Consider the following 57,671-nt stretch of genomic DNA (forward strand, 5'->3'; position numbering starts at 1 on the left):
TGTAAAATTACCATTAGAGGATGAAACTATCAATGCTCGCTCTATAGACCTTGCTGAATAAGGGGTGTAGACGATGATGCTGATAAACCAGCGCTATATGGAATTAACCCCTTTTAATTTTTCTATATTTGCCTTATGTTGCTCAAATGCGTTATTAATATTGGCAAATAATTGATCATGACTTCTATTAAAGTTTGATAAATTATCAGAGATTAACTCATCAATCCCTGTTCCTAAAATATTTCTTATCTCTTCCATAGCCCCCTGCTTTCTTACTTCAATAAGAGCGTTTGGAGGAACATTACCAAGCCACAGCATTTTCCCTTTTGCTAGATTTTGAAGCCCTCTTACTATATGCAGATCTTTAATGTTATAGATTTGTTCGGCTTGGTTTGCGTCATATTCCATTTTCCAAACTAGATACTGCCAAGATGTTGGTGCATCAATTATAGGAGTACCATTTAACTTTCTAGCCTTAATAAGAAGCTCATTGCTGATTGACATTCGTCCAACTGATTGAGATAAAAGAATACGACCAGGAGTAGTTAACCCAAATAATTTATTATTTGTATCTTTTGAGGCTCTTATAAGTTGATCTTTGACATCACCCGTCCAAGTATCATCAAATAAAACTCTAGATTCATCAGAAATTTGTTCTACTGCTCGTTCAATAGTATCAAGAGTTTCAGAGAATTCGATTAACTCCTCTATCGATGTAAAGGATCTTCCAAATAATTTTTCAGAGTGTTTTAATGAGTCAGCCTGACCTAATTTATGATAAAATTCTTTTTCCTCTACCTCTAAGACAGAGATATCAGGTAATACAACTACAATGGGTATTCCTACTTCAGCACATGCTAAATCCTTATACTGTAATATATTCATTGCATGTTTTATGAAGTAATAAGCTTTTTCGTCTGGTGGTGATTTTTCAAAAATATGAAGAGATCTTAAGAATGGGTCTGGTAATATTATAGTATCAGTGTAAATACCGCACTTTGATGCAAGATTTTCATCATGAGCAGGGAATAAATCACCACCAAAGATTCCTTTAATATTTTTATGCATATCCTCCACGTGAATATAAGCAATGTCTCCTAATTCATTCCAAAAATCTTTAAGGTAATCTAAAAATTCTTTGAGTTTTTCAGTAACCTCAATTACAGCCTGTGCGTTTTCTGATACAGAAAGCGCAACTGTATGGGGTGTTAGCTTATTTTTTTTCATTAAATCATAAAAATGCGAAAAATTTGTTTCTAGGATTTTAAAATAAGAATTTTGTATCTCTGCTAAAGAGCAAGCTTTTTTTAATTCTTCACGATCATGGAGCTCTGTTACCGCTAAAGCCATAGAGCGAACTAAACCATCCACTGTATTTAAATCAATTTCCCCATCAACCCCATACTTTACAGCCTTTAAACTATCATTGATCTTTAATCCTTCATGTATTTTTACTTTACCGTCTTTGATACTCTGCTGAAGAATTAGGAGTCTTCGTCTTAGGCGTTCTTCATATTCGACTTCCTCATTTCTTGGCTTAGACAATATATTCTCCTTTTTAGACGATGTGCTTTATCGAAAGGCTTTTGTTTGATTATAATATTTTTATTATAGGTTAAGCGGAGGAAATTAGGATTCAATACATTTCTGAACGTCTCCTAATTTATAAATTAGCAGACATATAAAATTGCTAGTCATTCTGCATCTACTAAATCGATTTTTTATACATAATAGACACCACAGTCTATTAATCGATATGGTAGACACTTTTGTTAGCGGTTCACCACCCAATCTTCATAAGTTAATGCAAACCGAAAATGATCGACCCACTGGTTGTTTATTTTAAGGTATCGTTGAGAAAACCCCTCTTTAATAAATCCATTGCGCGTTACTAATAATATTGATGGCGTGTTAACTGGCTGTATATTAGCTTCAATCCGGTGAAGCTTTAATTCCATAAATATCTTTTCAAGCACAAGTTTTAATGCCACGCTCATCAAGCCTCTTCCGGCAAATTTCTGATTTGCGCAATAGCCTAAATAAGCGCTTTGAAAACATCCGCGTATAATTCCGCTTATATTAAAAACTCCTACTAGATCATCATCTTTAAATGCCAAATAGGTCTTGTTCATTTCAGATTGAGACGTGTCAAAATATTTATCAAAACTTTCATTTGTTTTCGGACTATCAATAAGAGGACGATGAAAGTGTTCGCTTTCAACCATAGCGTTAATGAAAACTTCTTTATCCGAATAAAGTAATTCTCTTACGATCATGGAAAACTCTTGAAATATTTTAGGGGTCTACATTTTATCTTTTTTTAAAAATAATAGAAGCACGAAAAACTATCATTAGGGTGTACTCTATTAATTGGTAGGAATAATAAGTAAAACACCTCTCATATGGTTTAAATTTCAACTGTTGATAGATCACTATCAAAACATCTAGAACTAATTGATAAAAAAGGAGGGATTAATAGATTTAATTAACTCTTATTTTATTTATTGAAAAATCATGGAATATGGTCAAAAATAAACAAAAAAGCGCTTTATTTTGATTACAGGGGCAACATGAAAAAAATTACATTAGATTTACCTAGTGAGTTTCTGGAGCTATGCAAACAAGACAACATAGAACCGGAAACAGTATTACGAGGATTTATAGCGGATCTTTGTGGAATTATGAATTTTTCATCTAATCCGAGAGAAGATAGTTACTCAAGCAATGGAAGTGATGAACGTGATTTAGCTAGGTCATATTACGAGCGAGTGGGATACCCTCATTGGAATGGTAATCCCCCCGAAAAATAAGTGATGTCAAAAGTAGAATTTTCTCGTACCCTATGACGAAGGAGATTCTTCATGAAAAGATCAAAATTTACAGATAGTCAGATTCACTCGATTCTAAAACAAGCAGAGAATGGTACTCCTGTTTCAGAACTATGCCGTGAACATAGCATTAGTGCAGCGACATTTTATAAATGGCGTGCAAAATATGGTGGTATGGATGCTTCGATGATGTCACGTTTAAAGGAACTAGAAGCGGAAAATAGTCGTCTTAAAAAGATGTACGCAGAAGAGCGCTTAAAAGCAGAAATCCTCAAAGAGGCGATTGAAAAAAAGTGGTAACACCGTCGCGCCGAAGAGAATTGGCGAAGATGGCGGTGACCCATAGGGATATTTCTGTTCGATTGTCGTGTGAATTGTTTGGCATCAGTGAAACCTGCTATAGATATAAAGCTAAATTAAGTGATGATAATGCGGCAATCGCGGATTGGTTGCTTCGCGTGACACAGAGTCAGCGTAATTGGGGTTTTGGTCTATGTTTTCTCTACCTACGCAATGTCAAAGGATTTATCTGGAATCATAAGCGGGTTTATCGAATTTATCGCGAGCTCGAACTTAACCTGCGGATAAAACCGAAAAAGCGGTTAATTAGGAACAAGCCGGAAGCATTAGCGGTGCCTACTGCAATCAACGAGTGTTGGTCGATGGATTTTATGCACGATCAATTAGACAATGGTCGTTCTTATCGATTATTAAACGTACTTGATGATTTCAATCGAGAAGGCCTTGCTATCGAGGTGGATTTTTCCCTGCCAGCAGAACGTGTTGTAAGAACGCTGAATCAGATCATTGAATGGCGTGGTAAGCCACGACAAATACGTTGCGACAATGGGCCTGAATACATCAGTAAAGTTCTGGAACAGTGGGCTTATAAAAATCAGATTCAATTAGTGTTTATCCAACCGGGAAACCCGCAGCAAAATGCTTATATTGAGCGGTATAACCGTACTGTTCGGTATGATTGGTTAAGCCAATATTTATTTGAAAGTATTGCCGAGGTACAACTTCATGCGACACAATGGCTATGGACGTACAATAATGAACGACCTAATACTGCTATCGGAGGAATTCCTCCAAAGCAAAAATTGGCACTAGTGGCCTAAGTCTCTACTTTTAGTATCAGTTAAAAATGGGGGGATTACCGAATGATTAATGTATTTTACTGTATGTCTCAATAAGCACAACATCGGCTAAAAAAATAACTCATATATTACTTTTACCCATAAATATTTGATTAAGATGAGTACATATTTTACTGATACGGCAATTGCTCAATCCGAGGTAGAGGATATGGGAGAATTTGCCAAACCGTAAATTCTGACACAGATGGGGTCGCTACCCCAAATCTAGACTCCTGGGGTGAGTAGATCGATTTAATAATCCCCGATCTATAATTATTCTACAAGCGTTTGATGGCTTTCTCTTAGCTCTTCATATGTGTATGGAAATTTTTTATCCGCCAATTGAGCAAAACCGTGGTATGCGCTATCAATGTGATGATATATATCATTGATTGCTTGAAACCAAATACTATCCTCACCCAAATCCTGTGAAGAAAGATTGGATAATTTCCTATCTAATTTTGATAAAGCATCAGCAAAATTATTGCCATATACGATGGGGACCCACTGATTTTCTAGGTATTCTATATAATCACAGTCTCGATTCGAGATTATTTTTTCTACAACGTCTAATTGACAACTGATTGACGTCAACCCTAACCACACCTCTTCCTCAAATGGATAAGACCAGGAGCGTAGACCATAACCTCCAACGCTAATCAATTTTTCTATATGATGAAACATTGCGTTATCCTTCGTATTTATCGAAATCAGAAATTAAGAAACAAAATCTTTATCTATCGTCAGCAAAAGCAAATGCATATTGTTTACTTCCGTCATCCATTTCTATTTCAATTGGGTTTAATGGTAACAAGCCATACCCAGCATAATTACATGGCTCTCCCTTAATTATTTTTTTCCCTCCAATTGCTTTTTGTTTGTTGGGTAGAAATCGCCCAATACATTCAATTGCAATTGAGCTACTGGCCTCTTCTTTAGATAAGCCAGCATTTACAAAATCTCTCGCTGTTTGTACCGTTTCACAGATGGGACATTTAAATTTCCAATCCCCTGCATTTTCTCCATAAAGCATTTTTGCTTTTTCCAACCATTCAGAATGATTCATATTTTCTTTACTATCCTCAAAGGTCATCACTTAGCTCCTTCAACCCTTCCCTTAAAGAATCCAAAACATAAGCTCCTTGTTGAAGGTCGCCCTTTCTATAAAGGTTTTCGATCAGGTAGGTCTGGTCAATCAAACCAAGCACTACACACTTTTTCACTAAAACATTTACTTCATCTAACTCCAATTTACACTTCTCCTTAGATTTCCAATACCTAGATGTTAAGATATCGATATAAGCTAGGCCTGGATATTTTTAATGCATTACAAATTTCATCGATCGAAATATGCTTATCTTGATGCATCCTTTTTGCAGCAATAACTTTTGGATGATCCGAATTGATTTTTGGCCTCCCACCTTTTCTACCACGAGCTCGAGCTGCCAATAATCCAGCCTGGGTACGTTCCTGAATTAATCGCCTTTCAAACTGAGCCATAGAAGAAAAAATATTAAATACCAATTCACCGGAAGCAGTAGTTGTATCAATAGCGCCATCACATAAAGATCGAAACCCTACTTTTTTCTCTTTCAATGTTTCAATCAATGAAACTAAATGCGCCATAGAACGTCCTAACCTATCCAAACGCCAAACAACCAGAACATCTCCTTCATTTAATTCTTCCAGACAACTCTTTAGTCCGGGACGGTCTGCTTTTGCACCTGAAGTTTTATCAATAAAAATATTTTTCCGAATACACCCTGCTTTAATTAATGCATCCATCTGTAAATCATGATTTTGCTCCAGAGTACTTACTCGCGCATAACCAATAAATCGCCCAATAATTTCTGTCATATCAGAAAAGCTCAATTTCAATGAGTTTATGATTATATGATAATTAGATGAGTTTTCAAGACATTAAAGACCTTATTTTAAAAGACCCTATATAATAAGGAATAGATGTCTTATAAAACGATCGTTTTTTGAGACTTAGAGAAAGTAAAGTGTTTTCAACTTTAGGTAGTTAAAATGATATATATGGGTACCTCAAGTCGAACATAAAAGTGCTTCAAATTTATTCTAATCTTCCTTTAAATGATGGCCCTTACGGGAGGACTCTGCATTACTTTGTTTTCTAACATAGCAAACCCAGTGCCATGTTTAATAATTGAATAGAAAGCCAAGTGCAGGCATTGAATTCAAAGTAAACAGCTACCATTCGCATTATTAAAAATAATCCACTATTCTTTATAAGAATAATAAATAGTACGTTAAATGAAATTAGTCTAAGGAAAGCAATGAAAAAATTAATAATTTCTCTCTGCCTCATTTTTTTGATAAATCTGACAGGTTGTAATTCTGATAATAATGACACACCCAATCCACATGGCGAATCACCAACGGAACAAAAATAATTAGAAGATAACTCAATTGTTTTGGCTAGATATCTAAATCACAATAACTCGTCCCATTTTAGAGGTGCTACTAATGTTTCAACTCTTTGTATCTGAAGCATCCGATGAAAGCAAAAGCCCAGCTCTCTATTCCCCACCAGTAAAAATGTGAAGCTATAAGCACTTTTAAGAATGTTCTATGGTCAGCCTGGTATCATTACTTTAATCGTGAAACACCAGAAATGATGCGTTTGTTCTCCATCTAAAACCTCGGGTTCAACGTTTAAGCTATAGGTCCCCAACAATAGAATAATGAATATCAAATTAAATTGGAAATGGGGTCCTATTAAAGAAAGGTTAATATCATAATGTAAACAACCCTTAAATTTTTTAATACACTTTTGTATAAATTGAGCATCAAATACTTGAGTTCATTCATTACCATTAACATTTAACTCATAGCGATAGCGTTCAAAACATCGCTTCCCCGCATTTAGTCTGAGGAGCGCTCCTTCAGCAATAGGAGGAATAAGAGCGGGATTGTCTTGTATAAGAGGCATCAGTATTTCTTTATTCCAGCTTTCCGAATGCTTAATATCCATGCTTGAATGTAGGAAATAATAACGTTGTGCTTCCGAGCTAAGCCCTAAACGTTTCAACCCATGGTAAACCTTTATGGAGCGCCTTGGGGCAGTAAGTTCAATTGCTCCCAGAGCTCCCGCCGAATGATAGGCATAATGACGATTAAATGCTAATGCGATCATAATATTACCCAAAGCCGCTGCTTCTGGCATTATTTCTTGGGGAGTAGGAGGTGTTATTTTTAACTCAGTCGCCAAGGTAACCAGCATTGGACCATGCATTCCAGCTTGATGGCCCCGACCCATTTCATCCCAATAGTTTCTTGCGAACTCAAGTTTGGGTTGTGCAGGCATTTTAACTTGTGTCAATGCTGTTAAATCCTCAAAACCTGCTTCACCGGCAATTTCTTGTCGAATAAACCATCTCATTTCGTCCTTATTTGCTTTTTTCTCTAACCAGTCAAAAAGGAGATCGTTCTGGCCTGGTCCTTTATGAATCAATTCTTGAAACCAATCCATAAATTCATTAGCTGTTTGTGGCATATCCCTCATTAAAGGTTTAATTAATGAAATTTCTTTCAATAGCATTTTATGCTCAAGTACACGCATATTGAGCTCATCATCCAGCTCATTTTTCCATTCAAGCGAAGGAAGTTTTGGTTCTAAGCGTTTATGATTAAATAAAGCTAATTTTAAGTGTATTTTTTGGTCTTTAAGAAAAAGTTTCCTATTATTAGATAATTGTGATTCATGTGCGCCCAACTTATCCATGAGAAATCCTGTAATGTAAATTTAGAATAACTTTGCATAATTCATGCCATGTTTTCCAGGAGATAAAATGAAACTACCGAATCCCACTATTGTTGTAAGTGAACCATGTTGCTCAATTAGTAGTGCACATTTGGAAACAGAGGACTGTTCATATAAAATTGCATGGAGCATCAATCCTTACATGCAAATTTCTTCCGCTAGCTCTAGTAAAGCTAAAATGCAGCACTCTAATTTTTTGTCTCTATTACGTCAATGTGGAGCGAATGTTTTACCCTTACCTTTTATTCATGGTGCATTCGATTCGGTTTTTATTAAGGACAGCATTATTTTAGCAGAGGGAACTAAAGGAATACGCGCCTTAATTACACAAGCAAAATATGCTCAGCGAAAAATAGAATCCAACTGGCGTCGCATACATCTTGATCAATTAGGAATTAATATCGAAGGACACTCGAACAGTCACTTAGAGGGAGGAGATGTAGTTGTTTATAATGGAAAAGTTTTTATGGGGTATGGGTTTCGTACAGAACTGGATGCGATGCATGAATTAACACTTTTCTTTAATAAACAAATTATTCCTCTGGAGCTTACACATCCGCATTTCTTTCATTTAGATATGGCTCTTTCTATTTTAAATGATGGGACTGCATTTGCTTATAAAAGAGCATTTACCAATGCCTCTTGGGATACTCTTTGTAACAATGTGAAATCGTTAATTCCTGTTTCCCATGAAGAAGCAACAAGCTTTGGCTTAAACTGGCTAGAAATAAATGACTCTGTCATCATGGGTAGTTATTTACCAAGACTAAAAGATATTCTGGCTAACAAGGGAAAACAAATATATCAAGCTGAACTAGACCAGTTTCAATTAGCCGGAGGCAGTGCTGCTTGTCTCACTACTAAAATCTATTCTAGTGAGAATAATTCTCAAGGTGCTAGAAAAGCTAAGAAGCTTCACGGAAGAAGTTTGCTTCCAGAAGAAAAATTCATTACTTCCGTTTTGAAGATAGGAGCTTATCTAAAGTCCCAGCAATATCAGTTCATAACAGTAACACCAGAAACCCATGGACGGATATTAAACCGAAACATTGACTTTCAGAATCTCTCTGATAAAGAGATAATGCGTCAATTTTTTGGATGGAACAGACCCGTCCCTGAATGTTATTTACCATCGCATATTTTGAAATATCTTCATGAAGCAGGTCTTTTGAGTAACACTGGAGATGGTATTAAAAGCCAAGTTCGTTTTGCAACTCTCCACGGGAAACTCTATGTTCATTCCTCATTCCCCACCTTAGATAAATCCTCTATTTTTTTTGGTCCCGACTCATATCGTTTCGTAAATTTTTTGCGACATCTTAATCTAAATGCTCAGAAAGTACTCGATATTGGTTGCGGAACAGGAGTGGGTGCGCTTTCGTTAGAAAGTGACAGGAAATTGCTCTGTGATATAAATCCTACCGCACTAATATATGCAGAAGCCAATGCCAAATTGAATGAGTGCGAAAATGTTGAATTGTATCATACTGACATTCTTGATGGAGCCCCATCGGATGCTGATTTACTAATTTCTAATCCTCCCTTTATTATGGACACCTTAAATCGTCAATACTGTAATGGAGGTAATTTCTATGGAGTAGAAATTGCGTTAAATATTATTAAACAAGCCATGGAATATTTACGAGAAGGTTCAAGCTTAGTAATGTATACCGGTAGCTGCATCATTAATGGGGAGGATATTTTTTTAAAGCGATGTAAAAAAAATATCTCTGGAATAAAATATCATTTTTCATATGAAGAGATAGATTCCGATATATTTAGCGAAGAGTTAGGTTCCACTCCCTATAAAAATGTGGAACGAATTGCCGCTGTCGGTTTGGTTTTAACAAAACGCATAATTTAACACTTTTGAAATATTCATTGGACGGTTGATAAACTGAGGTTTTGATGGTGTTTTAGTAAACAAATGACTTTAAATTGCCATATGAAGATAATTTTGATATTCATTGAACTCCACACCTCCGAGATTTAAAGGTTCCTACAATTCAAATTAATTTGCGTAATATAAGTCATTAAAATGTTAAACCAAGAGATAGGAGATTGTCTTTAGGAGCTCGAACAGACCATAGCCATACTAAAAGTAACGCAGTTATGTCGCAATTCGCAACCTCTCTTTTATAAAATCTTAGTTCTAATTAAATTAATTGCAATAATGTAGAATTAATCCCTAACTGCCTCTTACAAAATCCCTCTCCTGTCCGAGAGCCCAATCAAAGCCAGCGGTTTAATTTTGACTACTTAGCGCATAAGTACTACAATTTATGAATGGATCGCTACCCAGCCTTTCTAAGGAGAGAATTATGAATAAAGTAATTATCTTATTAGCCACATTATGCTTCTCGAGCGTTTATGCCACTTCTTCATTGACGGGCTCAGAAACAAATACCACCAATCCTAATGCGGGCTCCGGTAATAATACAATGGGTACAGATACGACCCCAAGCCCAAATTCAAACAATAATAATACGAACAACAATAATAACACCACAACAAATCCTAATAATGCAGGAAGCTCTGAAGGAACCACACCAAATAGCGGTTCAGGCAACACCACTAGTCATTAATTGCATACCCACTTTTAGACTGGGGTATCGATCCTTTTAACAATGCAGCTTTGGAGTTCTTCATGTGTGGAATAGCCGGTTGTTTGCAATTAAAAAATCAAGTCCCTATGCCATCTATAGGAAAAATACTCGAAAAACAAAACTCTAGAGGACCAGATAGTGAGGGGTATTATTTTAATGAACGATTAATATTAGGCCATAAACGACTTAAAATAATTGATTTAAGCGACCAAGCAGCTCAACCCATGATCAATAAAGAGCTTGGCCTCAGCTTGGTATTTAACGGAGAAATTTATAATTTTGTTGAGCTTCGTAAAAAGCTTCAGCAAAAAGGCTATTATTTCCAGTCCTCTGGAGATACGGAAGTGATACTTAAAGCCTATGATGCTTGGGGAAAGGATTGTTTACAGTATATAGAAGGTATGTTTGCCTTTGCATTATGGGATGAGAAAAAAAAGACTTTAGTACTGGCTAGGGACAGGCTCGGCATTAAGCCTCTTTATTACGCCGAAACACCTCATGCTTTTCTATTTGCCTCAACACTCCCAGCTCTTTTACAGTCCCCAGGCATTGACACGAGAATAGATAAAGCCGCACTACATTATTATTTAACTTTTCATAGTACTCCTGAACCCTTGACTCTTATTCAAGGGATTAAGAAGCTTTCCCCGGGAGCAGTATTATCACTTGATGAGCATGGAAAAAAAGAGTTTAACTACTTTTGGAAATTAAACTACGCTCATCACATCAATGATTTTCGCAAGGAAAAAGAGTGGATTTCAGAATTAAAAGAAACATTAAATTTCGCGATTAAAAGACAATTTGTAGCCGATGTGCCAGTGGGCGTTTTTTTATCCGGCGGCTTAGACTCCTCTATATTAGTAGCTCTTGCCTCGCAGCTAAAAGGCCATAGTCTACATACATTTTCTGTAGGATTCGATTCCTTTAACAATGAAAAAGGAGATGAATTTATTTATTCAGACAAAGTAGCACAACAATTTAACACGAATCACCATAAGCTGTGGATTCCAAATGAGCAAGTTGGAGGTGCACTGGGCGATTGTATTGCTTCAATGTCTGAACCAATGGTTAGCCATGACAACATTGCCTTTTATTTACTGTCTCAAGAAGTTGCGAAGCATGTAAAAGTGGTCCTTTCCGGCCAAGGTGCGGATGAAATTTTCGCAGGTTATCATTGGTTTCAAAAACTATCCCCTACCCACTTAACCGACTCTCAATCAGCTAAATTAATTCTTAAAGTGATCGCCGATAGAAATTACAATGAATACCAAAAGTTAATCGCTAAAGATTATTTGACACCGAATCTAAGTCATGACTTTCTACTGAATTTATGTAGGGAAAGCGGTACCTCTAATCCTATTGAACAACTTATTCTCTACGAAAGTACAACGGCATTAGCGAATGGCCCATTAAGCAGAGTCGATAATATGTCGATGTCAGCAAGTCTTGAAGCCAGAGTTCCTTTTTTGGATGAACAATTAGTGCAATTAGCTTTTTCTATGCCGCTAAAATTTAAACTACCCAACAAAGGAAAATATATTTTAAAACAGTTGGGAAGACAGCTCCTGCCTACAGAAATAGTGGATAGGCGCAAAGGTTATTTCCCCGTACCTGCGATTAAACATCTGCAAGGGAAAATCGCCTCGCTGATGGAGGAAATGCTTTCTCCAAAGACCATAGAAAATAGAGGAATTTTTAATCTCAATACGGTTCAAGCACTGAGAAAAGCGAATCGCTTTACCCCTACAGGGGGTTCAAAACTTTGGCAAATTGCTTTACTTGAATATTGGTTACAACAACAAAACCTGTGAGGAACAATGCGAATTTCTTTGGATAAAGAGAATATCGATTTTGCTCAAAAACTTGCCACTGAAACGACGATGTTAGAAGAGTGGTTTAGCACGGCTTCTATTAGCGAGGAAGGCATGAAAATTGGTGCAGAGATAGAATTATTTCTGCTCGATAACAAGTTAGATCCTTCGCCAAATAACCTTCAATTTATTTCCCAAGTGAATAAATCATTTCTAGTGCCGGAAGTAGGCGCCTCCCACTTAGAAATTAATACTCCTCATTTCGAACTGACTAAAAATTGTTTTTCAACACTTCACCAAGTTATTTTAAGCGCATTAAACGAATGCACGGTCCATGCTCAAAAAGCTAATTATTACTTAGCTCTTATCGGCTCCTTACCTACTGCCACTCACAAACACCACCACATTACTTATTTAACTAATAAAGCCCGTTACAATGGCTTAAATTCTTTGATGAGAGAATACAATAACGGACCTATCAATATAGATGTCGGAGGGTATGAACCCATCCAATTGGAAGCACATTCCTTAGCTGTGAATGGGTTACTCTCAGCGTTTCAAATGCATTTACAAGTAGGCTTAAGTCAATCCGTACGTTACTACAATATTGCCCAACTCATTGCTGGCCCCATGCTTGCCTTATCGAGTAATAGTCCTTTCTTTTTAGAGCATTTTTTATGGCATGAAAGTAGGGTTTTCATTTTCAATGAAGTAATGACTTTAAATACATTTCAACAGCAAAAAGAATTTCATTGCTGCTTATTTGGAAATGACTATTTAAAATCGACTTTTTTTGAACTTTTTAAGGAAAATCTTCATTTTCCTCACCTCATACCTGATGCACAAGAGTCTCCTATAGAAAAAATGGTTCATGTCAGACAGCAAAATGGAGTTATTTACCGATGGAACAGGCCTGTTCTTGATTTTAACAATCAAGGAATCCCTCATTTAAGAATTGAACACCGCGCCCCGTCTTCAGGCCCAACAATCACTGATATGGTTGCTAATGCCGCATTTTATTACGGATTAATGCACTATTATTTTAGATCCCCACTGCTTATTGAGACCCTGCTGCCCTTCTCCATGGTGAGAAAAAACTTTTTTGATGCCGCTAAATATGGTTTAAATGCCACATTTAATTGGGGAAATCATCGAGAAAAAATCAACGCGAGAACCTTATTGAACGTATTAATTCCACAAGCGAAAGATGGCCTTTTGGCGCTTCATATTGATAAAGAAGACATCGATTTTTATTTAAGCATCATTAAAAATCGCGTGGCAAAAAATGCAAGTGGTAGTCAATGGCAACTTCAGTTTGTGAATAAATACGGTAAAGATTTTTCAGCTTTATTAGAGGTATATTTAGGTTATCAATACCAAGATAAAACAATATCAGAATGGAGGATTTAGAGTCTCCCAAATTCAATATGCTTAAAGGATCTTGAGGAACACCGTATTTTCCCGAATTGTTTAGCACATGCTCTCCCACATTAGAATGATCTTAACTACAAGCTCAGGGTCGTCCATTGGAGCCATTCGTGGAGCATGACTTGTATAATTGGCTGCATGATTCCACCAAGGAGTGTCTACTGCCCAAGGCATAATAGTGGCGACTTTTATGGTTGAACTATGACCACTTAAATACAATTCTTCATTTAAAGAACGGCTTAAACTTAAGTTGAAGCATATGTATTTTGTAAGGCAACTTCACTATCAATAGAACCTACGTTAATTAAAGTTCCGAACTTATAATAAACTGCTTCAACGTTCAATGCGCGCCATAAATAAACCCTTTTAAGTTGACATCTACAACAAGCACATGAACTTCTAAAGGAATTTCCCAAAAATACCCTAGCTATTTATTATATTCCCCAGTTAGTGTCAGGAGCGAAGCAATTATAAAAATAGAATGGTTTATTTATACATGCCAATAAACTAAGGAAAACCCTCATCGAAAAAAGGAAACAGGTTAATGCTTCACGCGATGTGAATAGAAAATTGTACGAATTAGTATTATTTGAAAGTAAAAGCTCCTCCTAGGTATTTACTATGATTAGCTCATTTAAATTTCCATGATCTTTTGACGATAAGCTCAAAGATTGAAACTCTTTAAATTCATGGTGCAGAAATACATGTTAAAAAAAATCATCATTGCATAAATTATTATATAAACATATCCTTAGTTTCAAAACTCTATTGGACGATGATTAAAAAGAGTTAAGTAATTTCTCTGCGGAGAATATCTATTACTATTTAAAAGGATTTAACTAAATTGTTTATTATTAATCAACAAGTTTTAAGAGGCCCTAACTACTGGTCTAATTACAGAAAAAAGCTCATTGTTTTCACCATTGATATTGATATATATGAAGAACTTCCCAGTAATCTTTTACCTACTTTTAATGAAAATCTTATAAAGCTACTCCCAAGTTTAAATACTCATCGATGTTCTCCTGGAGTCTTTGGGGGCTTTCTCATGAGATTAAATGAGGGCACCTGGTTAGGCCATATCATAGAACATGTTGCTTTAGAGTTACAAACACTTGCAGGAATGGATTGTGGGTTTGGTCGTACCTACGGGACCTCCAAAACTGGTGTATATAAGGTCATATTCAGTTATGAGCATGAAGAGGCTGGACTTTATGCAGGAAAAGCAGCCTTTAATCTAGTGAAGCAGCTCGCTTCAGGACAGCACTATAAGGAATTAGAGGACGATATCTCCTACCTTCAATACATTGCCAGACAAGCAAGTTTAGGCCCAAGCACCGCATCGATAGTAAGCGAGGCTAAATTAAGAAACATTCCATTTAAAACATTTCCCAATAGTTCGCTCGTTACATTTGGCCAAGGTTGTTATCAGAAATCCATTTGGGCTACGGTGACCTCACAAACCAGCGCTATTGGGATGGATACGGTAAGTGATAAGGAGTTAACTAAAAAAATCTTAGAAAATCACTTTATACCCGTGCCTCATGGAACCTCTGTTTGTTCTTTGGAAGAACTCGAAAATGCCTTAGAAAATCTCTCTTTTCCTTTAGTTATAAAACCTTTTAATGGTAATCATGGGAGAGGTGTATTAACCAATATTCATTCTCGTGAAAAAGCATTATTAGGCTATGAATTAGCAAAAAAAATCTCAAAAAAAGTACTCGTGGAAGAGTATATTAAGGGTAATGATTACCGATTTTTAGTAATTAATTATAAAGTAGTCGCTGTTGCTAAACGCACTCCGGCCTGTATTGAAGGAGATGGTGTTCAAACGATTAAAGAACTTATTGGTAAAATTAATTCTGATCCTAAACGAGGTAAAGGACACGGAAAAGTTTTAACGACAATAGAGATTGATGAAGAAACAAATACTCTTTTGATCGAAAAGGGCCTGTCCTTAGATAGCGTACTTCCCGAGTCAAAAATACTCCATTTGAAAAGTACAGCAAATTTAAGCACGGGAGGTACCGCAACAGATGTTACCGATTGGGTGCACTTTTCAAATATCCATTTAGCTCAGCGTATTGCACGTATTGTTAATTTAGACATCTGCGGCATTGATATCGTATCGGAAGGAATCAATCAACCGATTCAAAGATATGGTGGCGCTGTTATTGAGGTTAATGCCGGTCCCGGACTTCGAATGCATTTGCAGCCCTCACACGGTAAAAGCAGAAATGTAGCTGCACCCATTTTAGATATGCTCTATCCGCCAGAAAGTAAATTCACTATTCCTATTGTCGCTGTTACGGGTACTAACGGGAAAACCACTGTGGTGCGTTTAACCGCTTTTTTAGCACAAACTGCAAAATTTAGTGTGGGTTTCACCACCACAGAAGGCATTTATATTAATGAAAAATTAATTTTTTCCGGTGATTGCAGTGGGCCTAAAAGCGCAAATGCTGTATTGGGAGAACCTACGATTAACTTTGCTGTTTTAGAGTGTGCTCGTGGAGGAATATTACGCTCCGGTTTAGCTTTCGATGAATGTGACATAAGTGTTATAACCAATGTATCCTCAGATCATTTAGGATTAAAAGAAATAAATACCATAGAAGAATTAGCACAAGTTAAAGCAGTAGTGGCGAGAAGCACAAAAAAAACAGGATATTGTATTTTAAATGCAGAGGATGATTTAGTGTATGCACTAAAAGCAGAGCTTTCATGCACTGTTGCGTTATTTGCTTTAAAGAATACCGACAGAATTCAAAAACATTGTGAATTAAATGGGGGCTTAGCGTGTTATATTGAAAAAGACTTCATTGTAGTGCAAAAAGGAATTACCAAAAATACAATCGCTCCTCTTTCCCGCATCCCCCTTGCATTTCAAGGAACCTCCAGCGCGATGAGTAAAAATATACTCCCAGCGGTTCTAGTAGCTTTTATCTCTAAGTTTTCTTTAACAGAGATTCAAACAGGACTTTATAATTTTCATCCTACCCCAGAGAACTTACCCGGGAGAATGAATCTATTTACCTTTAACTCGATTCAACTCATGTTGGATTATGCTCATAATGAGGGGGGGTATTTAGAGCTAAAAACCTTCTTAAATACCCAACAGAGTAAACATCGTGTTGGCATTATTAGTGTGTCTGGTGATAGAAGGCCTATTGATATGCAAAATGTGGGGTCTCGCGCAGCTGAGTTATTTGATGAAATTATAATCACCCATCCCGAAGATACTCGTGGAAATACCAATGAAAATATCACCCATGAATTAATGACCGGAATAAGAAACTCAGGATATGTCCCCTGTGTTGAGGTTATTTCAAATGAATATACCGCAGTTAAAACAGCACTTAAGCGAGCCCACCCCGAAACTTTTATTTTTTACACCCCAGAAAATGTCTTTGAGGCGATCGAGTTTTTAAAAGAGGTACAAAAGGAGTTGTCTTATGCCTAATAAGGGGACACTTTTTTTAATAGGTGGAGGAGAAGATAAAGTAGGTTCCCCGCCTGATATTATGGAATATACTAGCGAGTTTACTCGTTATGAATTACTACGTGAGTTAATTCCACATGCCAAAGAACGAACAATTGAACTCATTACCTCAGCCTCTAAAATCCAAGAGAGCATAAAAAATACCTACCAGAAAGTATTCAATAAGTTAGGATATGAAAAAATTGACTTTATACCTATTGCTGAGCGTTCCGAAGCTAACTCCACCACCTATTTAAAACGAGTCCAAGAAGCGGGTGTGATTTTTTTCACAGGCGGTAACCAATTTCGCCTATCTACAATTTTAGGTGGCACTTCATTAATTGATATGATTAAAGAGCGATATAAAGCAGACTCCGATTTCCTAGTAGCAGGGACTAGCGCCGGCGCAATGGTTATGTCTTCGGTAATGATGAAAGCAGGAGGACGAACAGAAGCACTGATATACAACAATTTACACACCTCATCAGGCTTTGGGTTAGTTCCTAACTATATTATCGATACTCATTTCATAAAGCGTGGCCGTTTTGGGCGGCTTGCCCATGCTATTATCATGAATCCTGAACAATTAGGATTAGGTTTAGGCGAGGATACAGGATTAATGATAAAACCAGGGAATAAGGCAGAATGTTTAGGCTCTGGGATGACGGTGGTAATTGATGGCCGCCAAATAGGGCAAACTAATATTAGAGAAGCTGAAGAGGGTGAAGCTATCTACGTCGAAAATCTTAAAGTCCATCTTCTTGTGAAAGGGTGTCAATTTTTAATGGATGAGGTTAAATTTCCTTAGATATACATTCTTTCCGGATAGAATCATTATATAACCATTCGATTCCATATCCTAACCCAAAGGAGTGCCTGTGCTTCGCTAAGTTGTACGCATAATTTATGGCCCTGTTTAACCAAAACAGAATATAAAAAGGCATCGTTTATAAATAAAATGAGAAGAATGGAATAATTAACTTGAAACACTACGATATCCTCATTTTTATATTTGGAGCCGCTTTTCTGGCATCTGCATGGTTACCTTCTAAATTAAAGAAGGCCCCTTTCTCTCTGCCTATGATTTGGTTAATCGTGGGTATTTTTGTAGCGATCTTAAATACAAATTTGCCTAATGTGAATCCTTTAAAAAATAGCCAATTAACGGAACGTCTAACAGAGTTAGCGCTGATCATTTCTTTATTGGGTGCAGGTTTAAAACTGGATCGTCCAGTGGGATGGGGCAATTGGAACGTGACTTGGCGACTTTTGGGAATCACATTACCTCTTTCAATTGGATTCATGACATTATTATTAATGTTCCTATTAGATATGCCATTCATTGTATCTTTTTTATTAGGGGCGCTTATTGCGCCAACGGATCCCGTACTAGCTAGTGATGTGCAAGTAGGACCACCGGGAAAAGGTGAGGAACATGATGTTCGCTTTGCATTAACTAGTGAAGCAGGTCTTAATGATGGACTAGCATTTCCATTCGTGCAATTTGCTATAGCTTTAACAATAATTCCAATAACAGCTCACTCTATAATACCCTGGATGCTATGGAGTTTCCTGTGGAAAATAGGCGCGGGTATTATTGCCGGAATCGGAATTGGCTATCTAACAGCCAGAATAATTCTTAAGCCCACAACCGTATTTGGGCCTCGGGATGGATTTATTGCAGTCGCTTTAACTTTTCTAGCTTATGGCGGTGTCCAGTTAATTAATGGGTATGGTTTTGTGGGAGTATTTGTAGCTGCTCATGTATTTCGGCACTACGATCACGATCATATTTTACATACTACATTATACAATTTTACAGAACAACTTGAGCGACTCATCATTCCGTTGCTCTTAGTCATTATGAGCGTATTAGTTTATCAAGGCCTTTTTACACAAATTACAAGAAATGAAATAATAGCTTCTTTAATTTTTTTGTTATTTATAAGACCTATCACCGGATTAATTGGATTAATTGCTTCCAAGATACCTTTTTATCATAGAGCTGTTATATCTATATTTGGTATACGAGGTATAGGGTCCTTTTATTATCTGGCATATGCTCTGAACCATAGTTCTTATTTTCTTAAATTCGGACCACAGTTATGGCGTATGACTGTCTTCATTGTGCTCGTTTCTATTGTTTTTCATGGTATGAGCGCTTCTATAGTATTTCAACGGCTTAGTGTTTCAAGTAAATAATCGATTACCGATGAATAATAATGTTGGATGTTCCCCAACTTTTTTAAGTTGATGAAGGTATATAAGATTTCCTGCTCCCCAAGGACCCTCACCAATTTTATCTTCTATAAATTAGTTATGACTTTCTTATAAAGAAATTAATCCCTTTTCATTCTGCGTATAGGTTTCCTTATTTAGGGTCAAGGTCAAATGTATTTACTCATTCTTATTCATTCTTTGAGAGCGCTCATGACATACTTTGTTATAGTGTTTCTCTAATTTTTCTAGTTCCTTATCGGATAAGGAGGCTAAGTCAATCGATAAATTATCCGCACGTAGATGGGACTTAATTAATTCATCTAATTTCAAATTGATAATTTTTGTATCTCTGTTCTGAGTATTTTGAATCAAAAACACCATTAAAAAAGTTACAATCGTGGTTCCTGTATTAATTAAAAGTTGCCATGTGTCGGAATAATTAAAAAAAGGGCCGGTTACTAACCAAATAACAATGAGGAGGGAAGCCAATAAAAAAGATCCCGCCTTCCCACTCAGTTCTGAAATCCACTGCGCAAATTGTGAAAACAACGGTTTATTATTCTTTTGCTCATCCATATTAAAAACTCCATTTTTCTAATTTAAATTTTAGGGTACTTTTTCCTTAACTCTCTGAAGAACTTAGGAACTTAAATTTACTAATTAAGTAGGTTTTATTGAAACCTAAATTGTGGCAATTGACTTAAATTAAAATAAAATTTAACTAAGGAGGCGAATGATTTAGAGTTTGTTTTTTTCATCACCTTAGCTCGATGGGCCTCCACCGTAGAAAGGGAAATATTTAGATCCCTAGCGATTTGTTTATTAGATTTTCCTTCCGTAACTTCTTTAAAAACTTCGACTTCTCGCGATGTTAATTTACGAAAGTCTTCTATAAGGGTATTTGCATTAGACAAACGTGACGTCTTATTCATTTTGAGGCATCTTTGAACCGTTTCTAATAAATAGTGCGGATTTATTGGATTCGTAAGAAAATCCTCTGCACCTGATTTCATTGCTGTTACCGCCATAGGAACATCCCCATCAGATGTAATAACAATGGGTGACAAAGAAATATTATTCTCTTCTAATTTATTGAGTAATTCTAAACCGCTCATGACCGGAAAGCGTACATCTAAAATTAAGCATCCGGTTTGATAGGTATATTCATTTAAAAAAGTAGACGGATTATCATAAGTCTGAACACGGAGATTGACTGCCCTAAATAAATTCTGAAGGGTACCACATTCGTCCAATTTTCTATTGATTATAAAAATAGTATCTTCAGTAGTATTAAAAGTAAGCTTATCCATTACTATCAATCTAAATAATTGACTCAAAAGAAAGAGTAACTCAGAGTAATTTTAATTTCAATTTCCTTTAAAAATCTAAAATCCTGAAATGAACGAGTTATGAACTGTAGCAAAGCGAATCAGTCAAATTAAATTTCCCTAATGGAGCAATTCCATTAGGTCTACCAAATTAATTAGTGAACCGTTTTGCTACACTCCAAATTTAGATTAGTCTTGTACTTCACAAGTTATTTTGGTGCAATCCCGACAGTTTTTAGCAGCAAATTCAAAACTTGATGCAGCTGCATCTTGGTGCTTCGCCATTTGATCGTCTGCTGCCTTGTCAGAAGTCACATCACTGCTACTCGCATTGGTGGTACAAATCCAATTTTTTGTCAAATCCGTCTTGGTCTCGGCATAAAGACTAGAGGTACCTAATACCAGTAAAATCATTATTAATTTTTTCATATTTAAATCCTTTTAAAAATAAATTATTTATTCTGAAAGTCTTTAACTGCTTTCTCTGCCTCTTCTTTGGTATAACCATAATGTTTTTGTAGTTTTCCATAAACCTCTTGATGATTTCCTTCAATTTCCGTGTAGTCATCATCAGTAAGTTTTCCCCAAGCTTGTTTCATTTTGCCTTTTACCTCTTCCCACTTTCCTTGAAATATATCTTTGTTCATAATAAATACTCCTTTAGTTTGATAAGACAGTATATTCGGGCAGAGCTATAAATACTTCATGGTCTTCTGCATGCACCTCAGAGAAACTAAGTATAGGCCAATTTTATATTTTGTGATTTATCTTCTCAGGTCACTCTCACACGCCAGAAATTCATTTTAAAAATATCTGAAATACGTTTTTGAAATTAATAAAATGAGAAATCTCCTTTGTTTTTCTTATGTTACCTAATTACCCGTTTTATTTTATTGCGAAGTGACTAATTATGGGCCATATTTAACAATACTTCATGCATGAAGGAACATTGATAAGAAATTTATAAGGAGATTTATGATGAATAATCAAACTAAAAATGGTGGAAAAGGACATAATTCAACCCAAGAGTCTCGAATTAAAGGTGGAGAACATTCACCAAAAAGTACTACCAAAAAACAAACAAATCTTTCTCAAGACGATAAAAAAAGACAAGACAAACCTCATAAGTAAGAATATATACCCTTGCCTTCTGAAGGCAGGGGTGCTCATATCTATAACACAACTTAATATTTTCCATCCCTTCTTTACCATGGCCTCAAAGACGCTATCTGGTGTATAAAAAAATAAAACATTGCTCATTGCTCGATTTATTAGTGTTTTTATCGCTAATATTCATTGGAAATAATTTCAACTCCTAAGGTCAGCTGGAATTGTTTATTCCTGTAATCAGTTCCTTAGTGAAGTGTTCCCTTGTGTTCCCAAGAGTGTCCTCCTGGATAAGTAAATGATAATTTCCTACCTTAACTGTGTATTTAATTGGAGGTTAAGAAGGCATTAGGGTACTACTTAACCTCCCTGTAGGGTGATAACATTGATTCTATATTTTGGGTTTTTAATAAAGTAGAGGGGGCCCGCATAAAAATAGGGGGCTTTAATGGGGGCACTTATCCGTTGGATGGGCGCTCATCCTTAGTAGTTAAATCTTTTAGTAAACCTCTAGGGTTATTATTTTTTCCACTTAATTTCAATTTCCAGCTCGCATTCTTCATCCGCTTCTTCATATTCAAATTCCACGTGAGTATTTACGGGGACATAAATGCGCTGTTTGTTTATTTGTATCTGAAAACCTTTATTCTGCTCAATAGCATTTGCAATTCTTCGTAACTTGTGGGCAATTGCTAATGCGCCATATTCTTTTTCAAGTTCAATTTCATTATTTTGTTCCATCAAAATCTCCCTGAAGTGTCAATATATCTTCTCTTCTTCATTATAAATGTTGAAACCAGTCCGCTAATCTATAATACACAGGATTACTTTGTTTAATTATAGTTTATTCAAAAGGAACTCACTAAGTTAATAGGAGCATAATATGGACATATATAACTATTTGCATAAAGATCACTTGAACGTTTCAAAACTTTTTAGCAAGATTATTGATTCCCAAGATCCAGAGGAAAGAAAACGATTATTTATAGAGGTGAAGAAAGAACTGGAGTTACATTCGGATCCCGAACGAGATACTTTTTATAAAGCTTTAGAAAAGAGGGCAAAAGGGAAGGAGGATGCTGAGCATGGGGAGGAGGAGCACAAAGAAATAAAAAAAGCACTCAAAGCTGTAGATAAATCAGAGACTGAAAGCCAATGGTTAATTAACATAGGAAAACTTCTCCACATCGTAGAGCATCATGTTGAGGATGAGGAAACGACCATGTTTGAAGATGGAAGAAAAATTATTTCTGATACTAAAGCAGAATTGTTAGTTGAAGAAATGGTATCCTTAAAAGATAAATTACGTTCTTCAAAAAAATTTATTGAAACTTTTGGGAATGGAGCGCCCCAGAGGTAAATGGAATATGCAGGAAATATGCTACCAGCTTAGAACTGGTAGCATAGAACACTTAGGAGTTACGGTATTTTTCCCAGCGTGTAGTCAAATCTTTCTCCGGTAAGGTTTCGTTAACCCCTAAAATAATACCACCCGATTGAATTTCTGTTTCAATCACCTTCGCCTTATCCTCAGAAATTCCCCAGCCGATAAGGGAGCCTACCAAACCACCGGTAATGCCTCCTGCTCCTGCGCCTGCCAATCCTGCTGCAATAGGGCCTGCGACAACAAGACCTAATCCTGGTATAAGAAGGCTGGTTCCTAAGGCAGCTAATGCGCCTACAATTCCTCCTAAAGCCGCACCTGTAGCTCCTCCAACTGCCAATCCTTCCGAGGCTTTAGATCCTTCCTTTACCAGTACTGAATTATAATATTTATTTCTCGAATCCTCCGACATCAACACAGTAATATCTTGGGGGGAATAACCGGCATCAAGGGCTTCCTGATATGCCTTTTCTGCAGCCTCAGGGGTCTTGAATACTTCGGTGGTTATATGTATGTCTTTTTGTGCGTCCATAACGTACTCCTTTTTTGGTCAGTTCCTGGCTTTCAGGAGGTAATGAACCAGTTTTTCATACCAGTTCGCATCCTGTTAAAAAATGATACTTATGTTGTATAAGCAAATTAATCTGCTTTATAGCAATATATTTCCTTATCTCCGGTATTTACGGGTTTTAATACTAAAGGTTCTTCACCACCACCCTCAGTCTTGTTCATAAGACAACGATACCCAGAGAACGTATAATAATAATTGCCCTCGGGCATTAAATATCCTTTTGAAGTAGTATAAGTTTTATTATTTTCATCTACAGTAATGGGGACACTTTTCCAGGAGTTGGTTTGAGTATTAATGACACTCTCTGCAAACCCAGTAGAACCACATACAATAAGAACCGTGCCTATCATAATTTTTTTCATCATAATCTTCCTCAGTATTCTTAGGTGCTGGGTGAATCTATTAAGCGGTAGCACAAGAACGAGAAGCCTAATCGTATTAAAAGAGGCACCTCTTCTCGTTTACTAACTCTACGACTTAAAAGACACATTTGCTACTGCAAGTTTCTATTTACATCTGAGGGTTAAGGGCCACCTCGGGTAAGTAAAACAACAATGAGGACGATGAGTATTATTCCTACCCCACCACTGGGGTAATACCCCCACCCACTGCTATAAGGCCACGTAGGCAATACTGCAAGCAGAATAATGATTAACAGTAGTAAACTAAGATTCATTATGAACTCCCTATATTAACCGGCATAGAGACAAGTAAGTATCTATACGACTCCGATTTTCCTAAAGGCATGAGAAACTAAAAGTAAAAAAGTTCTCATCGTAATTATAGACAACTTGAGAGTTATGCAACCCAACACTTAGTGCTATTGACCTATATAATACCTAGCAGTCTTTGTTGATGGTGTAAATGTGATTGGAAATTGAGCATAGGTAATAAAATGGGTCTATAATTAGATTCTATGATACGCATGGAGGTGGTCATGAAATATTTTATTGCCTGGTTACTCGGCGTTCCGGTTAGCATTCTTCTTATTGTGTGGATATTTTCCCGCATTTTCTAAATTATAAAGCCAATGAAAATACAGTTAATGCACGACTATTTTTTCAACATACAGGAGTAATTCTTATGAATAAAGATATCTTTCAAGGAAAATGGGAAGAGGTAAAAGGTAAAATGAAACAGGCGTGGGGGAAGCTCACTGATGATGACTATACTGAAATTGAAGGAAATCATCAGGAAGTTTACGGTAAGTTACAAAAGCATTATGGGTATACTAAAGAGGAAGCAGAAAAGGCAGTTAAAGATTTTCAGAATAAATAATTTATTTTTTAAAAGGATTTAAATATGAAAAAATTAATAATGATTTTACTGGTATTAGGTACCTCTAGTCTTTATGCCGAGACCAAGACGGATTTGACAAAAAATTGGATTTGTACCACCAATGCGAGTAGCAGTGATGTGACTTCTGATAAGGCAGCAGACGATCAAATGGCGAAGCACCAAGATGCAGCTGCATCAAGTTTTGAATTTGCTGCTAAAAACTGTCGGGATTGCACCAAAATAACTTGTGAAGTCCAAGATTAATGGTAATTAATCCTACCCAAGGAGCATTAAAATGGAAAATCATAATATAGTAAAAGCTAGTGAAGTCACTGATGTAAAAGTACAGAATACTTCCGGAGAAGATATTGGGGAAATTAACGAAATTGTTCTCGATAAAATATCAGGACAAGTTAATTATTTGGTTTTAGATTTTGGTGGGTTTTTGAGTTTTGGAAATAAATTTTTTGCTATCCCCTGGAAGGCCTTTTCCTATGATAAGGAAGAAGATTGTTTTATTTTAAATGTTGCCAAGGAGCGATTACAGAATGCGCCTGGATTCGATAAAGAACAGTGGCCTAATTTCGCGGATCGGAGCGTAACAGAGTCTATTAACCAATATTACCAGTTATAACTCCTAGGGCTCTTCTGTAGAGCAGTTCCTCTATAAAGGCCACCATGAGAGTAGGATATCGATAATCCGACTTTTATAGGTGGCCTTGGAATGATTTGCATGGATTGGCGAAGAATAAAAAAGAAGCAACACGGGCTTGCCGTCCCTATTTATAATTCTTTAAATATTTTTTCGGAGATTGAAATTATGGATAATTTTAACCATTTTAAAGATGAAGTGAACGATAATGTCGAAGACATGCTTGAGAAAGCCAAAGAGAAAACCGAATGCATTAGTGATGCAATAAAGAAACAGGCTTGTGATGCTCAAAAAAATATAGAATCCAATTACGATGACCTGGTGGAGCAAATCAAAGAAAAACCGATTGCATCTATTCTTATTGCAGCAGGTGTTGGTTATCTGGTTTCAAAATTCTTAAGATAGATATAATGGAGTTAAAGCAGGCTCCTTTATGAAATCTGCTTTTCTTTAGTTTCCCTATTTATTCGTATATGCCAGTTTCTGGAGGTCAAGAAACTGGCAATAATAAAATTAGAAATCGAGGTGAGTCACTCCATTTCTTCATTTAATCCCTTCTCCCTCAAAAGATTCATGTTCCTTTTTGGATAACCACTGTAAAAAAATCCCTTTTAAATAATGAACTTTTTCCTTTAACATCAGAGCGTTCTCTTCAGAGATAACGGATTTCGCTTGATTAAACATTTCTTGCTCTTCATCTTTTACATGATGCTCTACAAGCTCTTTTAAGACGAGGACCTCAGTATTCCATTGTTCTTGACTTGCTGTATTTATTTTTTGGAGTTGCGCTTCCAGTTCTCGATGCTCCTGTTCTCCATGCTGTGCAATATCCCGTGTTTCAGGAAACTTTTCGAGCGCTCTATAAAAAATTTCTTGTTCGGCATGAGCATGAACTATTAACTCCTTATTAATCAAAGCAACAATCTCTCGCTTTCGTGACTCCAAAGTTGATTGCTCAAATAACTTAAATAAATGGGCAACTTTGTCATGATCCATTTTTAAATAATCATAAATATCCATAATTCCTCCTAAGGAGTCATAACCACTTTGATGCAACCATCTTGCTTTTCTTTAAATTTCAAATAGGCATCGGGAGCATCCGCTAACTTCATCCGGTGAGTAATAATTTTTGAGGGATCAATCTCATCTTTTAAAATTTTATCTAATAATAAAGGTAAATATCGTTGGACGTGGGTTTGTCCCATCCTAAAAGTTAATCCCTTATTCATCGCCATTCCCCAAGGAATATTATCGATTTTATCAATATATACTCCCGGTATAGAAATCGTTCCCGATTTTCCACAACATTGAATAGCTTCTCTGATTACATGGGCTCTATCGGTTTGTAAATAAGCGATTTGTTTGACTCTATCTACAATAGAATCCCATTTAGGACCCGTATGTGCTTCACACCCTACAGCATCAATACACCGTTCTGGACCTAAGCCTCGAGTCATGACCATCAATGCATCATAGACGTCCTCATCCTGAAAATTAATGGTCTCTGCATGTCCTAGTTGCTCAGCAAGCTCCAGACGTTCGGCGACACAATCAATTGCAATGACCCTAGCTGCTCCTAGCATCCAAGCACTTCGAATGGCAAATTGCCCCACAGGCCCACATCCCCATACCGCTACAGTATCCCCAGGTTGAATGGCACAATTCTCAGCGGCCATATATCCGGTAGGGAAAATATCTGACAAGAAAAGTACCTTTTCATCGGGAATGGAGGTAGGTACTTCAATTGGGCCAATATTGGAAAAAGGAACACGAACATATTCAGCCTGGCCTCCGGAAAACCCTCCCAAGAGATGAGAGTAACCAAACATCCCTGCTGGTGTTTGCCCTAATTGCTGGCGTGCAAATTCAGCATTAGGATTAGATAGCTCGCAACATGCATACAGCTTTTTCTTACAGAAATGGCATTTTCCACAGGAAATCGTGAAGGGAACCACGACTTTACTACCTACTTTAAGTTTATTTTTTCCAGAACCAAGCTCCACTACTTCGCCCATAAACTCATGGCCTAAAATATCTCCTTTTTGCATGCTAGGCATTAAGCCATCAAGTAAATGTAAATCCGAACCACAAATCGCAGTAGCGGTTACTTTAATTATGGCGTCGTATTCGTTAATGATTTGGGGATCTGGCACATTATCTACATGAATAGAATTTGCCCCATGCCAACAGAGTGCTTTCATAGGATTTCCTTATCATTGGACTTGAGTTAACACACATCAATTAATTGCTTGTTCCTCTATAAGCTTAGATGGAAACGGATGAAATCTATAATTTTTTACTTCTTTTTAACAACCTCTCTCCACCTTCACTTAAGTATGGATAGTAGATGTTAAGCATAGAAAATGATTATCTAATCAAAATGGACGTAGAGAATAGTCCTATAATATTCGCAAATAAATAAGTTAAAGGCGAAAGATTTTAATACTCGGGAAACATGCGTTACCACTGACACATGGGACATTACAATCATGCAGCTAAATAAAAAACGAACTAGGAATTCGTAAGGCTCGTTTGCTGTCGTGCTTGTGCGCAGCAACAATACACCTTGAGGAAAATAAGTCCTTAAGGCTGACGTCCTGTCAACTGCCGCTGCGCCAAACGATTTCATTATAGAAAAAATATTTGAATTAGCCAGTAAAAAGAGCTTAATTGTCTGCAAGATATTTCTTATTTCAAATTCTCGTATCACACATTAATTCAGTCTTTCCCCTTCCTCTTTTTGCTTTTACAAGGAATTGATTTCATTTTCTTATATTTAATTACATAAACTTCGTACCACCTCAATCAAACCCTAGTCGTTCGATTTTGACATATTTTGACTTACTCTCTATAACTTAAATGCGACCATTCTTTTCATTAAGAGACAGGCCGCTGGAAGACCACTTACGTGGCCTCGCCTCATATTCTCTCCTAGGAGAGAGAGCTATTTTCAGTTGGGCGAACAACTAATCCAAGGACTTTTAGACGCAAGTGGCTTAAGATCTTGAGCATGGTTCTCGTTAAGAGTGAATTCTTCCATGAATTATGAGCTCTGATTGTTCTGAAATACTTAATGTCATTTAATGACCTTTATTAAGAGTTCCCCTAATATGTAGCGCTGTAACACTTCCATCAATGAGGGATAGTTGTAGCAGGATAGTATGTTTTTGAATTTTGAGGGAAGGAATAGGTCGCCTCACTTCGTAAGGGAACCTTCTAAAACACTGCCTAACTCTTAAGAAGAGTTAGAGGAGTAAGGTGTAATTGGTAAGTTCCTTTTGTGTTCACTTTGAAAATACGCTGTAATAATTTTCTCATAAATCATATCAGCTACTGGTTTTCCCTCTAAAAAGGCATCTATTTGTGTGTATGTAACTCCATAAACATCTTCATCCAGACGTTGAGGCGCTAAAGTCTCTAAATCAGCAGTAGGTTTTTTATTCACCAGGGCGGAAGGAACCCCCATAAATAACCCTAACTCTCTCACACGCCCTTTAGTTAGCCCAGTTAATGGTGCTACATCACAAGCACCGTCTCCAAACTTAGTAAAAAATCCCATTACGGCTTCAGAGGCATGATCCGTTCCTATGACCAAACCTTGATGAGAACTCGCCAAAGCATATTGAACAACCATTCTTTGTCTTGCTTTAATATTACCTAAAATAAAGTCTTGTTGTGCGCTGGATGAAAATATATGAGAGGCTTTATGCATCGCATTAAGAATCGCATCACTACTTTCTTTAATGTTAATATTCAGGAGCTGATCCGGTTTAATGTAATCAATAGCCGCCTGGGCGTCCTCCTCATCGCTCTGGGTCCCATAAGGGAGCCTAACGGCGATGAAATAGGCTGGATAGGCATCTGCCCGTAACTCCTCCACGGCTTTTTGAGCTAAACGACCGGCAAGAGTTGAATCTATCCCACCACTAATTCCTAATATGAATGCTTTTTGACTAGTGGAACGCAAATAATTTTTTAAAAAATCGACTCGATTTTCTAACTCATACTCAACATTAAAAGAAGAACTTACTTTTAATGCCTCAATAATTATCTTTTGTAATTCCATTTTATTTATTTTCACCAAAAATCCTTAAAGATTGTTTAGTTAATGATTATTTCCACTCGAAGCAAATAAAATATCCTAAAAGCGATGAAGCACAAATCACAGAACTCATTCCGTGTTTGAAATCAACACTTCCATACATATGAGGGAAAACACCTCCGAAAAAGTATACATATGGAGGGTTAGCGAATACTATGGATATTAAGATTTCCTATAATGTTTATAACAGCACTCTTACTCTATTATTATGGTGTGATATGGACGATAAACAAATAAGTGATTTAATTAATTATCTTAAAAACCATGAATTAACTCTGGCAACTGCTGAATCCTGTACAGCAGGCGAAATAATAAGCACCCTTGCAAATCATGGAAATTGCGGCGATTGTATCTACATGGGCTATTTAGTCTATAGTAGCAAAGCGAAACAAAAGCATTTAGGTGTAAAAGAAGAAACCATTAAAAAATACTCGCTAACCAGTGAAGAAGTGGCTAAAGAAATGGCCCTTGGAGTCTTTCAAAATGAAGAAGTCAATTTTGCCATTGCAACCACTGGAATTATTGGCGATGAAAGCATGGATGGCATTAAACCAGGTACTGTCTGTTTCTCGTGGGGATTTAAAATCTCCAATAAATTGACTCTTTTTAGTGAAACTCAATTATTTAAGGGAACTTCAAGTGAGCGCTGTAAAAACGCTGTCTTTTATGCCTTATCAAAGGTAAAGTCCTATCATCAACAAGCGCACCAGGTGATTTAAACTTTTCCCTAACGTAAAAGTCATTGTGATTTTCCATGGATATCCTACTTCCTTCCCAGAATTCTAACTCCATAGGTAAAAAATAGTAAGAATAAAGCTCAAGAGGATGCATTATCATTTGAGAAATTTCTTATTTTTAGAGGTACTCAAGTGATTAAATCATTTTAAGATTGCTTATTGGCTTTTAAATTCTTACCAAATTTAGTTACTCCCTTCAGCTCCTACGACATAAGTCTTGTATGGACGTTATGGAGCCCATCATTCTGTACAACCTAGTCAACCAATCATATGTACAAATTTGACACAAATCGAATTAATATCTATACTTAAAATGCGACCACGTTCTTTTCATTAAGACACAGCCGCTGGAAGGCCACTTAGGTGGCCTTCGTCATTTCCCCTAATAGATTTGGAATTTTTCCCGCAGGAACTCTTGCATTCTGAGATAATTTAAAAATTAAACATGCATTTTGCGGAGTTTTATCAATAGGGAGTTTTTAAGTGCTGGCCAAACCTTACTAAATTCTCAAAGGCACTTTTTAGCCTTTAATAGTTCGAGGATCATGACCATGGCTATCTTTAGTTTGAATTTTTCCATTTTTCCCATGAATAATGAGCTCTGATTGTTCTTGAATACTTAAGGCGCGTGCTTTTGAAACAGCTTCTTTTTTGGTATCTAGGTGAGCAATGATACGAGATTTTCCCGCTTTTTTAATATTCCACCCACCTGCGGCATGAGGCAGTACATGATGTTCATTACGCATGTTTTTCTCCTAATTTCTTTTATTAAGTATAGCCTAGTTAATTCAGGATTAACTTAATCGCAAGTGGCTTCGGGAAGGTTGGTTATTCAATTGCTATTACGAAATCTGCTAAAATAATAGATGAATCATGGGTACGCATTCGTCATTTTTGTGATTGGCCTTTCAATAAGGGAGCATTTTATGGACAAGACAGCTGCCGAATTCATCCCTCAAACCTCCTCGTTAGCGAAATTAAAAAAGGCCGCTCAACATTGCCAAGGTTGTGATTTATATAAACACGCCACCCAAATAGTTTTTGGTGAGGGAAATCCTCATGCCCCTTTAATGTTGGTGGGAGAGCAACCCGGAAATAAGGAGGACCTATTAGGAAAACCATTTGTGGGTGGTGCTGGTCGCTTGTTGCACCAATTAGTAGAGGAACTCGATCTGGATGAAGACTTTATCTATTATACGAACAGTGTGAAACATTTTAAATTTGAACAAATAGGAAACAGACGACAACATCGCTCGCCCTCCGCCCCAGAAATACATGCATGCCATCCTTGGATAATCTCAGAGCTTAAAATAGTGCAACCTAAAGTAGTACTTTGTCTTGGTGCGACCGCTGCAAAATCATTAATTAGTCCCTCTTTTCATTTACAAAAGGAACGGGGAAATTTAATTGATAAGTCATCATATCAAATCCTAGCCACTTATCATCCTTCTGCTATTTTAAGGGCGAAAAGGTACCACCAAGACAAAGCCCTGCGTTCCGCGCTCAAAGCCGATTTACTGCTTGCTTATCAAACAGCTCATCATTAGAAAAGTTGCAGAGTAAGGTCAACTTTTCATCTTCTTCAATTAAGGCTCCTTGAAGCTCATATTCCTCCCCCCCTTAATTTCCAGGGATAAACTGGCGCACATAAAGAGAATAACTATACTATAGTCAAATTATCCCGGAGGCTTTTAAATAAATGAAGCTCCACGGCATGACATTAAGTCCGTCATAGATGTAATTGAATCGGAAGCAATTGCGTAATTTCCTATGGAATGGAGGCATTATGGCTAAATCACTATGGAAAGGCGAGATCTCTTTTGGGCTGGTCTCTATTCCTGTATCTTTAGTATCTGTTGAAGAGAACAACGACCTTAAATTTCATCTTCTTGACTCTAAAACCAACTCTCGAGTACGTTATCAACGTGTAAATGAAGATACCGGAAAAGAAGTTCCTTGGGAAAATATAGTAAAAGGATGGGAATACGAAAAAGGAAGTTACATTATTGTGGATGAAAGCGTCCTCCAAAAAGCGAGTCCTGATTTATTTAAATCAATAAATATTGATGAATTCGTGGATTTAAACGAGATAGATAATCTTTATTACTCAAAACCTTATTACCTGCAACCTGAAAGTAAAAACAAAAAAGCCTATGTACTTCTTCGTGAAGCACTTAAAAACACAAAAAAAGTAGGTGTTGCCAAAGTTATTATTCGCACCAAAGAGTCATTGAGTCTTATTATTCCTCATGAACACGCGCTACTTTTGTATTTAATCCACTTTTCCGATGAAATTCGTGAAGAGGAAGAAGTTAATGTTCCTCGCGATGAACTCAAAACCTATAAAGTTGCCGACAAAGAAATAAAAATGGCCGAGGCCTTAATTAAAGACATGGCCACCTCCTGGAATCCTGAAAAATACCATAATGAATATCGAGAAACGATGCAGAAATGGCTAGACAAAGAAACGCAGAAACTTAAAAAATCAGGCAAAAAGGTTTCAAAAACAGCAACACAAAGCAAAGATTCGGTGGTTGACTTCATCTCCTTGCTTAAAGAAAGTATGAAAAAAAAGAACCACAGTACTGAAAGGAAAACCAAAACGACAGGACGCACGAAACCAACAGATAAAAAGAAAAAAGCCAATTGAGCCAGGCTTTTTTAAAGTGGGCAACTGTTACCTATTCAAGACCTACTATGCTATCATGAGCAAAATAAAGTCATGTAAACATGAGCCACTTTAATTTAACGCCCTACCTTTTCCTCGTGTTGTAATGAAAACATATAACTTATCCGTTACTGAGTTAGCACTTCCTTCTCCTCGAGTAGGCAGTATTGATACCTATTCAGGTTTTAACCTGACGTCTCGGCTTGCGATAAAAGCCCATCAACAGGTTCAATTCCAACAAAGCAAATTGAATCCAAACTACACCCCAGAAGTAAATATCATCCAGCAATTTTCCTATAAAAGGTATCTTTTTAATATTTCCGGGAGAATGGATGGCATTTATCAGGAAGAGCCCCTTCGCATTGAAGAGATAAAAACCGCTTTTGACCCTCAGAAACTAATCGAGGTATTGGCAGATAACTATTTTACCCACCCGTATTGGCTGCAACTGCAAATCTATGGCTATATTCATTGGTTAAAAACCAAAACCATTCCTAAATTAAATTTATTAATTGTGTCCTTACGTAATAAAAAAACCTACCCCTTGGTTTTAGAGTTTAATAAAGAGGCCTTTGAAGAATGGTTAAATCGCCGCCTGGAAGAGCTCGTATTAGAAATCAAAGAATCAAAAAAGCGTATTAAGCGCCGTAAACAGCAAGGCAGCCTACTTTGTTTTCCTTTTGCGCAACCAAGACCCCATCAAAAGGAACTCATGGAATCCGTGGTGTATTCCATGACCAAGAAAAGGCCCATGCTCATTCAAGCCCCAACCGGTTTAGGCAAATCGATTGCTATTTTGTATCCCTCGTTAAAGGAGTCATTAAGCCGAGGACAAAAAACCCTCTATTTGACTCCGAAAAACAGCCAACACCAAGTGGCTTTAAATGTGGTGCATTTGCTTCAAGAAAAAGGCTCTTCGTGCTCCTCTATTACACTGACCGCTAAAAAAAAGTTGTGCATGAAAAAGGAACCGATTTGCACCACGAAACAATGTGAATTTGCCGAAAATCATTACACGAAATGCAGTAGTCATGAATTGTTAAAGAAGATTCAAAAAAAACAAAACTTAGATGCTTTTGTATTCAAAGAACTGGCAGTGATCTATCAAGTATGTCCTTATGAACTCCAGATGCAGAGTATTGCTCTTGCCGATGTGGTAATTGGAGACTACAACTACGTCTTTTCATCAATGAATACCCAGCCTCAGGTGGTCGGAATGCAATTGGGTGAACATGAAAAACCAAATTTAGTCATTGATGAGGTACATAATTTACCGAGCCGCGGTATGGATTATTTTTCTCCGGTATTGGAGGTAGCCTTTTTTGAGCGCTATTTAGAGGCTCTGGATAGATACCCTCACCCCTTTCAGAAAAAACTTACGAAAATAATCAATCAATGCATCACCATTATTGATGGCTGTGCGCTGCCTAACGTTGATGAGCCGCATGTCACAAAGGTTTCAGAAGAGGCTTTTAAGAAGCAAGAAGAAAAATTAAATCAACTGCTTACTGATTATTTAGAATCAGATTTAATTATTGAAAACGACGATCCAATTTTAAAATTATTTAATTACTGGTCTGATTTTACCGCCGCATTGGAATGTGTGAACCAAGGAGGAGATGAATTTTTTATTTCATTCCATCCCAAACATCATGCCTTAAAAATTAGCTGTTGTGATGCGTCCAGCTTTCTAAAAGAGCAGTACATTCATTTTCAACAAGTGATTGGTTTTTCAGCCACGTTAAAACCCTTTGAGTACTACAGTCAGCTCATTGGATTAAATACCGCCTCGTTACATACGGAGGAATTTTCCTCTCCCTTTTCACCCAATAACCGTAAATTGCTTATTATTCCTCAGGTCTCCACTAAATACCGCGATAGAAAATCAAATGGCCCTAAAATCATTGAAGTCATTGTTCGACTCTCGGCGCTAAAGCCCGGAAATTATTTTGTATTTTTCCCAAGTTTCGAATTTTTAGAGCAAATTTACACACAAATGCCTAGTCTTCCGCAATTTACACTGATACGGCAAGAACGCCGAATGGACGCACTAGAAACAAACGCCCTCCTCAAACAACTACATCACAAAGGGAAACATCATTTATTTTTTGCCGTCCAAGGGGGGATATTTTCCGAAGGCATTGATTACATTGGTGAGCTTGCTATTGGTGCCTTTATCGTAGGACCTCCTCTTCCCTCTTTTGATTGGGAACGCGAACACATGAAACGCTATTACGAAACGCATTATAAACAGGGCCAAGAATATGCCTATACTTATCCTGCCATGGCCAAAGCCATTCAATCCGCAGGAAGGGTCATTCGCAGTGAAACAGACCGAGGCTTAATTGTATTAATGGATAATCGTTTTCTTCAATCCCCATACAGTCAATGTATGCCCAAAGATTGGTTTTCTGAACAACCACAAGAACTCATTTCCACCTCGATCATCAATGATGTGCAATCCTTCTGGAATCAAACCTATTCGAATAATCATTTAGAATCACCCAACAAAGAAACTCAATCAGAGGCCTAATTGGAAATGACTGAACTCAGCCATAAAAAAATTCTCATCCTCGATTGTCAAACAACGGGAATGCATCCGAGCACCGGCAAACTATTACAAATAGGATGGAGTGTTTTTGACCCCAATTCATTGAGTGTTCTTGAGATTCAAAAACGAACCCTTAAACTGGATGAGGAGTTAATTCCGAACAAAATTAAGAAAATGCTTCATCTTACTGAAGCAGATATCGAGCACAGTACTGAATCTCAACAGGTTTTTAATCAATTGCAGCAGGCTTTAACTGAGCTCGGACCAGAACCCATAGTAATCGCGCATTATGCGCAATTTGAAAAAAGCTTTTTAAAGCAATTTTATTTAGAGCATGCGCAAACACAAGAGTTAAATTTTAAATTACTCTGCTCGCAAAAAATTGCGAAACGCCTCTTACCCCATCTCCCCAGTCACAATTTAAAAGCGATTGCCGGGCATTATAAATGGCCCAACACCCCAAAAAATGAAATTATCTCTCATGTGTCCATGACCCTGTATGTGTGGCAGCAGCTGTTGCCTAAGCTTCTGGAGGCCAATATATCCTGCTATTCAAGCATTGAAACCTGGTTAACCTTGAAGCCCTCGGAAAAGAAAGCCATTCGTTATGAATACAACATTGAGCGACTGGAACGGCTAAATATTTCGGTTAAGCCAGGTGTCTACCGTATGCTGGCTGAAGATGGCGCTATTTTATACATCGGGAAAGCAACCTCATTAAAAGCACGAGTGAATTCCTATTTTCGCGGAGTTAAAAATCGAGACCGCCGCAAGTTAGAAATGCTCGCTCAAGTCTGGGACATTGAAACCATTGAGTGTGATACCCCTTTAGAGGCAGCATTACTTGAATCGGATGAAATAAAAAAATGCTCACCTCCATACAATGTGTTACTCACATTAGAGCGCCCAAGCCTCATTTTTTATGATTACGAATACAAAGAATTTTCGAAGCAACGTGATGCAACCTATATGAATGGCCCTCATAAGCATCAGGATGCCCTAACCTGGTTAAAAGAGTTAATCCATGCGTTAAAAAACCATGATGCAATTGAGTATGGGCAGGAGCCTATTCACGCGGAACACCTAAAAAGTGGGTGGCACCTTTTTTTAAAAAGGCACCATTTAGAGCATCTCGCCATTGAAGAACTAGGCCTACGCTCCTGCCTATACCTGGGATACGCGCTATTAAATCAGTTTGAACGAACTCATGGAAAGGGAACCTTTCAAAAATGGTGGAGTAATGAAAAGAAGCAAAACCCGGAAGAGGATTTGGTTTTGGAAGAGCAAATAGCGCGAAAAATAGCACGTATTTTTTTACGCGCCGCGGAAGCCCGGCGTAAAAGCAAAATGATTTCGCGTTTATATAATTCCACCGTAATGATTCAATCATCCCAAAAGAAATTGAAGATAGTGAATGGAGAGATTCTTAACTCAAACTCGACACCCTCTGAAGAAGCCCCCAATTTTGAACTCGCTCACTATGACCGCTTATCTATTTTGCTCTCCGCATTAAATAGCAAGGCCGCGATGTTGATTTCTGACTAATGTGTACCTACAACCAATCTACACTAATTAGCAATACGACTCATTGAACTCAAAGAGCGGCAATTGAATGCCCTCATGAATGTGATGCTGCTTTAATTTAATCCCAATCCCCACTAATCGCACGGGCATATTCTTTCTTAAAAATCCCTCGTGAATTAGTTGACTGAACACGGCCACATCAAGTCGCTCATGCACCATTTCTACTGTTGTTTGTTGAAAATCACTAAATTTTAACTTAACAAACACATTATGGATGCCTAAGGGGCCTGCTCGTTCAATCCGCCCCTGCAAACGCGTTATGAGCTCAGGAAGTGCTGCAAGACAGGTGCCGACATCGGGTAAGTCCTGTAAATACGTTTCTTCCACACTAATGGATTTACGAATGCGTTCGGGATTGACCGGGCGTTCATCTATCCCTCGCGCCAACTCATACAGCCGATGTCCCATAATTCCGAACGCGCTGACTAAATGCTCCCGCGAGTAATAGTGTAAATCACTGCAGGTTTGAATGTTCAACGCCTGCAGCTTTTCTTCTAATTTAGGCCCCACACCAAAGAGTTTGCGTACCGGTAAATCCACCATAAACGCGGCTTAATGACTTTCTGCCCATTCGGCTTGTGCCAATCGCTCGCAATTTTTGCCAAACTTTTATTGGGGGCAATGCCTGCACTGGCCGTTAATTGCCGCGTCTTAAAAATCCGCTCTCGAATTTCTTGGGCAATCCAAGTCGCACTGCCTTGGCACTGGCTTGATTCGGTCACATCCAAATAGGCTTCATCCAAAGACAAAGGCTCAATTAAATCGGTGTATTCTGCAAAGAGATCCCGAATGTACTGGCTTTCCTGCCGGTACACCTCCATGCGCACCGGTCGTAAGATGAGGTTGCGACACAGCTTACGTGCCTTAGCAGTAGGCATTGCCGAGCGCACGCCAAAGGCGCGTGCAGCATAATTACATGTGGCAATAACCCCGCGCCGGTCGGCCTCACCACCCACCGCAATCGGTCGATGGGCGAGCTCTGGAAAATCACGCATTTCAATGGCGGCATAAAAGCAGTCCATGTCAATGTGAATGATTTTACGATTAGAGGTCATACCCGTTAAGCCCCCTCACCACAACGCACTTGAGGCACATCCGTCCAGCGAGTGGTATACGCGGGCGACTTAAGCTCAGCGCGCATCGCCCACGGCTTGGAGTAGCCTTCAGCGGCTAGATGAATGGTGCTGCGTCCATACTTGGCATTAATTCGGTCAAGTACACTCATTAGCTGCTCCGTGCTCTCTAGTTGCTCTTCAGAAGGCTGATGGAACATATCCAATTGCCTTGGGTCTTTGGGAATTAAATCTTCCAGGCATACCCCTGCTTTTTTATAGAAATAACCTGGCTTGAAAATTCGGCGCAGGCAGCGTTTAGCGATTTTAGTGATTAGGCGCACATCATCAGTGGGATTAATCAGTCGAAACTCCATGGCCTGAAAGTGCTGCGCTAAATCTTCACGAAATCGATTCGTGTGCACAAACACAGACATCCGTTGTGCAACTAATCCTTGTCCGCGCATTTTCTCCACCGCCCGTGCACAGTGGCTGCTCACGGATTCTGCTATAGCGGCTAACTCGGTTTGCATCGCCCCAAAACTTTTAGAGGACATAATGCTTTGCTTAGGCTCTATCTCCTCCAAGCCGCCACAGGCAATGCCCTGCAACTCCATGGCGGTACGCATCAGCACCACATTAAAGCTCTTTTTTAGATGGTGAGGATTAGCGCAAGCAAGGTCGTATGCGGTGTTCATTCCTCGAGCGATTAATTTATTTTCCCATTTTCGTCCTATTCCCCACACATCACCTACGCCAATTTTTTTTAACCAGGCTTCTCGTTGCGAGGTGATGTTAAATACAGGCACTTTTAATACTTTTTTACACAGATAATTGGCTACTTTGGCTAAGGTTTTGGTGGGGCCAATGCCAATGGACGTCGGAATTCCGGTATGTTTTAAAATTCTTTTCTGTAAGTTCTGGCAAAAAGTATCATGCAGTGCCACAGGCAAGCTGCTTAAATCAATGAATGCCTCATCAATCGAATACACTTCCAGATGCGGCCAGAACTCCTCGATAGTGCACATCACTCTGTGGCTGATGTTGCCATAAAGCGTGTAGTTTGATGAAAAGGCTTTTACTCCATGTTGCTTACATAAATGTTTCATCTTAAAGTAGGGCTCGCCCATTGCAATACCCAGCGCTTTCGCTTCATTGGAACGCGCGATACAACAGCCATCGTTGTTCGAAAGCACCACGATAGGTACTTCTCGCAAGTCGGGGCGAAACAAACGCTCACAGCTCGCATAAAAGTTATTGCAATCAATTAGGGCAAACATCTTATAAAGGCTCGTGCAAAACCAGGGTAACCACACCCCAAATTACCATCTCACTTTCTTCCGTTATATCGATGGGTTGAAATTGCGGATTGGCCGGTAACAATTGCACCCGCCCTCCTCGCTTTGACAGTCGCTTCACGGTGAGCTCACCATTGACTGCGGCAATCACAATTCGCCCATCTGTCGGTGCAATACTGCGGTCAACAATCAGATAGGCACCGGAAAAAATTCCCGCATCAATCATGGAGTCTCCCGTCGCTTGCAAGACGAACGTTGCCGACGGATTATGAATAAATTGGGTATTTAAGTCCAAATACCCTTCAATGTAGTCATCCGCGGGGGATGGAAAACCTGCTTGGACTTTACTTGAAAACACCGGGAGTTCATAATTAGCCCCCTCCTTCAACCGCTCAACTTGAGCAACTAAGGATACGGGCACCCGGACTGTTTTTGTAGGCTCGCCCTTAGGTCGTCCTGAGCCAACTCGTGCTCCACCTCGTGACATGATTTCTCTTATTTTTGATTTACGTTACAGATATCATAGACAGGAAGAAACACGCTGTAAAGCCCACCAACTACCTTGGCAAATTAAAGCATGAGCTAAGTGTTGGGGAGTATTAGAAAAAATGGGGTAAAATTTTTTTATTTAAGCAAAGGCTCTATAGCTAAAGGATGGTTAAAATCCGCTTTATTCATTAAGGTCGAGACACGATACCCTTCCAAATCATCGTGAGGATAGGGTCTTAACAAAGCCAGTAAGCTCTCTTTGGAATACTGGGAGTTATCAAGCCAGATGCTTTGCGCCTCCTCATCCAAAATAACCGGCATTCGATGATGAACAGGCTCCATTATTGAATTAGCCTCAGTAGTAATGAGGCAACAAGAATGAATCACCTCCTCCTCAGATTGCCAGGTATCCCATAGGGCTGCTACTGCCAACAAATCCTCATTTTTTTTATGGAAAAAGTAGGGTTGCTTTATGCCGTTCTCCTCATGCCATTCGTAAAACCCACTCATGGGCATCAGCGCGCGCTTGGATTTCATGGCATTACGAAATGCTGGTTTTTCAAAAAGTGTTTCCGCACGCGCATTAATCAAGCTTCCTATTTTTTTTCTATCGCGGGTCCATGAAGGAATTAATCCCCAATGCAACAGCACACCTTGCAATTCATCTACACTGGTTTTGACGAGACAAACCACATCAGCCCCCGGAGCAATATTAAAGCGAGGAGTAATTTCAACTGAATTGGATAAATGAAATTGGTACCTTAACTTCTCATAAGAAGCCACGTAAGCAAATCGCCCACACATGCGTTTCACCTTTTGGGAACGATACACTGAGTATAGTTCGGAATTCAACCTCTTAGAGTAAGGAGATTTATAACAGGAAGGTGGAAATGAAATGAGGCATGCAATCCGAAACCAAAGGCCACCAAGTGGCCTTTGCTGTCTTTATTATCGCTTTACGTATGTAGACCCTTTTCCCCACTCGGTTATATAAGGATTGGGATATCCCTCAATTTGAGCCACTTGACTTGCCCATTGATACTCCCACGCAGTCGGTGGGAATTGTTTATTCCACGCTCGAAATAATTGCTCTTGTTGTTTGCTTAAGGGCAGCGTGTAATGTTCGGACATGAATAAGTAAGCCCGTGCTACCATGCCTTTAGAGTCATCAGAAGGCTCAACCCGTCGGGAAGATTTATCTATTTTAATTGAACACCCAAGATAGTCTTCTAGTTGCGGCAAAACGCCAAATCGATAATTTGAGCGAGCTTGATTAATAACCCCTGACTCAATAGCTAAATTGTAGAGTTCTGCTTCGATGTGACGATAGCGCTCATCACTTTTTTGACAACATTTTCGCCCTTTAAACGCCCTGCCTTGTTTATCAAGACAAATTGGTTCACGCCAACATTTAAATTGCTGTCCAAAATGTTCCGCAGCCATCATGTGCTCTACCTCGGTGCGATGCGCCCTTTTTTTATTGACTGCTTCTTGCATCCCGCACGAATTGAGATCAACCGTTTTTCCCTCAAAGGAACAACCACAATAAATTGTTCTTGGATGCGCTTCAAATAATTGGGTTACGATTTTTTTTGCTTGGGCAAATGAATTAGGAGAATCGGCAAATACCAGGCTACTGCAAAAAAGGAAGATATATATTAAATAACGCATGATCGTATTCATCAAAATAAGAGGGATGCAGTGTACATTAAATGACGAATACATATCATTTTTTTTAGGTATCAATACGCTAGTATAAAAACCTAAAATTTCAAGCTATTATTTAATTTTATTTTTTGCTATCATCACCTAGCCCAATGAAAATAAACGCTTTTTCCTGTGAATAACTCTTCTATCTGGTAGCCCTTTTCTCCTCATATCATCAAGGTATCCGTGATTAAAACACTGAATTCATGCTACCTAAAATCCCGAAGAGAAAGCGGTTGTTTTTAAAAAATATCCACAAATTCTGTGGATAACTCTGTGTGTAGACCTTGAAGAACACCATTTTACGCGATTTAGTGCTCATGAGAGAGAATACGTCAGAAAGAACACGTTTCATAAAGGTCTATTCTTTGGAGATAAAACGCGTAATAATCTTTGGTGCAAGTAGCCTATAAGGAATGTTAATTTGAGTATCATCACTTTTCAGTCCACCTTCGAGCATGATGGTGTGTCAACCCCCATAACCCTCTACGTCCATCATCGTTATTATAAAAAAAGGACACACCGCCACCTTAATCAGGACCCTGAATTTGGTTCGGTAAAAATTAGTGTCATTCATCACGGTGGTCTGGAAATAGCCTTTTCATCACTATCTATCGAAGAGCAGATTCGCCTACGCCACGAAAGCTGGAAGTACATACTCAATCATCGCACGTAACCTGTTCTTTCATTTGCTGCTTTCTGATGAAAATTTCCTCACGATCCACTCCTATTCCCCTGGGAGCTGTGATGCCCAACTTAATATTCCCATCCTGGGCGCGAAAAGGTGAAATTTCAATTTTTTGATTGTCTTTAACAATAATAAGTTTGCCTTCAAACTCAATATTTGTGAGTTCCATGATTTTAGCTCGCTTTAAATTTCCGTAGAGCGATTGTATCGAAACCCCATACCCTCAGCAACACGCAAAAAACAGGACCTAGACAATCCACATGCTCGTAGCATGAATCAATCACATCAAGCCATAAACTATCATCCTGCAATTTGCTGTGTTATTTACCATTAGTTTTTTTGTATCAACAATTTTTATTACAGGCGATGTATTACTTACCTCTCACCACCAGCTTCTTTCAAGAAATACGCAAAAATTTAAGGACATTGTGACCAGCTTAAATGGTCTTCAAGTCTCGCTTATCGAGCTCACTGAAGAATTACATGAGCAATTCAGGCAAGAAATAGAAACATTAAGCGATGAAAATATAAACTTAACCAACCATGTTGCTCTTCTAAATCAAGAATGTTCCACCCTGTCCACCACCATCGAACAATTGAGAACAAATGAACACCGATTAAAAAATTTAGTAACCACACTCGAATCCTCTGTGGAGCAATTAAAAAAATCTTCAGATACTCAATCGGAATTGTATGAACAAGCCTGTGTGCAACTAGAGGCTATACGCAGCGAATACGAACACAATAAAATTCAGTTAGCAGAGTACATGCAGAAAGTCACCCAAGTGCACGAAGAGGTGGAGGAAGACCGAATCAAAACTCAAAAAACAATACACATATTGACCAAGTCAGTCAGCTCTCTAACAAAAGTACTCACGCTAGGGGAAGAGCAACGCGCTGTTTTTGAGAAGAATTTAACCTCTTATCTTGATGATAATTCACAGAAATTTGAAAATTTCCTCGAAGTTATTTCCCAGGCGGCCACACAAACTGCAGCAACTACGGAACGATTTACGGATTCCACCAACGATTTTCGTAGCTTATTAAACGAACAAAAGCGACTGTTTGACAAAATAGAGACTCTAGTAGAACAACACAATGAGGCCAAAACATCCATGCCAACACCTACCCTTCCTGCGCATACTCCCTTTGGGTTATTCTCCGAAAAACCACCTACAACAAATCCCTCTCAAGAAGAGTATCGAACGACTCCAGAAATTGAAGTCCATTAAAACATTAAAGTGGCTGTTGAAGGCCAACTCCTGAGGCCATGTGGCCATAAGTTGCATGAGCGATAATGGGCGTGCACGTTTCCAAACACTAAGCGGTTTTATGCAACTGTTTAGTGGACAAAAGGGACATCACCTATTTGTTTTAATGCTAAGCGTTCAGTCCAAGGTTTAAAACTCATGCGTTCTTTGGGAGGTAAATTCAATAAATATTCTTTTAAGGGTCCCTCTGAAGCTATTTCATCAATAAAAACGATCCATTCAGCATCCATCTCCTTTTTTATTTTTTTCTCAGGCGTGTTGTCCTGGTGCTGCATGAAGAAACTTTGAGAGGCTTCTGCCCTAAGGGGCTCACTTTTTCCTGATAAAGAGAGGATATTTTCTTTCACCTCAGATAACACCCTCTGTAACGCTTTATTTTGTTCTACTAATTCAACATGGTTTTTTGTTTCCTCTTTAAACGCATCAAGGGATGCTTTATGGCGCTGATAAATCAGTGGATGCGATAACTCCAAGGGCTGTAATTCATCCTCGATAGCCAACAGAAGCTTTTTTCTCTGGTTTACGCGCTCTGTCAGTAAACAGCGACCCAGCCTATCCATTAACGTAGATAAATCCTCTTCAGATCCACTGCACGTGATGCGGCAAAAAGCTGAGCCAGGCGCTAATCCAAAATATTGACTCGGGGCAAGCATGATGGATTCTTTAAAAAGTAAGCTATACACTAACTCCTCACAGGTGTTCACAGTCCCCCCATGCCCAAGAGCCGCAGCGGCTTCAATAGGTATGTCCATCCCCATTAAGTCACTTAAATCAGCCATCACATAAAAAGTGCCCTCAATCCTATATTTTGGATCCGGCATTAACGCGTTCAGTTCACCTAACTTTTGTTGGACAAAGCGAAGTTTCGGTTCATAAAAGACACGTAGCTCATTGGCTTCTTTATCATTAAAATGGCTCATGGCAGAGGCATATGCTATTTGCGCCGAGCGTGGCGCATGGCCAATCATTGAAATATTCTTTGTACGATATTGGGTCATGCGTTCCGGATTAAAATTCATGAGTAGCGCCATTCGCTCTCCGGCCGTTGAATGTGCTTTTGTTGCCGAACGTAAAATAGTGACTCTCTCTTTAAGGTCTGGAGCCAGCTCAAGGATTGAAGTCGGTTTTTCATCTAACCAAACCATTTCGGCATACGCCTCATCAATCACTAAATTTAAATCAGGATGTTCTCTTAGTACAGTAGCCACATAACCTAACTCGTCTACCGATAACACCGTACCCAAGGGGTTATTGGGATTACACAACAATAGGACTTTCGGGGGAATGCCATCGAGTTTGGCTGCTTTTTTCGCATCTTCGATGCTTGTTCTAAGGTTATTAAGACTCAAACGATATCCAGACTCATTCATCACCTCAATGGGATGTAATAGGTGACGCTCATTTGCATATAAGGTGTAATAAGGAAATGGCGTGATCACTCGATATTGAGGTGAATGGGATCCTGGTTCATTAAATGCGTCAAAAATTACTTTTAAAGCACCCGCACCTCCCACGGTGAACAAGAGGTCTTTTGTAGAGACTTCCGTGGAATACCATTGGGTCATTGCTTTAGCCATGTCCAGCAAAGCCTGTTCCTCTCCACGAGGATCTCCATAATCTATGGCAACATGCTCATCCGTTGTCTTATTGATAAGATCTGCCAGCCTTTTTTGGATGCAGTCCCAATAGGCAACAAAGGCTTGAACCATATAAGGATTGATACGAAAGGTAGGCTTTCCCATTCCAGCATAAATCAGTTTTTGCTTTATCTGTTCTGTATCCAGGTGTTTTGCCCACATCGATAAGAGCATGATTCTGTCCATATTTCCTGCATCTAATCCTTCTGGTGTTAACATAATTCAACCCTGTTCGTTAAAGTCTTGTAATCATTAATTATAACTTATGTGCTAAAATTTAACTAAATTAGGATTAATGACATGGATGCTCATTCTATGTTTCTACTCAATTTAGATAATGTCGGTGACTTTTTATCAAAATATACCGAATTCAGTGACCAAGTGTATTGGATTAGCAGTCCTGATTTCAGCGCAATAAAATACATCAGCCCCTCTTATGAAAAAATATGGGGAAGGCCAAGACAAGAGCTTTACCACAACCCCGAACTATGGATTACTTTTTTACATCCCGAAGATGCAAAAACACATCATCCCATTCATGAAATGGCTAAAAAAATTCAAGTTGAAGGAGAAAAGGCTCGCTATGAGGAACACTATCGCATCATCAGACCCGATGGTTCTATCCGCTGGATTCTGGATAGAGGGTTCCCGCTTTTTGACACACAAGGAACCTGCTATGGGGTAACTGGAATCGCTGTTGATATCACCGAAATAAAACAAAGAGAGTTAGAATTAAACCTTGCCAAGGAAGCCGCTGAAGCAGCAAACCAAGCCAAAACAGAGTTTATGGAGAACATGCGCCACGACATCCGTACTCCCTTAACCGGGATTGTGGGTTTTGCTGAGTTATTAAAAATGGAATCCGATAATCCTCACATTAAAGAATACTCAGAGAACCTGGTTGCATCAAGCCATGCTCTGTTGTATTTATTAGATGAGGTACTAGAAGCAATTCGAGTGAGCTCGGGTGAAATCCCCAAATTAAAGAAAAAATTCAGCCTCGAAAACACATTAAACCAAGTGATTGCACTCAATCTCGCCCGCTCTTTAGAAAAGGGGCTTTCCTTAACCCTGAACATGGACCGCGCCCTCCCAAAGTATGTTATTGGCGACAAGGTGCGTCTGCATCGTGTAGCCTTGGAACTGGTGGCCAATGCGTTGAATTTCACCGATAGCGGATTTGTTACACTAAGCGCCCTAATCGCCAAAAAAGACGATGGAAAATTAATATTAAAACTGATGGTGGAAGACTCAGGGATTGGGATTCCCAAAGACAAGCAACAAGAAATTTATGTGCAGTTCAAGCGCCTTACTCCCTCCTATCAGGGAATTTATAAAGGGGCAGGACTTGGCCTTTCGGTGGTCAAACAATTTATCGATGAATTGGATGGGGAGATTTATGTGCACAGTGAGGCACGATGCGGCACGACATTTACCTGCCTTATTCCTTTACAAGAACCGCTGCTTGACGATGCCACAGGCATTGATTTGGAGATGGAAGACCTTATTGATAAACCGCTGGAAACACCCTACGCCCAAGAAATTAAGCCAACCGTTTCCCCCCAACACAACCATAAATTTCGTGTGCTGGTCGTTGAAGATAATCCTATTGCCCAAACGGTGGCCAAAGCTATTCTCCACCAACTTCACTGTGATACGGACCTAGCAGACACGGGGGAAAAAGCAGTCGAACTCTGGAAAAAGGGACACTATAATCTCATTTTCATGGATATTGGATTACCTGATATGGATGGTTATGAAGTCACCCATCAGATTAGACTGTACGAAATCACGCAAAAAACATACAGCCCTATTATTGCCCTTACAGCTCATGCCGGTGACGAAAATAAACAGCGTTGTATCGAGGCAGGCATGAATGCTGTTTTAACCAAGCCGCTGACCGCACAAAATTGCATCGACATACTCGATGCATTTATTCCAGGGTATCATCAATCGAATGCGACACCCCAAGAAGTCGCCTATCGTTCTGAACTACCCCAACACAATGACTCCTTATTTGATTTAGCACCCTACCCTGCTTTGGATATTGACGCGGGCACTAAAGCAACCGGTACCGTTGAGGTTCTCGCTCAAATGCTGCATTTTATGGTGAATGACTCGCTGATTCCCGATGTCCAGCTAATGAAACAGGCGCATGACACTTTAGATTGGGATAAAGTCCAACAAATAGCTCATAAAATCAAGGGTGGCGCAGTCTATGTGGGTACGGTAAAAATTAAAATGGCCTGCCAATACTTAGAAAGATATTGGAAGTCAGGGCAACGTGAGTTGCTGGAAGCACTCTATCAACAAACCCTGCAGGTGATTGATGAGAGCCTTCACGACATTAAACATTGGTTGCATTCCCATTAATCGATTAAGCCCCGCAAACACCGGAGTCGGATTACGAAAACACCAGAAAAATCGTTCATTAAATCTGTTTCCGGCCCACCTCATGGAAAAAACCGAATTGATTGTCTAAAATAAACACAAAAAGGAATGAATAGGACGTATTTATGCCTCCCAATAAAGAGGAATTGCACGAGCTCTTATCTTATCAAGACACTCATGCTCCTTGGTTTATGTTGCAGGAGCATCACACGGAACATTTAAAGCGCAACTTAAAGTTTTTAAGAAAATTAAACAGTAAATCAACCCTAACTCTCGATGAGCTGGACCGATTAAGCGAACAAGCCATCAAAGAGGCGCTGTCTGCCTATGCCCCAACTAAAAGTCAAAGCCCACCTTTTGCACTGCCGACCACACCCGCTGAGTTTTTTCATTCCCGGATGAGCCAATCGCCCTATTTTTATGATATTAGTCCTTATTCAGATGCACCTACCCAAACCCTCGACAGCACGTTGTCCACCTCCAAGCCATCAAGCATCGTAACACCGGAGCAAGTGCATGGTTTTCCGTTAAATGAAAACGAAGCCTTCACCGCTACTCGTTATTATTCCGAAGACAAGAGCAGCTACGGTAAAATCGTGGCCAAAAATGGTGCCTTTACTGCAACATCAAAGAATTTAACCGAGGCGCAAAACATCGACCTGGCATTAGAAATGAGCTACCAGTTTTTATTGGATATGCCACCCGATAAGAAAGAAATCCACATCAATGGCTCCGATAAAAACATTCATCAGCTCCATGCTGCTTTGTTGTATTTACAAAAAGAAGCCAGCCCACGTTTTGACCACATCACGTTTAGTTTCCCTGAAGGGATGTCCATTAACCCTGACGAACAGTACATAACCCAACACTTAGGAAGCTTTAGTGAATCCCCACGGCAAGTGGTTCAATGGCAAGAATTTTTAAAGATGGAGCTTAAAACTCCAAGCCATAGCCTGGACACCGACAAACCCAATTCAAACAAAGAACGCGCCCCACTCATCGATATGGAGCGTGTATTTAACAGCGAGGAGCTCTCCCAGAAGGATAAATCCCAGCTCAATGAATACCAGCGTTACCTCCAAGACGACTGGATTGGTGGCATTAAAGAACTCAAAAAACATTCAGGCGATACCGAGTTTTTAATGAGAAGCCATGAGGAATTTTTGCAGCGCACCGAATCTGCCATTCTTCTGTTAAGAAAATCTCCAACTCTAAAGAACGAATGCGAGGCTTTAATTTCTCTGTATATGAAAACGACCCAGACCTATCAAAAAACTCTGGATGGGTTGTACCAAAATGACCTGGCGTATGAAACCCAGGTCAAAGAGGTGATGTCAAAATTACACCAGGCACACAAAGAAGCGCTGGAGGACTGCACGCATGAACTCAGCAAACACCTTCAATTAGCCCTGAACAGCACCGTTGATTTAACTGAAACCCAACAGAACACCCTCAAGAAACACCTAAGCGTCATGAGCGAAATCGACGCCATACTCAAAAGCCCAGAACCGCTCACCGATGCGATGCGCCGCTCCTTTGGCACTCAAATGCTGCATGCGCTCAACGATTTGGAGTCCATCAACGATTATTCAAAGTCTCCCCTCTTTCAACACATGAAGGAATTTGCCCTGGAACAGTCTGTGGCGCAAAATAAAATCACCCAAACCAACAGCGAGGGCTTATTACGCGCAAGCACTCAGGTCAAACACCGATTAAACCAATTCAAAAGTGAACTGCAAGCGCCAGCGGATTCAGAAGTGGCGCTCAATAGCGAACTTAAAGATCAACTGAATTCCTTGAAAAAACAGACAGGGGAGTTTATTGATGAAATAGAATTAGAGGGCAAAGAGATACCCTTGACCTTAAAAGAGCTACGCACTCAATTAAACAGTGTATCAACCAAAAGCAACATCAGCACCACCGAATGGGATGCTTTAAAGCAACACCTAGTGGACGTGTTACCTCAAATCGAGAGCAATCGCAGTTTAACCAAAGCCTGTACCGCGTTAAAAAAACAAATGAGCACGCCCTTACCCGAAGTTTCACCACCTCATGTGACACCTGAGGGACAAGGACTTACGCAATAGAAAACAAAAAATGTTTTTTTATAATACAGTATCGATATAATACGGAACTTTAAAATGCAAAGGAGGACATTATGTCCCTGGAAACCGAACTCTTTAAATTACTGAATAAACGCGAATATGTCGCAGCCTTTAACTTACTTAAACAAAATCCCAATTTAGACGTGAACGCCTTAAATGAAGAGGGAGGCTCATTGTTTATGGAAGCGGTGATGAATGACGGCAGAGACACACCTGAACGCTACGCATTTATCGAGATGCTGTTAAGTAATCCCGAGTTTAAACAGGCCAATAAACCTTATGACGATAAAGCAGTAACCCCCTCTATGCGTGCATCAAAAGGCCAAGATCCGGTGTTAACCGAGCTTATTTTAAAATACAAGGACAGCCACAACATGGAGGTACTTTTTTTCGGAAAAAGATTAATGTATGAGGTGCAAGCCAAAGACATTTTCGATTTGGAACAATCCTCCTCATCTGTAGTCCGGGCCTCGCTTCCTGCTCACCGAGAAGTATTGGCAATTTTATTACAGATGACGGTCCATGAAGCCATTAAAAGAGACGACCCGAGCCTCTTGCAACGCGTGGTGGACGCGGGAGCCAAACTGTATCTCCCTTTAAAAGACAAAACCTATCCGATGGATTTAGTGAAAGACCACCCGGAGCTTAAGATCCATGAATGGCTTTCAACCTACATCAAACAACAAATCTCCACGAATCCTACCTTTGCTCTTGCAGCCCATGGCCTTTCCCGTAAACACCAAGAAAGAGAGCAAGAACTGATAGCACAACAGCTCGAGCAAACCAGTGAGAGCATCAAGAGCCTGTTTAAGTTTTTTGACTATAAAGAACCGCAATCAATCACCTCGGAAGGCCCGAAACACAACACTAATGGCATAAAAAACCCTGGGCAATAAAAAGCATGCAGTTTTTTCAGGTGTTCGTTAATGAACACCTGATACTAGGCGAGAAAGAGAAACCGGAACAAGAAAGGCCCTCTTGGTTAGCATCAAGACGAACCGCAACCCTACCCCACCATCCAAAAGTCTCTTTATCTGGAGTCCACGCCTATTTTTTCTTTTGGTGTTAATTTGCCATCTAATTATAGATACTATTCATGAATGACATTGATAAACCATGTTTATAGACCCCTTTGTTATCATATTCCCCCTATTCTTTTATGTAGATTACTGATTTAATGTGTGTTTCCTTTTAAGGGAAAGTTCAATACATTAATTGACTAATCTTTAACTATCAATACACTGCAATCAAATTGCTAATTCCACTATATTTAAATCCTTTATAAAAATATATCTTGTAAGTAGATATGATGGGTATGCTCCTTAGATTAAAAGATTAAGTATATTCATCTCACTCTAAGGCTAGTAATAAATTACGCCTAATCTATAACACGCTATGTCATTCATAAAATTAACAGCATAAACAAAAGATTAGCGAGGTATCATATAACAGTAATGTTATAGTCTTGTAATATAGATTAAAAGGGGTTTATAGACACTGTTGATAACAACTGTAATTTACAAATTTATTATCAAACCATCACCCTGTTTAAATATATTTAAATAATGTCATATTCAATTCGTTATCATATTGTGAATCGTTCTGGAAAAAAGGGGCTACCTCGTTAGTAAATTGTGGGCCTCCCAGCCCCAAGTATTCACTCACCAACTAGTCAGGGTAAGGCCGCGACCGCCCTATTTCCGGATCGATTGCTCTGATCGAGCAAGGCATATACCCGTACCAATGACTCTACAGCGGCATAAAGATTTACTCCGCAACACTTCGGGCTGTCTGCGTAAATTACAGCCTATCATGCTCGCCTCGCTGTTCTGCCTTCCTGTAGAGCAATAAAGGTGCTATATATGAGATCATCTTAGATAATGAATTTAACAATACTGTATTGGCCTAAAGGGGTTTCGGCCAGCGTTTTACCATGTTAGCCGGTGGCATATTATGCGAATAATTAAGACAAATAGATATATTGGGGTATATGCTAGGATAGCTGAATAACTACTTAGAAAGTTACTGACGCTCGTTTGTATTATATGATTAATCAACCCCTGCGTTAGCATGGCTATTTGTTTAACATAATACAGTAAAAAAGCATGAATTTATTCACATATTACCTATTATGTGAATAATTTTTAGGCTAAAAACAGGGTGTTTTGGATAAAATCGTAATTTTGGATCTGAATAAAAAATATGTGAATTCAGGGGGTTAGAGCTAGCTCAGCTAAAATGGTAATTTACTGGCCGAACCCCCATAATGCCTTAAGTCGCCCCTATAAAATCTTACCGACCTCTAAATATCAAATAGATGTAAGAACAGAATCAATCTGAGCAGCACTTGAATATAATCATGTAAATGTCATGTAATCATAAACGAATAGTTTGAAAGTGAAGAAGACAAAGGGGTTTATAGATACGGTTTATCAATATGGTCAATCAATGCCATTTATGAATGACATCTATAAACCATATCTATAAAAGGGTTTTATGAACAATATTGATCAAGCATCCAAAAAAAGGGGTCTATGAATAGGGTTTTAAAGATATCAATGCCCTCCCGTTATAATCCTTATTTTTAATAGAAACAAAGAGGGATATAGCCCCCTTTGATAGATATAGATACAAAGGGGGTTAAAAGTAGTTAGTAGTTATTTTAATAAATATTATTACTATAGAACATTAATGAAAAAAGAGGTTACCGTTAGAAGCTACAAATAAAGATAATAACTAAAAATAAAAAAAGATTGAAAATGCGCTCGGTTACAAAAATAAAAAATGCAACTTCGAACGAATATAATATCTGCTATTTCGCCATATATGTTTTCCGAATCCATTATAAAAATTGAGTTTGAGACAAAATTTGGTTAATTAACCATTTACATCAAATGAAACAATATTGTATTATTAATCAAAATTTAGTTTCACCATTGTAAGGAAAGCAACGTGCACGTTTCTCAAATCAAAATCAGTGAGTTATCTAAGCTTACGGATATTAACAAAACGTTAATAAGTCGTTATTTTAAAGAGGCTCCCAATGATTTAGTGACACGAGTTAATGATCGAATTGTTGGATTATCTCCGGAGGCAGTTACTGAATTTTTATTAGAGCATGGTACGCATTATTTCGAAAAGGGTGGGGTAATATTAACTGCTAATTTATGTGGAGGAGTAGGTAAAACTACTGGCACATATTCTTTAAGCGCCTCTGCGCGCCGAATACATACCCGTAAAGATCCAATAGTAGTAGTTGATACAGATTCGCAGGGGAGTTTTACTGGCACTGTTTGTGGTGCTCCTGCCGATGATGATGAGCTAATACTAATAGATTTTCTTGAGGGAAAGGCAAAAATAGAGGATATATTAACTAATGTTGGTAATAACGTTTGGTTTGTGAAATCTAACTTAAACCAAGCATATATAGATAAGGTTTTATCAAAACCTTCCGATATTAAAAAAGGTATGTTGCATTTTTATAATGAAATATTTAGACACTTAGGTAGAAATACTAAAATTTTTCAGGATCATACTCCTCAATTATCAAGTGTTTTTGCATCTAGCATATGTGCTATCTCTCAATTAGCTCCCGATTTATTAAAATCAGTTATTATCCCTATGCGAAGTGATGATTATGCGATTAATGGCGCTGAGAAAATTTTACATGAAATTAAGGAGCTTCAAGATACTTTTAGCTTAGAACGAGATATAGATATTCACTGTTATTTTTCAAGTATTGATCGTAGAATTTCGACTACGAGTGAAGCAATAAAAGGCGCTAAGAAAAAAGATGATATAATTCATCATTTATGCCCTGTTGTAATTCGTTACTGTTCCGAAATTCCGAAAAGCATTCAAAAATCAAGCAACGTTTATAGCTCTGGTAAATCAAATAATGCAGCAGAAGATTATCAAGATTTGCTGCAGTATATCTTTAGTTATTCAAAAGAGGTTGAGGCTATATAATGGCAAGACTAGATGATTTGTTACCCGAGCTTAAAGATGATGCTCAATCACCAAACAAATCTAAGGATGAAAAATCACTTCTTATTACGGGCAAGAAGAGAAGGGCTTGGTTGGTTGATACTATCGAGCGGAAACCTTCAGTTATACAAAGGGGGGGCATAGACCCTATTGATAGGCATGAATCATCAGTAGAATTAAGAGGAGAAAAAAGAGTCTTAACAAAGGGGTCTATAGATCTGGTTTATAAACCAGAGTCTTTAGGCTTTAAAGATCTCCGAAGCAATCCATTACAATTATTTAGTTTTTTATATGAATTAATGGAAAAAGAAAATGATGGACATAAAACCCCAAGAGTAAAACTCCGAGATATGATGAATTACATTAATATTTCAAAAGACTCCGCTAGAACAGCACTAAGATTTTTATTAAAACAAAATTTTATACAAAGAATTGAATTTCAACCTGGACACTTAGGTTGGTCTAGATATAAATTAAATGAAAACATCTGTAATGAACTAAAACGCGAAATCTCTAAGGGGACTTTTCCTTCATTTAAAGTTAGCCAGGCTAAAAGAGTAGAAAGTGTTAACCCTTCTGATTTTGAAATTAACGATCCGTGGGACAATATCGATATTACAGCATTAGAATCTATAGGATTTAATAAAAAACATTTATTGCAAATAAAAAATAAATCAACCCCTGAGATTACACAAGAATCTATAAATCATTTCGCATATGCTTTAAAGTACAACAAGAAAACTTCTGAATATTCAAATCCAGTGGCAACTTTAATCGCTGTACTGAAAAGAGGTGAGGCATGGATTGAAACTGATTATCAATCTCCACAAGAATTGGCACAAATCCAAATTTTCGAAGCAAAAAAAGCAGAATTACAAAGGAAGAAGGATTTAGAAGAACAGCTATATAAAATGGCTCTTGAGGAGTGGCTGCAAAGTTTGAGCCCAAAGGATATCGATAATTTTGCCCCTGATCTTAGAAAAAAAGGAGATCCAACACCTCCAAATGCAAAATTAGGGATTTATTTTAAAGAAAATATTTGGCCGAATATAAGGAAAGATTACGGTTGCTAATTGATGGCTTTCCCCTTCTATGCGGTAGTTTAATGTGTAAAACTAGCTTTAAAACTGCTGTTTCCGCTTGCCCTCTATGTTTAGTGCAAGAAAGTATTCCTACCAAAGGTAACGTGTCAACCAAAATGTTGTACCTCAGTTAAGCATCGTTCATTAAAAAAAACACTTAATGTTCTTCATATTGATTTGGGCGTGAATATCTCAAATAATATAGTCTGTGATAGTTATAAAACATAGTGATATAATTAGAATTGTTCTGTTGGCCTCCCATCGTGTTTAATAATTTCGACATTCAGGGGGTAACATAACTAATGAAGCTCCTCCTATCACAGTTCAAGAAACTGCAATGAAAAAATTTAGCATGAAAACGATTCAATACGGATAACTGGACCTAGTTTTTGCATCACAGCGCAAGTTCTGGAGCGCTAGGCCAAGTAATGGGATCCTGATACTTAACTATAGTCCAATGGGGAAGTACCCCACTGGAGGCTAATGTTCCGTTACTATTCGTCCCAATCCTCACTTAGAGATGAGCCCCTTGTTTAAGGGCCACGTCCAGGTCATATATTTCCTGACTCTTTTTGTTGGTTGGATAAGGTTTACTTGCAACAACCTGCAAACACCAGAAACTAACGGGAATCTCATCGAAATCATTTAAACTGACTTGATTGAGAAATTCATTTACAAAATCATTTAGAAAATTTTCTTTTAAATCATCAGGTATCAATTTAATTTGAGATCCAGCAGCACTGAAAAACTCCTTAAGATCGTTGGGTGTTTGATAATAATAAGTCATTTCTTCTTCTTCGATATTAATTACCTTCAGCCCTGATTCGACGAGTAAACTTTCATAATTTGCAACATCAAAAAAAGAGCGAGGACTAATATAGTCTTTAAAGAAAAAAGCCCATTTATCACTTGCACAAACTTTATCAAGAACTAAGTGATATAATGATTTTCGATGTGATAATAGTAAAGCAATCTGAGCTCCGTCCGTTGCGGCCTTCGCAATACCCAAAATGGCACTTCGTTGGTCGCTTACCCAGTGCAAGCAATTGAAGGACGTAATGATATCAAATTGATGGCGGAAAATATTTTGGGTGGCATCCATCTGAATGAAGCGAACATTCCTCTGTCCATTATATACTTTAGCTGCATGTTCAATCATTGCGTCTGAAATATCTGTTCCGATAACGCAACCCTCAGATACAATTGTTGCGATTTCATTTGTAATAACCCCATCACCACATCCGATATCTAAAATTCTTGAGTTTGAGTTAAATGAAATTTTACTCAGCATTTTCATTGCAAAGTTATATTGTAGAGCATTACTTTTGCTATAAAGCTCAGGATTCTTAAAAATATGCACCGGCATTAGTAAATTCACCATATATAGAAAATTTGTATTATAGAATTTATTTTTACCACAATCCACAGATACAACAATTTTGGTGAAATTTGGAGCATCAATTTCTTTTATTTGATATAATGCCGCTTCACAGTGGAAGCGATAGGCTTGAATAGAAATAGGATAAATAGTGTTCAAGGAAGTTTTGAAAAAAATATTTATATTGATCAATGAAATAAAGTCTCAAAACCTAGAAATAATCTCAGAAGAGGAAGACCCTGAATCCGGCCTTGTATATTTATTAGTCAAGCTGTCAGGGAAGTGCACGCCACCAATTCCGAAAGATCCTCTAATTTTACTTAAAGAAAGCGGCTCTAAAAGACATTTTTCAAAAGAGCACTATGAGTGGGCATTAGCTAGTATGCTGGAAAATCAGAAAAGAATTATTGAGAAAAAATATAAGAAACCATATAGTTTAATTAATCATCAATTTTCAGAGCAACTGGAAGAGCCTTTAATTGTCTATAAAGATCAACTAACTAATAAGATATCGATTAAACCTGCGAAGGAAATATACTACAATATAGAAAAACTAAAACAGTTCAGCTCCGAAGATAGTGCCTGTATAGGCAATATAGTCGGCTGTAACGAAGCAGAAAAAGATTATAAATTTTGCCGGGAACACAAAAAAAATAATGTGGTTAAACTCGGTATTTCGTCCTTAACTGGTTGATATTCATTACATTATAGGCATTTCCATTTTTAGCATCATTTATATTTATTACTTTTTTAATTTGATAAACAATGAATGCATTGGGTATACAGATAATGAGTGAATAAATCATTTTCAATGCATAGTCAGAAATAATTATATTGAAGGTGTCACTAAAACTTGCAACACCAAAATAATGGAACGTTATTAAATTAGTAGATATTGTAAACAAAAACTCACCTACTGCTGTTGCTCCTAGACTCCGAATAAAGAAGCCCTTACCAAATACTTTTACACCCCATTTTGATAGAACATAGGTATTGGCAAAAAAACCTATCGCCAGAGATATTGAGTCAGCAACTGCAATATGCAAAAAGCCTGATGTTAATAAAGGATAAATTTCTTGATTTTTCCATAATGCGGGAGAGGGTAATGAGGCTAGAAAGTATGTAATATAACTAAACAAAAACTCACATATAATGGTAGCAATTATCATTAAGTAAGAAGTTTTTTCACCAAAAATTTCAGTAAGCGAATCATTTATAGGAAAAAGCAATGGAAAAATAAAAACAGAAGCACATAATATTCTTCCATTCAAATCAACAGTCTTATACCCCATTACAAATGAAGTAAAAAAAATTGTTATATAAA

Annotated in this window: 55 protein-coding genes and 1 pseudogene (1 of these 56 running past the window's edge); 28 read left to right on the forward strand and 28 right to left on the reverse strand. The window is 38.1% G+C overall.

Annotated elements, in window-relative coordinates; translation table 11 throughout:
- Positions 1-93 precede the first annotated feature (93 nt).
- Together ACD661_RS15305 and ACD661_RS15310 are read right to left on the reverse strand one after the other, a co-directional pair.
- Entirely contained in the window at positions 94-1,545 is a 1,452-nt protein-coding gene (locus ACD661_RS15305; protein ID WP_400188740.1) for a hypothetical protein, read from the reverse strand.
- Positions 1,546-1,772: 227 nt separating this feature from the next.
- Positions 1,773-2,276 (reverse strand): GNAT family N-acetyltransferase, encoded by a 504-nt coding sequence (locus ACD661_RS15310; RefSeq protein WP_400188741.1) that lies wholly within the window; start codon positions 2,274-2,276, stop codon positions 1,773-1,775.
- Between the two features lie 294 nt (positions 2,277-2,570).
- Here ACD661_RS15310 and ACD661_RS15315 point away from each other — a divergent pair, with 294 nt between their 5' ends.
- Positions 2,571-2,810 carry a hypothetical protein gene (locus ACD661_RS15315; RefSeq protein ID WP_400188742.1) on the forward strand — a complete coding sequence of 80 codons (240 nt, stop codon included), beginning with the start codon at positions 2,571-2,573 and terminating at the stop codon, positions 2,808-2,810.
- A gap of 51 nt (positions 2,811-2,861) precedes the next feature.
- A protein-coding gene (locus tag ACD661_RS15320; protein WP_400188743.1) for an IS3 family transposase occupies positions 2,862-3,949 on the forward strand; the annotation gives its coding sequence in 2 pieces (ribosomal slippage) (positions 2,862-3,123 and positions 3,123-3,949; 1,089 coding nt in all).
- A 291-nt stretch (positions 3,950-4,240) separates the two neighbouring features.
- On the opposite strand, the gene ACD661_RS15325 is transcribed toward ACD661_RS15320, so the two are convergent.
- The 5 genes from ACD661_RS15325 to ACD661_RS15345 form a co-directional block, all read right to left on the reverse strand.
- Positions 4,241-4,651 carry a hypothetical protein gene (locus ACD661_RS15325; RefSeq protein ID WP_400188744.1) on the reverse strand — a complete coding sequence of 137 codons (411 nt, stop codon included), beginning with the start codon at positions 4,649-4,651 and terminating at the stop codon, positions 4,241-4,243.
- A 49-nt stretch (positions 4,652-4,700) separates the two neighbouring features.
- Positions 4,701-5,060 (reverse strand): VVA0879 family protein, encoded by a 360-nt coding sequence (locus ACD661_RS15330; RefSeq protein ID WP_400188745.1) that lies wholly within the window; start codon positions 5,058-5,060, stop codon positions 4,701-4,703.
- Positions 5,050-5,217: a hypothetical protein gene (locus ACD661_RS15335; protein WP_400188746.1), complete on the reverse strand. Its 168-nt coding sequence runs from the start codon at positions 5,215-5,217 to the stop codon at positions 5,050-5,052. Before ACD661_RS15335 ends, ACD661_RS15330 begins: the two co-directional genes overlap by 11 nt.
- Before the next feature lie 28 nt (positions 5,218-5,245).
- Positions 5,246-5,824, reverse strand: coding sequence for a recombinase family protein (locus ACD661_RS15340; protein ID WP_400188747.1), 579 nt, complete (start codon positions 5,822-5,824; stop codon positions 5,246-5,248).
- 970 nt (positions 5,825-6,794) lie between these two features.
- Positions 6,795-7,715 carry an iron-containing redox enzyme family protein gene (locus ACD661_RS15345; RefSeq protein ID WP_400188748.1) on the reverse strand — a complete coding sequence of 307 codons (921 nt, stop codon included), beginning with the start codon at positions 7,713-7,715 and terminating at the stop codon, positions 6,795-6,797.
- A gap of 67 nt (positions 7,716-7,782) precedes the next feature.
- Between ACD661_RS15345 and ACD661_RS15350 the strand changes: the two genes are divergently transcribed.
- The 7 genes from ACD661_RS15350 (at position 7,783) to ACD661_RS15380 (ending at position 19,282) form a co-directional block, all read left to right on the forward strand.
- A complete protein-coding gene (locus tag ACD661_RS15350; RefSeq protein WP_400188749.1) occupies positions 7,783-9,618 on the forward strand; it encodes an arginine deiminase family protein in 1,836 nt (611 codons plus the stop codon).
- A 457-nt stretch (positions 9,619-10,075) separates the two neighbouring features.
- Positions 10,076-10,339: a hypothetical protein gene (locus tag ACD661_RS15355; protein WP_400188750.1), complete on the forward strand. Its 264-nt coding sequence runs from the start codon at positions 10,076-10,078 to the stop codon at positions 10,337-10,339.
- A 62-nt stretch (positions 10,340-10,401) separates the two neighbouring features.
- Positions 10,402-12,171: an N-acetylglutaminylglutamine amidotransferase gene (locus tag ACD661_RS15360; protein ID WP_400188751.1), complete on the forward strand. Its 1,770-nt coding sequence runs from the start codon at positions 10,402-10,404 to the stop codon at positions 12,169-12,171.
- Between the two features lie 6 nt (positions 12,172-12,177).
- On the forward strand, positions 12,178-13,581 hold the full coding sequence (locus tag ACD661_RS15365) for a glutamate-cysteine ligase family protein (protein WP_400188752.1): 1,404 nt from the start codon (positions 12,178-12,180) through the stop codon (positions 13,579-13,581).
- 862 nt (positions 13,582-14,443) lie between these two features.
- A complete protein-coding gene (cphA, locus tag ACD661_RS15370) occupies positions 14,444-17,062 on the forward strand; it encodes a cyanophycin synthetase (RefSeq protein WP_400188753.1) in 2,619 nt (872 codons plus the stop codon).
- A complete protein-coding gene (locus tag ACD661_RS15375) occupies positions 17,055-17,888 on the forward strand; it encodes a cyanophycinase (RefSeq protein WP_400188754.1) in 834 nt (277 codons plus the stop codon). Before cphA ends, ACD661_RS15375 begins: the two co-directional genes overlap by 8 nt.
- 173 nt (positions 17,889-18,061) lie before the next feature.
- The gene (locus ACD661_RS15380) at positions 18,062-19,282 is read left to right on the forward strand and encodes a cation:proton antiporter (protein ID WP_400188755.1); all 1,221 of its coding nucleotides are present in this window, start codon (positions 18,062-18,064) and stop codon (positions 19,280-19,282) included.
- Between the two features lie 195 nt (positions 19,283-19,477).
- Here ACD661_RS15380 and ACD661_RS15385 read toward each other — a convergent pair whose 3' ends face one another.
- The 4 genes from ACD661_RS15385 to ACD661_RS15400 form a co-directional block, all read right to left on the reverse strand.
- Positions 19,478-19,876 carry a low affinity iron permease family protein gene (locus ACD661_RS15385; RefSeq protein ID WP_400188756.1) on the reverse strand — a complete coding sequence of 133 codons (399 nt, stop codon included), beginning with the start codon at positions 19,874-19,876 and terminating at the stop codon, positions 19,478-19,480.
- A gap of 95 nt (positions 19,877-19,971) precedes the next feature.
- Positions 19,972-20,610, reverse strand: a complete 639-nt coding sequence (locus ACD661_RS15390) for a response regulator transcription factor (RefSeq protein ID WP_400188757.1) — start codon at positions 20,608-20,610, stop codon at positions 19,972-19,974.
- Positions 20,611-20,817: 207 nt separating this feature from the next.
- Entirely contained in the window at positions 20,818-21,057 is a 240-nt protein-coding gene (locus tag ACD661_RS15395) for a hypothetical protein (protein WP_400188758.1), read from the reverse strand.
- Positions 21,058-21,080: 23 nt separating this feature from the next.
- Positions 21,081-21,275, reverse strand: coding sequence for a CsbD family protein (locus tag ACD661_RS15400; protein ID WP_400188759.1), 195 nt, complete (start codon positions 21,273-21,275; stop codon positions 21,081-21,083).
- Positions 21,276-21,603: 328 nt separating this feature from the next.
- On the opposite strand from ACD661_RS15400, the gene ACD661_RS15405 reads away from it, so the two are divergent.
- A complete protein-coding gene (locus ACD661_RS15405; protein ID WP_400188760.1) occupies positions 21,604-21,759 on the forward strand; it encodes a hypothetical protein in 156 nt (51 codons plus the stop codon).
- A gap of 495 nt (positions 21,760-22,254) precedes the next feature.
- Here ACD661_RS15405 and ACD661_RS15410 read toward each other — a convergent pair whose 3' ends face one another.
- Positions 22,255-22,476, reverse strand: a complete 222-nt coding sequence (locus ACD661_RS15410) for an amphi-Trp domain-containing protein (RefSeq protein ID WP_400188761.1) — start codon at positions 22,474-22,476, stop codon at positions 22,255-22,257.
- 142 nt (positions 22,477-22,618) lie between these two features.
- Between ACD661_RS15410 and ACD661_RS15415 the strand changes: the two genes are divergently transcribed.
- Positions 22,619-23,095 carry a hemerythrin domain-containing protein gene (locus tag ACD661_RS15415; protein WP_400188762.1) on the forward strand — a complete coding sequence of 159 codons (477 nt, stop codon included), beginning with the start codon at positions 22,619-22,621 and terminating at the stop codon, positions 23,093-23,095.
- A gap of 52 nt (positions 23,096-23,147) precedes the next feature.
- Here ACD661_RS15415 and ACD661_RS15420 read toward each other — a convergent pair whose 3' ends face one another.
- The 3 genes from ACD661_RS15420 to ACD661_RS15430 form a co-directional block, all read right to left on the reverse strand.
- Positions 23,148-23,651, reverse strand: a complete 504-nt coding sequence (locus ACD661_RS15420) for a hypothetical protein (protein ID WP_400188763.1) — start codon at positions 23,649-23,651, stop codon at positions 23,148-23,150.
- Positions 23,652-23,758: 107 nt separating this feature from the next.
- Positions 23,759-24,055, reverse strand: a complete 297-nt coding sequence (locus ACD661_RS15425) for a hypothetical protein (RefSeq protein WP_400188764.1) — start codon at positions 24,053-24,055, stop codon at positions 23,759-23,761.
- A gap of 158 nt (positions 24,056-24,213) precedes the next feature.
- Positions 24,214-24,366, reverse strand: a complete 153-nt coding sequence (locus tag ACD661_RS15430; protein WP_400187994.1) for a DUF3309 family protein — start codon at positions 24,364-24,366, stop codon at positions 24,214-24,216.
- Between the two features lie 407 nt (positions 24,367-24,773).
- On the opposite strand from ACD661_RS15430, the gene ACD661_RS15435 reads away from it, so the two are divergent.
- The 4 genes from ACD661_RS15435 to ACD661_RS15450 all read left to right on the forward strand — a co-directional run bounded on the left by ACD661_RS15435 (position 24,774) and on the right by ACD661_RS15450 (position 26,025).
- A complete protein-coding gene (locus tag ACD661_RS15435; RefSeq protein WP_400188759.1) occupies positions 24,774-24,968 on the forward strand; it encodes a CsbD family protein in 195 nt (64 codons plus the stop codon).
- A 24-nt stretch (positions 24,969-24,992) separates the two neighbouring features.
- On the forward strand, positions 24,993-25,232 hold the full coding sequence (locus ACD661_RS15440) for a hypothetical protein (RefSeq protein ID WP_400188758.1): 240 nt from the start codon (positions 24,993-24,995) through the stop codon (positions 25,230-25,232).
- 31 nt (positions 25,233-25,263) lie between these two features.
- Positions 25,264-25,602, forward strand: a complete 339-nt coding sequence (locus tag ACD661_RS15445; RefSeq protein ID WP_400188765.1) for a PRC-barrel domain-containing protein — start codon at positions 25,264-25,266, stop codon at positions 25,600-25,602.
- 99 nt (positions 25,603-25,701) lie between these two features.
- The gene (locus ACD661_RS15450) at positions 25,702-26,025 is read left to right on the forward strand and encodes a hypothetical protein (protein ID WP_400188766.1); all 324 of its coding nucleotides are present in this window, start codon (positions 25,702-25,704) and stop codon (positions 26,023-26,025) included.
- A 138-nt stretch (positions 26,026-26,163) separates the two neighbouring features.
- Here the strand turns inward: ACD661_RS15450 and ACD661_RS15455 are convergent, their stop codons facing one another.
- The 3 genes from ACD661_RS15455 to nadE form a co-directional block, all read right to left on the reverse strand.
- Entirely contained in the window at positions 26,164-26,640 is a 477-nt protein-coding gene (locus tag ACD661_RS15455; protein ID WP_400188767.1) for a hemerythrin domain-containing protein, read from the reverse strand.
- A gap of 8 nt (positions 26,641-26,648) precedes the next feature.
- Complete coding sequence (locus tag ACD661_RS15460) at positions 26,649-27,821, reverse strand: zinc-dependent alcohol dehydrogenase (protein WP_400188768.1); 1,173 nt, start codon at positions 27,819-27,821, stop codon at positions 26,649-26,651.
- A 1,034-nt stretch (positions 27,822-28,855) separates the two neighbouring features.
- Positions 28,856-29,701, reverse strand: coding sequence for an ammonia-dependent NAD(+) synthetase (nadE, locus tag ACD661_RS15465; RefSeq protein WP_400188769.1), 846 nt, complete (start codon positions 29,699-29,701; stop codon positions 28,856-28,858).
- A 239-nt stretch (positions 29,702-29,940) separates the two neighbouring features.
- Between nadE and ACD661_RS15470 the strand changes: the two genes are divergently transcribed.
- Positions 29,941-30,441 carry a CinA family protein gene (locus ACD661_RS15470; RefSeq protein WP_400188770.1) on the forward strand — a complete coding sequence of 167 codons (501 nt, stop codon included), beginning with the start codon at positions 29,941-29,943 and terminating at the stop codon, positions 30,439-30,441.
- A 539-nt stretch (positions 30,442-30,980) separates the two neighbouring features.
- Here the strand turns inward: ACD661_RS15470 and ACD661_RS15475 are convergent.
- Positions 30,981-31,205, reverse strand: coding sequence for a DUF2188 domain-containing protein (locus ACD661_RS15475; RefSeq protein ID WP_400188771.1), 225 nt, complete (start codon positions 31,203-31,205; stop codon positions 30,981-30,983).
- Positions 31,206-31,385: 180 nt separating this feature from the next.
- On the opposite strand from ACD661_RS15475, the gene ACD661_RS15480 reads away from it, so the two are divergent.
- The 4 genes from ACD661_RS15480 to ACD661_RS15495 all read left to right on the forward strand — a co-directional run bounded on the left by ACD661_RS15480 (position 31,386) and on the right by ACD661_RS15495 (position 37,223).
- On the forward strand, positions 31,386-32,006 hold the full coding sequence (locus ACD661_RS15480; RefSeq protein WP_400188772.1) for a UdgX family uracil-DNA binding protein: 621 nt from the start codon (positions 31,386-31,388) through the stop codon (positions 32,004-32,006).
- A gap of 239 nt (positions 32,007-32,245) precedes the next feature.
- The gene (gene ku / locus ACD661_RS15485) at positions 32,246-33,109 is read left to right on the forward strand and encodes a non-homologous end joining protein Ku (protein ID WP_400188773.1); all 864 of its coding nucleotides are present in this window, start codon (positions 32,246-32,248) and stop codon (positions 33,107-33,109) included.
- A 124-nt stretch (positions 33,110-33,233) separates the two neighbouring features.
- On the forward strand, positions 33,234-35,660 hold the full coding sequence (locus ACD661_RS15490) for an ATP-dependent DNA helicase (protein ID WP_400188774.1): 2,427 nt from the start codon (positions 33,234-33,236) through the stop codon (positions 35,658-35,660).
- A gap of 6 nt (positions 35,661-35,666) precedes the next feature.
- Positions 35,667-37,223: a GIY-YIG nuclease family protein gene (locus tag ACD661_RS15495; RefSeq protein ID WP_400188775.1), complete on the forward strand. Its 1,557-nt coding sequence runs from the start codon at positions 35,667-35,669 to the stop codon at positions 37,221-37,223.
- 27 nt (positions 37,224-37,250) lie between these two features.
- On the opposite strand, the pseudogene dinB reads toward ACD661_RS15495, so the two are convergent.
- The 5 genes and pseudogenes from dinB to ACD661_RS15520 all read right to left on the reverse strand — a co-directional run bounded on the left by dinB (position 37,251) and on the right by ACD661_RS15520 (position 41,772).
- Positions 37,251-38,317, reverse strand: a pseudogene (gene dinB / locus ACD661_RS15500) (DNA polymerase IV).
- A 5-nt stretch (positions 38,318-38,322) separates the two neighbouring features.
- Positions 38,323-39,594: a Y-family DNA polymerase gene (locus ACD661_RS15505; RefSeq protein WP_400188776.1), complete on the reverse strand. Its 1,272-nt coding sequence runs from the start codon at positions 39,592-39,594 to the stop codon at positions 38,323-38,325.
- A 1-nt stretch (position 39,595) separates the two neighbouring features.
- Positions 39,596-40,099, reverse strand: coding sequence for a LexA family protein (locus ACD661_RS15510; RefSeq protein WP_400188777.1), 504 nt, complete (start codon positions 40,097-40,099; stop codon positions 39,596-39,598).
- A 137-nt stretch (positions 40,100-40,236) separates the two neighbouring features.
- A complete protein-coding gene (locus tag ACD661_RS15515; RefSeq protein ID WP_400188778.1) occupies positions 40,237-40,905 on the reverse strand; it encodes an SOS response-associated peptidase in 669 nt (222 codons plus the stop codon).
- 144 nt (positions 40,906-41,049) lie between these two features.
- Positions 41,050-41,772 carry an endonuclease gene (locus tag ACD661_RS15520; RefSeq protein ID WP_400188779.1) on the reverse strand — a complete coding sequence of 241 codons (723 nt, stop codon included), beginning with the start codon at positions 41,770-41,772 and terminating at the stop codon, positions 41,050-41,052.
- A gap of 460 nt (positions 41,773-42,232) precedes the next feature.
- Between ACD661_RS15520 and ACD661_RS15525 the strand changes: the two genes are divergently transcribed.
- Positions 42,233-42,484 carry a hypothetical protein gene (locus tag ACD661_RS15525; RefSeq protein ID WP_400188780.1) on the forward strand — a complete coding sequence of 84 codons (252 nt, stop codon included), beginning with the start codon at positions 42,233-42,235 and terminating at the stop codon, positions 42,482-42,484.
- Here ACD661_RS15525 and ACD661_RS15530 read toward each other — a convergent pair.
- A complete protein-coding gene (locus ACD661_RS15530) occupies positions 42,468-42,665 on the reverse strand; it encodes a carbon storage regulator (protein ID WP_400188781.1) in 198 nt (65 codons plus the stop codon). The two genes, ACD661_RS15525 and ACD661_RS15530, sit on opposite strands and share 17 nt — an antisense overlap.
- A gap of 259 nt (positions 42,666-42,924) precedes the next feature.
- Here ACD661_RS15530 and ACD661_RS15535 point away from each other — a divergent pair, with 259 nt between their 5' ends.
- Positions 42,925-43,728 (forward strand): hypothetical protein, encoded by an 804-nt coding sequence (locus tag ACD661_RS15535; RefSeq protein ID WP_400188782.1) that lies wholly within the window; start codon positions 42,925-42,927, stop codon positions 43,726-43,728.
- A 110-nt stretch (positions 43,729-43,838) separates the two neighbouring features.
- Here ACD661_RS15535 and ACD661_RS15540 read toward each other — a convergent pair whose 3' ends face one another.
- Complete coding sequence (locus ACD661_RS15540; RefSeq protein ID WP_400188783.1) at positions 43,839-45,623, reverse strand: aminotransferase class I/II-fold pyridoxal phosphate-dependent enzyme; 1,785 nt, start codon at positions 45,621-45,623, stop codon at positions 43,839-43,841.
- 81 nt (positions 45,624-45,704) lie between these two features.
- Here ACD661_RS15540 and ACD661_RS15545 point away from each other — a divergent pair, with 81 nt between their 5' ends.
- From ACD661_RS15545 to ACD661_RS15565, 5 genes are all read left to right on the forward strand, one after another.
- A complete protein-coding gene (locus tag ACD661_RS15545) occupies positions 45,705-47,777 on the forward strand; it encodes a PAS domain-containing hybrid sensor histidine kinase/response regulator (RefSeq protein WP_400188784.1) in 2,073 nt (690 codons plus the stop codon).
- Between the two features lie 143 nt (positions 47,778-47,920).
- Positions 47,921-49,882: a hypothetical protein gene (locus tag ACD661_RS15550; protein ID WP_400188785.1), complete on the forward strand. Its 1,962-nt coding sequence runs from the start codon at positions 47,921-47,923 to the stop codon at positions 49,880-49,882.
- Positions 49,883-49,953: 71 nt separating this feature from the next.
- Positions 49,954-50,796 carry a hypothetical protein gene (locus tag ACD661_RS15555; protein WP_400188786.1) on the forward strand — a complete coding sequence of 281 codons (843 nt, stop codon included), beginning with the start codon at positions 49,954-49,956 and terminating at the stop codon, positions 50,794-50,796.
- Between the two features lie 2,056 nt (positions 50,797-52,852).
- Positions 52,853-53,869, forward strand: coding sequence for a ParA family protein (locus ACD661_RS15560; protein WP_400188787.1), 1,017 nt, complete (start codon positions 52,853-52,855; stop codon positions 53,867-53,869).
- A complete protein-coding gene (locus ACD661_RS15565; protein ID WP_400188788.1) occupies positions 53,869-54,960 on the forward strand; it encodes a hypothetical protein in 1,092 nt (363 codons plus the stop codon). Before ACD661_RS15560 ends, ACD661_RS15565 begins: the two co-directional genes overlap by 1 nt.
- Positions 54,961-55,483: 523 nt before the next feature.
- Here the strand turns inward: ACD661_RS15565 and ACD661_RS15570 are convergent.
- Entirely contained in the window at positions 55,484-56,506 is a 1,023-nt protein-coding gene (locus tag ACD661_RS15570; protein ID WP_400188789.1) for a class I SAM-dependent methyltransferase, read from the reverse strand.
- Here ACD661_RS15570 and ACD661_RS15575 point away from each other — a divergent pair.
- Positions 56,499-57,041 (forward strand): hypothetical protein, encoded by a 543-nt coding sequence (locus ACD661_RS15575; protein WP_400188790.1) that lies wholly within the window; start codon positions 56,499-56,501, stop codon positions 57,039-57,041. The genes ACD661_RS15570 and ACD661_RS15575 overlap by 8 nt on opposite strands.
- Here the strand turns inward: ACD661_RS15575 and ACD661_RS15580 are convergent.
- Positions 57,010-57,671 carry the 3' portion of a VUT family protein gene (locus ACD661_RS15580; protein WP_400188791.1) on the reverse strand. 82 nt of this gene lie beyond the right edge of the window, so only the last 662 of its 744 coding nucleotides appear in the window; its start codon lies beyond the right edge, outside the window; it ends in the stop codon at positions 57,010-57,012. The genes ACD661_RS15575 and ACD661_RS15580 overlap by 32 nt on opposite strands.

Source organism: Legionella lytica (assembly GCF_044626755.1).
Lineage (GTDB): Bacteria > Pseudomonadota > Gammaproteobacteria > Legionellales > Legionellaceae > Legionella > Legionella lytica_A.

What these genes read in the sequence shown, in the direction of transcription:
- ACD661_RS15515 (WP_400188778.1), bottom strand. Translation starts at nt 40,905, where the DNA reads ATGTGTGGGCGATTTGCTTACGTGGCTTCTTATGAGAAGTTAAGGTAC.
- ACD661_RS15375 (WP_400188754.1), top strand. Translation starts at nt 17,055, where the DNA reads ATGCCTAATAAGGGGACACTTTTTTTAATAGGTGGAGGAGAAGATAAA.
- ACD661_RS15420 (WP_400188763.1), bottom strand. Translation starts at nt 23,651, where the DNA reads ATGGACGCACAAAAAGACATACATATAACCACCGAAGTATTCAAGACC.
- ACD661_RS15365 (WP_400188752.1), top strand. Translation starts at nt 12,178, where the DNA reads ATGCGAATTTCTTTGGATAAAGAGAATATCGATTTTGCTCAAAAACTT.
- ku (WP_400188773.1), top strand. Translation starts at nt 32,246, where the DNA reads ATGGCTAAATCACTATGGAAAGGCGAGATCTCTTTTGGGCTGGTCTCT.
- ACD661_RS15555 (WP_400188786.1), top strand. Translation starts at nt 49,954, where the DNA reads ATGTCCCTGGAAACCGAACTCTTTAAATTACTGAATAAACGCGAATAT.
- ACD661_RS15340 (WP_400188747.1), bottom strand. Translation starts at nt 5,824, where the DNA reads ATGACAGAAATTATTGGGCGATTTATTGGTTATGCGCGAGTAAGTACT.
- ACD661_RS15450 (WP_400188766.1), top strand. Translation starts at nt 25,702, where the DNA reads ATGGATTGGCGAAGAATAAAAAAGAAGCAACACGGGCTTGCCGTCCCT.
- ACD661_RS15495 (WP_400188775.1), top strand. Translation starts at nt 35,667, where the DNA reads ATGACTGAACTCAGCCATAAAAAAATTCTCATCCTCGATTGTCAAACA.
- ACD661_RS15350 (WP_400188749.1), top strand. Translation starts at nt 7,783, where the DNA reads ATGAAACTACCGAATCCCACTATTGTTGTAAGTGAACCATGTTGCTCA.
- ACD661_RS15455 (WP_400188767.1), bottom strand. Translation starts at nt 26,640, where the DNA reads ATGGATATTTATGATTATTTAAAAATGGATCATGACAAAGTTGCCCAT.
- ACD661_RS15345 (WP_400188748.1), bottom strand. Translation starts at nt 7,715, where the DNA reads ATGGATAAGTTGGGCGCACATGAATCACAATTATCTAATAATAGGAAA.
- ACD661_RS15565 (WP_400188788.1), top strand. Translation starts at nt 53,869, where the DNA reads ATGGCAAGACTAGATGATTTGTTACCCGAGCTTAAAGATGATGCTCAA.
- ACD661_RS15520 (WP_400188779.1), bottom strand. Translation starts at nt 41,772, where the DNA reads ATGCGTTATTTAATATATATCTTCCTTTTTTGCAGTAGCCTGGTATTT.
- ACD661_RS15470 (WP_400188770.1), top strand. Translation starts at nt 29,941, where the DNA reads ATGGACGATAAACAAATAAGTGATTTAATTAATTATCTTAAAAACCAT.
- ACD661_RS15440 (WP_400188758.1), top strand. Translation starts at nt 24,993, where the DNA reads ATGAAAAAATTAATAATGATTTTACTGGTATTAGGTACCTCTAGTCTT.
- ACD661_RS15490 (WP_400188774.1), top strand. Translation starts at nt 33,234, where the DNA reads ATGAAAACATATAACTTATCCGTTACTGAGTTAGCACTTCCTTCTCCT.
- ACD661_RS15475 (WP_400188771.1), bottom strand. Translation starts at nt 31,205, where the DNA reads ATGCGTAATGAACATCATGTACTGCCTCATGCCGCAGGTGGGTGGAAT.
- ACD661_RS15310 (WP_400188741.1), bottom strand. Translation starts at nt 2,276, where the DNA reads ATGATCGTAAGAGAATTACTTTATTCGGATAAAGAAGTTTTCATTAAC.
- ACD661_RS15480 (WP_400188772.1), top strand. Translation starts at nt 31,386, where the DNA reads ATGGACAAGACAGCTGCCGAATTCATCCCTCAAACCTCCTCGTTAGCG.
- ACD661_RS15410 (WP_400188761.1), bottom strand. Translation starts at nt 22,476, where the DNA reads ATGGAACAAAATAATGAAATTGAACTTGAAAAAGAATATGGCGCATTA.
- ACD661_RS15435 (WP_400188759.1), top strand. Translation starts at nt 24,774, where the DNA reads ATGAATAAAGATATCTTTCAAGGAAAATGGGAAGAGGTAAAAGGTAAA.
- ACD661_RS15545 (WP_400188784.1), top strand. Translation starts at nt 45,705, where the DNA reads ATGGATGCTCATTCTATGTTTCTACTCAATTTAGATAATGTCGGTGAC.
- ACD661_RS15315 (WP_400188742.1), top strand. Translation starts at nt 2,571, where the DNA reads ATGAAAAAAATTACATTAGATTTACCTAGTGAGTTTCTGGAGCTATGC.
- ACD661_RS15540 (WP_400188783.1), bottom strand. Translation starts at nt 45,623, where the DNA reads ATGTTAACACCAGAAGGATTAGATGCAGGAAATATGGACAGAATCATG.
- ACD661_RS15505 (WP_400188776.1), bottom strand. Translation starts at nt 39,594, where the DNA reads ATGTTTGCCCTAATTGATTGCAATAACTTTTATGCGAGCTGTGAGCGT.
- ACD661_RS15360 (WP_400188751.1), top strand. Translation starts at nt 10,402, where the DNA reads ATGTGTGGAATAGCCGGTTGTTTGCAATTAAAAAATCAAGTCCCTATG.
- ACD661_RS15425 (WP_400188764.1), bottom strand. Translation starts at nt 24,055, where the DNA reads ATGATGAAAAAAATTATGATAGGCACGGTTCTTATTGTATGTGGTTCT.
- ACD661_RS15385 (WP_400188756.1), bottom strand. Translation starts at nt 19,876, where the DNA reads ATGGATGAGCAAAAGAATAATAAACCGTTGTTTTCACAATTTGCGCAG.
- ACD661_RS15390 (WP_400188757.1), bottom strand. Translation starts at nt 20,610, where the DNA reads ATGGATAAGCTTACTTTTAATACTACTGAAGATACTATTTTTATAATC.
- ACD661_RS15430 (WP_400187994.1), bottom strand. Translation starts at nt 24,366, where the DNA reads ATGAATCTTAGTTTACTACTGTTAATCATTATTCTGCTTGCAGTATTG.
- ACD661_RS15445 (WP_400188765.1), top strand. Translation starts at nt 25,264, where the DNA reads ATGGAAAATCATAATATAGTAAAAGCTAGTGAAGTCACTGATGTAAAA.
- ACD661_RS15415 (WP_400188762.1), top strand. Translation starts at nt 22,619, where the DNA reads ATGGACATATATAACTATTTGCATAAAGATCACTTGAACGTTTCAAAA.
- ACD661_RS15395 (WP_400188758.1), bottom strand. Translation starts at nt 21,057, where the DNA reads ATGAAAAAATTAATAATGATTTTACTGGTATTAGGTACCTCTAGTCTT.
- ACD661_RS15325 (WP_400188744.1), bottom strand. Translation starts at nt 4,651, where the DNA reads ATGTTTCATCATATAGAAAAATTGATTAGCGTTGGAGGTTATGGTCTA.
- ACD661_RS15400 (WP_400188759.1), bottom strand. Translation starts at nt 21,275, where the DNA reads ATGAACAAAGATATATTTCAAGGAAAGTGGGAAGAGGTAAAAGGCAAA.
- ACD661_RS15530 (WP_400188781.1), bottom strand. Translation starts at nt 42,665, where the DNA reads ATGGAACTCACAAATATTGAGTTTGAAGGCAAACTTATTATTGTTAAA.
- ACD661_RS15330 (WP_400188745.1), bottom strand. Translation starts at nt 5,060, where the DNA reads ATGACCTTTGAGGATAGTAAAGAAAATATGAATCATTCTGAATGGTTG.
- ACD661_RS15460 (WP_400188768.1), bottom strand. Translation starts at nt 27,821, where the DNA reads ATGAAAGCACTCTGTTGGCATGGGGCAAATTCTATTCATGTAGATAAT.
- ACD661_RS15510 (WP_400188777.1), bottom strand. Translation starts at nt 40,099, where the DNA reads ATGTCACGAGGTGGAGCACGAGTTGGCTCAGGACGACCTAAGGGCGAG.
- ACD661_RS15355 (WP_400188750.1), top strand. Translation starts at nt 10,076, where the DNA reads ATGAATAAAGTAATTATCTTATTAGCCACATTATGCTTCTCGAGCGTT.
- ACD661_RS15550 (WP_400188785.1), top strand. Translation starts at nt 47,921, where the DNA reads ATGCCTCCCAATAAAGAGGAATTGCACGAGCTCTTATCTTATCAAGAC.
- ACD661_RS15405 (WP_400188760.1), top strand. Translation starts at nt 21,604, where the DNA reads ATGATGAATAATCAAACTAAAAATGGTGGAAAAGGACATAATTCAACC.